Below are 57,671 nucleotides of genomic sequence, written 5' to 3'. Positions count from 1 at the left end.
GAATTATCAGCTACTGCCAACCGCGAACAGATCAACAGCAAAAAAGTAAAGTAAAAACGTTGAAACATATTGGGTGGAATATCGGTGGAACCATGCTTGCCCTACAACGCCAAGCCCCATCGAGAGGCTTAGCAACCTCCACCTCGCAGATAAATATTCAGCTTGTAATATTTCTAGCTGATATTATTTGGAGGGATTGATAGTTCAAATAAAAATGAAAAAAGGCCAACATGTAACTGTTGACCTTAACTATTTTTTTATTGAACAAAAGAAAGTAGTTCGAAGCTCAACCTTTAAAATCGGCGCTCTATAGGATAGTACCAATGCAGCAGCGGCAGCAGAATAATTACGGGCAACGGGGATACGATAAAGTCAATTAGGCGGCGACCCAGCTTGTAAGCCCACTGAATATCGCCGCCGAGTTTGCCGCCGAGCAGAAGTACGGCACTGGCCACAAACACAGCGCCATAAAGTAGCAGGGCCAGGCGCATGGCGCGGGGCTGGAAGATGAGCAGACGCAGCAGCAACAGGCAAGTAGCAGTGTACAGCAACCCATAGCTGAGCATGGCCGGCAGGCTGCGAGTAGTTACCTGCCCGCTGATACCGCTTTGAATGCGCTGAGCTACGCTGTCGAGGCCTACGAGTTGCAGGACACTAGCCCAGAACTTGGTCAGCAGTGCAAAAACGACCACGTCGTAAGTACCGACCCAGAATAGCATCAGCGCCAATACTGCGGCCGCTCCCCACCGCAGCCAGTGCGAAACCGTGCGGGGCAACACCCCTGTCTCAAGCATGAGCAGCGCGGTTGGGAATGGCAAAGCGGCGCACCCACAGCATCCAGAGCAGGAAGATGCAACCATACACCACAAACGAGAAGGTATAGTGGTGATTGAAGTCTACGGTGCTGCGGGAGTACAAGTGATTCAGGGCCAGGGCGCCCACGCGCACGATGTTGAGCGCGTAAATGGCTGCCATGCCCGCCGCCATGAAGGGCAGCTTACGCCGCCATCCGCCGCCCGGAAAGGCCAGGACAAACCCAACAAACAAAGCATATAGCACCAGGCCGTTGCACGGGTCGCCTACCCACACGGTGGCTTGGCCATCCACGGATACCACCCGATCGAGGGTGGAGGCGTTCATACCTACGACGCGCAGCGCCGCGGCACTGGCCGAGGCTATGTTAAGCGAAAGAGCCGTATCGAGTTGGCCAGCAGGCTTCAGCCACAGTTCGTAGCCAAAAAACCAGACCAGGTACAGCCCAACAGCGGTAAGCAAAAAGCGGCGCAGCTGCCGGGGGTTAGAAGCGTAGGATTGCATCACGTAAACTTAGCAAGGAAAGCGTTTGGCTGTGCTTGGTGGGAGCTGGTTAGCTGGAAAGCTCTACCGGCAACGGCGCAAACGCCGATCAAAATTGAGGCCGGTGGCAGTAATCGTAAGGCCTGAATCAGGAATGGTAACAGGCCACTGACAGCGGCACCGGCATTGGCTGACGCCCGGGTTATGTCAACAAGGATTTTATGACCTGTATTCAAGATAGATACTATTCCGAATCGAAAACCATTCAGTACATTTCAGGGAGAAATTGTTCAGCTGAGTAGCAGCGTCAGTAGCCTTGTCTTTGTCTTGTATAAGTTGTTGTTTATCAGGTTGCTGAATTGGCTTCTGGTGGATGAGAGCCAGCGAGGCGAGAAAGGTTTGCAAGACTAGCCTATCGCCGCGGATCGGTTTCTAGCTTTTCAACCACCCCTAACCCATTTTTCATGCACACACCTTTACGTGCTGAACGGCCCGAGGGCCTGTTCCAGCGCGCAACGGTAGCGACGTGGCAGCGACGGCTGCTGGCGGTCGGATTACTGTTGCTGCTGGGCAGCTCCTCGGCCTGGGCCCAACTTACGGGCACCAAATCTATTCCCGGCGACTACGCTTCGCTCAGTGACGCCGTCACGGCCCTGAACGCGGGCGGCGTAGGCGCGGGCGGAGTAACCTTCAACGTAGCCGCTGGCTACACCGAAACAGCCGCCAACCTGAGCATTACGGCTACCGGGACGGCCGGCAACCCCATCATCTTCCAAAAAGCCGGCGCCGGTGCCAACCCGCTGATTACGGCGGGCGCGGGCAGTACCAGCACCACGCTGGACGCTATCATCAAACTCGTCGGCTCCGATTACGTCACTTTCGACGGCATCGATTTGGCCGAGAATGCGGTCAACACCACGGCCGCTGCGCAGATGGAGTTTGGCTACGCCTTGTTCCGGGCTTCGGCCACGGATGGGGCCCAGCACAACGTCATCAAGAACTGCGTGGTGACGCTGAACAAAGCCAACGCCAACACCATCGGCATCTACGGCGCCAACTCCTTGGCCACGGCCACCACGGCCCTGACAGTGACCAACGCCACGGGTACCAACTCCAATAACAAGGTGTTCGGCAACGTGGTCAGCAACGCGGCCACGGGTATTCATTTTACCGGCAGCTCGGCCACAGGCTTCCTCGATGCCAACAACGAAATCGGTGTAACGGCCGGCAACACCGTGGGCAACTTCGGGAGTACTTCGTCGGCATGGGGCATTGGTGGCAACCAGCAGACTGGCTTCAAGATCAGCGGCAACACCATCAACAGCACGCTGAACTACACCTCGGCTACGGCCTCGACACCGGTAGCAGCTTCTACGGTGACAAGCACCTTGCGCGGTATCTACTGCAACACGGGCACCTCGGCCAGCGTGGACATCACCAACAACACCGTGACGCTGGCTAGCGGGGCTACGACCTCGCTGATGAGCGGCATCGAAAACGGCATCGGCTCGACGGCAGCCAGCAATACCGTGAACATCACCGGCAACACGGTGACGGGCTGTACCTACGCCACGGCCACAACAGGCACGTTCTACGGCATTTACAACACGTCGTCGCCGGCTACGCTGAATATGACCGGCAACAGCGTGACCAACAACGCGCTACCCGGCAGCGGCGCCATGTACCTGATGTACAGCAGCGGCAGCGCCACCGCGCTGAACATCAGCAACAACCAGATAACGGGCAACAGCAAGTCGGGCAGCACGACGAGCGTAAGCGGCACGATGTACTGCATCTACGCCACCACCTCGGTGGTAACGGTGACCAACAACACGGTCAACAACAACAGCATCACCTCGGCCGGTACCAGCAGTGCTTCGATTTACGGTTACTACGATGCCAGCTCGCCAACGGTGGAAACCATTACGGGTAACACCTTTACCAACCTGCGCATCGATGGTACCACTACCTCGACCAGCAACTCGCTGTACGGTATCTTCAGCAACCCTATTTCCAGCACCACGAAAACCTGGACGCAGAACACCATCGGGGGGCTGAACCTAGCGCTGAGCGGCACCACGTACGGCATTTCCAGCAGCACGGGCGCTGCCGTAAACATCTCGCGCAACAAGATCTATGACCTCACGGCCGGTGGCGCCAACGGCACGGTGTACGGCATGAGCCTCAACTCGGGCACTACCGTGACGGTGGCCAACAACCTGATCGGTGACCTGAAAGCCCCAGCTTCCACGGGCGCGGCAGCCATCAGCGGCCTGTACGTGAACGGCGGCACCAACATGAACCTGTATTACAATACGGTGTACGTGAATGCCACTAGCAGCTCGGCCACTACGTTTGGCACGTCGGGCGTGCACGTAGCTTCGAGCACCCCGACGGTGGACCTGCGCAACAACATCGTGGTGAACACCTCCACGCCTGGTGCTACGGGCGGCGCCACCACGGCTTTCCGTTACTCCACAGCTCCCACGGCTACCAACTTCGCTGCGGCTTCTAACAACAACCTGTATTACGCTGGTACGCCGGCCGCCAACCGCGTGATTTACGTGGAAGGCACCACCACGCTGGCCAACGCCCAGCAGACGCTGGGCGCGTACGTAGCCTACATCGGCAACGGCCGCGAGTCGGCCTCGGCAACGGAAAATCCTACCTTCCTGAGCACGACCGGCACCAACGCCAACTTCCTGCACCTGGACCCCACCGTGCCCACCGTGGCCGAAGCCAAGGCGCAGCCCATCAGCGGCATTACCACTGACTTTGACGGCGACACCCGCAACGCCACCACGCCCGATATCGGCGCCGACGAAGGCAACTTCACGCCGGGCGGCGCTGCGCTGGACGTAGCAGCCGGCGGCCTGGTGAGTCCCACGGCTACGGGTTGCTACGGCGCGGCTGAAGCCGTGACGGTGAGCATCCGCAACAACGGCACCCAGCCCCTGAACTTCGCCACCAATCCCGTGACGGTAACCGTGACGGTAAGCGGCATGGCTACCCAGACGTTCACGGCTACCGTGAACACCGGTACGCTGGCGCCCTCGGCTTCGCAAAACGTGAGCCTCGGTACGCTGAACATGATGGCCGTGGGCACCTATTCTTTTGCTATTGAAGCCACGGCTACCGGCGACGGTGATGCCAGCAACAACAGCCTGACGGTGTCGCGCACGGTAGTAGGCGTAGCGGCGCAAGGCCAGACGCTCACGTTCACCGGCTTCACCGGTGCCAACCTAAGCACGGTGCACCCGGGCTGGAGCGAGGCTACCGGAGCTACGCTGCCTATGGGCACAACTTCGGGCTGGACCAGCGGCACGTTGCCCACGGGCAACACCACGGCCAAAATCAATCTGTACCAAGCCAGCAAGAACGACTGGATTGTATCGCCGAAGTTCCTGGCTAGTGCGGCTTCGGTGCTGACTTTCAGCGCCGGTATTTCGGACTTTGGCAGCACCAGCGCCGACCCCGCGGGCATGACCGGCACCGACGACATCGTGGAGGTACGAATCTCTACTGACTGCGGCCAGACCTTCAGCCGCATTCCGACGTTTGCGCAGTTCAACGCCAGCAACCAGCCCAGCAACGGCAGCCTGACCAACTACAGCATCAGTCTGAGCGCCTACGCTGGTCAGCAGGTGATTGTGGCCTTCTTTGCTTCGGAAGGCTCGGTTGACGATACGCCCGACTACGATTTCCACATCGACAACGTGCGTTTCAACACCCCGGTAGGCATCGACCTGGCGGCTACCGCCTTGGTAACGCCCGCTGCTGGGCAAACATGCTACTCTGCTGCCGAAGCCGTGAGCGTAACGGTGCTCAACGAAGGCACCCAGACACTGGACTTCGCCGTGAACCCAGCTACGGTAACGGCCGTGGTAACCACGCCCGGAGGGCCGCAAACGCTGACTGCCACTGTATCCACGGGTACTTTGGCCGCTGGCGCCACCTTGAACGTGACGCTCGCGCCCACGCTGGACATGAGTGCTGCTGGTGCCTACTCCTTCGCTCTGACGGGCACGGTGCAAGGCGACCAGAACACCACCAACGATGCCCTGGCTCCGGCCGTAACCCGCACGGTAACGGCACCGGTAGCCGGCACCGTGGCCCCCGCTGCTTCCACGCTGTGCGTGAGCGGTACGGTAGCCCTCACGCTGACCGGCGCCGCCAACGGCACGGTGCAGTGGCAGGAATCGGCTGACAACACGACCTTCACCGACATTAGCGGCGCCACCAGTGCTACCTATACTACGACAGTACTCACCAGCACTCGTTACTTCCGGGCCCAGGTGCGTTGCAACACCAACGTGGCTACCAGCAACGTAGCCACCATCACGGTGAACAACCCGCTGGTAACGGGCACCAACTCGCCGGTGACCATCTGCGAAGGCAGCACGGCTACCCTCACCGCTACGGCAGCTACGGGTAACACCCTGCGCTTCTACGAGGCTGCCACCGGCGGCACGGCCTTGGCTACCGGTGCTTCCTTCACCACCCCTGCGCTTACGGCTTCGCGTCAGTACTTCGTGGAGGCGGTGAGCGGCGGTAACGAAACCATGGGCCGCACGGCCCCGACGGGTACGAGCAGCGTAGCCGCTTCAAACTACGGCCTGGTATTCTCGGCTGGTAGTGCTTTCACTTTGAATTCAGTGGAAGTGTACCCCACCGGTGCTGCTGGCAACCTTGTGGTACAGGTACAGGACAATACCGGCACACTGATTCCGGGCCTGGCCGCCACGGTAGCCATTCCGGCCGGTACGGGCACCACGGCCTTCACGGTACCGCTGAACTTCAACATCCCGGCTGGCACAAACATGCGCCTGATTGCGGTGAGCAGCCCGGCCATGGTACGGGAAACCAGCGGTGCTACGTATCCTTACACCACGCCTAGCGGTGTCGTAACCATCACCAATGGCTACATCAGCGGCACCTCCAACACCTACTACTACTTCTACAACTGGCAGGTGTCGACCGAATGTGCCGGTGTACGCACGCCCATCCAGGTAAACGTAGACGCTACGCCGACTGCCACGTTACCGGCTGCTACGGCTACTGTCTGCAGCACGGGCACTTTCCAAATGGCTGGCACAGTAGGTGGCTCGGCTACGGGTGGCACTTACACCACCAGCGGCACGGGCACCTTCTCGCCTAATGCTACCACGCTGGGTGCTACTTACAATCCGTCGGCTGCTGACATAGCTGCCGGTACGGTAACCCTTACGCTGACCACCACTGGCCAGTCCGCTTGCTCTCCGGCTACGGCGCAGGTGGTGCTGACCTTCAGCGCCGCGCCGCTGGCCACGTTCAGCTACCCCACGACGGCCAGCTACTGCGCCGGCAGCACCGGCTCGGTAACGCCGACGCTGGGCACAGGTGCCACGGCCGGTACGTTCACTTCGACGGTAGGGCTGAGCATCAACGCCACGACCGGTGCCATTGACTTGGCTACCTCTACGGCTGGTACTTACATCGTAACCAACACCGTTGCAGCTTCAGGCGGTTGCTCAGCAGTGGTGGATACCACCACAGTGACCATTAACCCGGCTGTTTCGGCAGCTTTCACGTACCCTGCAGCCTCGTTCTGTCAGTCGGCTACCAACCCGGTAGCGACTGTCACGGGCACTGCCGGTGGCACGTTCAGCTCTACGACGGGCCTGAGCATCAACGCCACGACGGGTGCCATTAACTTGGCCGCCTCCACGGCCGGCACTTACACCGTGACTTACAGCGTGAGCGGCTCCTGCTCGGCCACAGCCACCTCCCAGGTGACCATCAACGCGGTGCCGGCGCGTCCGACCGTGTCGGTGGTCTACAACGGCCCGACCACGACCCTGACCTCGAGCGCCGCCACGGGCAACCAGTGGCTGCTCAACGGCCAGCCGATCAGCGGCGCTACGGCTCAGACCTACGTGGTCAGCTCGGCCGCCCAGTTCGGCTCGTACACGGTGGTGACGACTTCGGCCCAGGGCTGCGCTTCGCAAGCCTCGCTGCCGCTGGTGGTGAACTCTTCGGTGAAGCCGCTGGCCGGCTCTTCGCTGCAGCTCTACCCCAACCCCACGCGTGACGGCCGCCTGACCGTGGCGCTGACGGGCTACCGCCACGCCGTCGAGCTGACTGTGCTCAACGCCGTGGGCCAAGTGGTAACCCGCCACACGGTGCCCGCCGGCCAGGCCCAGCACACGCTGGACCTGAGCCAGCTGCCCGCTGGCATGTACATCCTGCGCGCCACCTCCGAGGGCGGCTCCGATACCCGCCGCATCGTGAAGGAATAGAGTCCTTCGCTTGCTTTTGAAACCCCGCCAGCAGCTTGCTGGCGGGGTTTTATGTTTTCGTGGGCCTGAAACAAAGCCACAACTTATCCGCGAAATTCGCCGGAGCTTCCGCAATGCATCGTACTTTTAACGATTCGCCTAGTCGTCCATACTTCATGCCCGATCCGATTTCGCAGACAGACCTGTCGCAGCACTATCAGCAGAAAATTCGGCAGGTATTTGCCGAAGTGGGTAAGGTGGTGGTGGGGCAGCAATACATGCTCAACCGCTTGCTCATTGGCCTGTTTACCGGTGGTCATATCCTGCTGGAAGGCGTGCCAGGGCTGGCCAAGACGCTCACCATCAGTACCCTGGCCAAGGTGCTACACCTGCATTTTCAGCGCGTGCAGTTCACGCCCGATCTGCTGCCTTCCGACCTCGTGGGCACCATGATCTACAACCAGACGCAGTCGGACTTTGAGGTGAAGAAGGGGCCCATTTTCGCCAATCTGGTGCTGGCCGACGAAGTAAACCGCTCCCCGGCCAAGGTCCAATCGGCCCTGCTGGAAGCCATGCAGGAAAAGCAGGTGACCATCGGCGACACTACGTACCCGCTGGATTTGCCCTTTTTAGTGCTGGCCACCCAAAATCCCGTAGAACAGGAGGGGACCTACCCGCTGCCCGAGGCCCAGGTCGACCGTTTCATGATGAAAGTGTACGTCGACTACCTCAAGAAAGCGGAAGAGTTGGAGGTAATGCGGCGCATGGCCAATCTCTCGTACACCAGCGACGTGGAGGCCGTGCTGACCAAGGAAGATATTTTCGGCATTCGCGGCCTGATCAATCAGGTGCAGATTTCCGATACGCTGGAGAAGTACATCATTGAGCTGGTGTTTGCTACCCGCAAGCCAGCGGAATACGATTTGAGCGAGTTTGCCCAGTATGTGCAATACGGTGTAAGCCCGCGCGCCAGCATCGCGTTGCACCGTGCCGCCCGCACAATAGCCTTCTTCGACGAGCGCGACTATGTGCTGCCCGAAGACATCAAGGACGTGGCCGCCGATGTGCTGAATCACCGCATCATGCTTACTTACGAAGCGGAGGCTGACGGAGTGCGCACCCAGGATTTGATCGAAGCCATGCTGCGCAAGGTGCCGATCAGCTAAGCTGATTTCATGAGTAAGCTTTCCAAAACCTTTCGGGCCCTAGCTAGTCTGGTACGCAACCCTTGGCTGCTGAACGTGGTGCTGGCCGCCGATGAGCAGCAGTGGCAACGCCAGGCCCTGCGCCATGCCCAGCGCTGGCAGCTCACACCCCAGGGCCTGCCCGAAACGCCGCTGACCGACATGCTTTCCGCCGATGGTGGCGTAGTGCGACCCTTCGCCTTCGGTGAGGGTGGCTCCTTGCCCACCGACCTGCTGCTGTTGCGGACGCTGACACAACGCGTACCCAATTGCCGCTACTTCGAAATTGGGACGTGGCGCGGTGAAAGCGCCGCCAACGTGGCAGAAGTCGCAGCTTCGGTGCACACCCTGAACCTGTCGGCCGAGGAGATGCGCGCCATGGGCCTGCCCGCCGGCTACATCGACCTGCACGGTCACTTTTCGCGTCCTTTGCCCAACGTGACCCACCTGCACGGCAACTCCGCCACCTTCGATTACGGTTCCTTGCAGCCCTTTGACGTGGTGTTCATCGACGGCGACCACCGCTACGAAGCCGTGCGCCGCGACACCGAGCGGGTGTTTGCCGAGTTGCTACACCCACAGTCAGTGGTGGTATGGCACGATGCCGCCAAGCAGCCTGGGCAGCCGCGCTGGGAAGTGCTCAGCGGCATCTTGGATGGCCTGCCTGCCAACGCTCCTGGATACCTCTACGCCGTGCGCAATACTTTGTGTGCGCTGTATAGCCCTTCACCGTTGGACAGTGTTGTGCCCGAACTATACGCCGCGCCACGGGCCTTTGAAGTACAAGTACAGCCTCGCTAAGCTCGGCCGGAAAGGTGCGCCTCGGCGTCGGACGAAAGGGCTAGGCCGGTTTGCGTCGTAGCGTGTCCATCAGTCCGACTACATCGGCGCGGCGTGGTAGCAGGTCGCTGAACTGGGCGCCGGTGGTGAGCAGGAACTGCAGCAGCAGCCACAAAGTAGAGCCGCAGTAGGAAATGGAAGTAGAAATGGCCGCACCGGCCGGGCCGTAGCGCGGAATCAGCACGGCGCACCCGGTCAGCGTTAGGCCCAGGCCCACCAGGGTAGTAACGTTGTTGACGCGGTAGCGGGCCAGCGCGGCAAAGTACGCGCTCAGCTGCATGTTGATGCTCAGCGCCACCACCCCCGGGGCCAGCAGCCGAATGATGCGTTGGGCGGCGCCAAACTCCGGTCCAAAAACAGCGACTAGCAGCGGTACTGGCAGCAACGCCAATGTGGCTACGGCCAGCGTGGTGAGGGCCAACGTGAGCCGCACGGCCCGCACGGTAGCCTGCACGGCCGCATCGGCACTGCTGCGGTGGAGGATGTCGACGTACTGCACCTGCGAAATGCTACGCGGAATCAGCCAGATGGCCTCCGCCAGCGCTACGCCCACCGACAGCACCCCCACGGCCTTGGTGCCCGTCCAGGCCGCGATGAAGTAATAGCTAAGGCGGTAGTTGGCAAAAGCGACGATGTTGGAGAAGTGTGCCTCGCGGCTATGGCGCGCCAATTCCCGCGCCGTGGCCCGCCAGCGGCGGCGATGCCCTGTTGGGCGCTCAGGCTGCCGCCATAACAAGGGCACGGAGGCCAGCCAAGTAGTGCCGAAAGTGAGCAAGGCCATGCTGTAATAAGCCTCCGGGTTACGCCACTGTTCGCTGAAAAATGCCAGTGCCAGGCCCGCTCCAAGCAGCAGGCTTTGCAGCAGGGTGAAGCTATTGAACAGGCTTTCCTGGCGACGCCCCAGCAGCAGCAGCAAATTGATGGATGACCACGCCTGAAAAACCGTGGTGGCGAGCAGATAGCCCGCGTAGGCCAGGCTGGTATCACGCCAGAAATAAACGCCTACTGTGCCCAATACGCAAACCACGGCGGCCCACACGTAGGCTGGCACCAGCAGGTGCCACAGGTTCCGCTGCGGCACCAGATACATCAGCGACGAGCCGCCTACCAGCCCAATGAACAGCAGTAAAGCCGCGCAATCGGTCACAAACAAGCTCACTTGGCCCCGGCCCGCCGCCCCCAGCCACCGCGCCGTCAGCCACACGATGCCGAAATTCAGCAGTGCAGTGCCCAAGCGGGTGGAAAAGGTGAGCAGTACGCGACGCAAATTCATGGGCGGGCAGACTTCAGCAGGCAGTAATACAAATCGGCGAAAGTGCGGCCCACAGTGGCCGGGCTGCACCGCGCCACGGCATCGGAGCGCAGCTGCCGGGCATCCAGCGTCAGCTGCCCCGATACCACAGCTATCAGCGCCGCAGCCAGGGCAGCTTCGTCGTCAGGATTTATCAAGATGCCAAACCGACCAGACGGCTCAAACAGCTCCGGCACACCGCCCGTGTAGGTGGCTACTACCGGGCAGCCGCAGGCCCGGGCTTCCAGCAGCACGCAGCCAAACGTTTCGGCGCGGCTGAAGGAGACCAGTGCCGCCGCCCGTTGCATTTCGGCTGCCACGGCCGTGTGCGGCAGCTTACCTAGCCACGTCACAGTGCCATCGGCTACGAGGTGCAAGTCGGTGGCTAGTTGGTGCAATGCGGCCTCATCGGGCCCGTATCCGGCAATGCGCAGCTGTACGCCCGGCCTCTGCTCACGCAACCGGGCCACCACACGCAGAATGCCTGAGATGTTCTTTACTGTGTCGTGAAAAGCCGATACCACCAGCAGCGGGCCCGGGGTAGGTCGGCCATGATTCCCTGGCTGGAAAAGCTCAGTATCAACTACATTGGCAATGACCACTGATTGCGCATTGACAAAGCCGAGGTTGTGCATGGCGTCGCGCAGGCCCTGAGAGACGGTATGCAAGGCGGCCGCCCGCCTTACCACCAGCCGCGTGAGCCAGCGACGTAGCCAGCCAATCTGATTTGAGCGTTCGGGCAGGTACAGCGTCCAGTGCTCCGTAACGAGGTAGGGGATATGCTGCTGCATACGCAGCCACCAGGCAAACAGGCCCGTGCGCAACAGCACGTGCACATGCACTAAGTGAGGCTGCCCCCAGTGCCGCCGCAGTTGCCGGTAGCCATGCCACAGGCAGCCAAAATACAGCAGCAACTTCAGCGGCTTATCGATCAGGCCGAGGCCCGTAGGGCGGGCGCGGTAGTAGTAGCGCAGCGTCGGTACGGGCTGTTCCCAGTCAGCCTCGCTCTCCACCAGCTGCTGCAGCGGGCCGCGAGCCACCGTGGCAAACAGCACCGCGGCCTCGGCGTGCGGCGCAATGGCCGCTACGTGCCGCGCCACGAAGTCCCCATCTTGGTCGTCGTAGCGGTGCGGATACCACTTGGGCAGCATGAGCACGCGGGGCAGCGGCGGGTGATTCATCAATAGCGAGGCGGACCGCAGGAGCGCGGAAAGGGCAAGTTCGGTATTCAGCGGCGGAATTGCCGCAGTTCTTTACCGGCTTCGATCAGCTTATGTGGGGAAGAGAAGCCGTGCGGACTAGATCGGCAGGTGCTGCCGGTTGTCACTGCAGTAGCACCTTAGTCAGCAACAGAACGGCCCGCCTCCTTTCGGAAGCGGGCCGCATTCACTAGTAATAGTCAAGCTAAGTAATCGAGGTATACGTATTGGAAATCAGGTTGTTGTTGGGTTATTACTTCGCCACCACGAAGCGTACAGCTTCGCTCGTTTCCTCGGTCTGGATGGTGGCCGTGTACAGGCCAGCCTTCAGCGAAGTCGGCAGCTGGATTTCCTGCTGACCAGCCGACAGCTTGCGGCCTGCCGTTACCACGGCTACCTCGCGGCCCGTTACGTCCAGCACGCGCACCGTGGCCGTGCCAGCGCGGCGCAGCTCAAACGAGAGGGTAGCAGTACCGGCGGTCGGGTTCGGGAACACGGCCAGGCTCTGCACTTGGTCGCTAGCCGACTTGGCCGCCAGCGTCTGGCCGGGGCGGTTGTAGCAGGTGAACTGCGGGTTGAAGTTTGTCCAGCCGGCAGCCCAGTTGGCCGTGCCGGCGGGGCCGAAGGCGCCGCGGTATGTACCGGTCTTTTCGAAGAAGGCATCGGCCAGCTTGGCATCGGTGTAAGCCGCGCCCATTACCAGCGGCGAGTTGGCCGGCAGGTTCAGGGTTGGTACGTTGTTCTGCTCAAACTGGAAGTTGTTGGCGTTCAGGTTCAGCTCGGCAGCAGTAGCGTAAGTGGTATTGCCGTTGCTGGTCCAGAAACCGGCCACGTCGTACGTACCGCCCGACTGCTGGGTGTAAGCATTGGTCATGCCGGCCATTACGTTGTTCTTCAGCACGAGCGCACCCGAAGTCGCGTTGCTTTGCACAGCAGTGCCGTCAAGCGTCAGGCCTTGGGGCCAGCCCGTTAGCACCGAGTTGAAGATGGAAATCTGCGTGTTGCGGCGCAGGTGCATGGCGCGGGTGAAATTGGCCGTTGCCCCGATGGGGTTCGGCAGGATGGCCGTGATGTTGGAGAACACCGGAGCCGTGCGCGGCGTCAGCGTCGAGCCGTTGGCGTCGTTGTCTGATTCGAAAGCCGTCGAGCCCGATACGTCGGCCGAGTTGGGGTCGCGGATTACCAGGCCGTACTGAATCTTGCCCTGGAAGCCGAAGTCGGTATCGAAGTCATCGTCGGTAGCCGCAATGGCCACCAGGTGCTTAGCATTTACGGTACCGCCAAACCACTCAAACGAGTCATCGCCGCAGTATGAAACTTGCACGTAGTCGATGGTGGTGCCCGAGCCCACGCCGCCCATGGTCAGGCCGTTGATTTCGGAGTTGGGCTGGAAGGCAATGCCCGGGAATTCGATGCGCACGTAACGCAGCGTACCGGAGTTGTCAGCGGGGTCGTTGCCGCCGTACACGGCCTGCACACCACCCTCAATGGTAGGAGTGCCAGCCTGGTTTACCGGGGCACGACCGCAGAGAATCACGCCGCCCCAGTCGCCGCGGGCGCGGGAGCCAGCCGGCTCATTGGAGGTAAACACGATGGGCTGGGCGGCTGTGCCGTTGGCCTCGATGCGCGCGCCTTGCTTAATGATCAGGGTGCCACGGGTGGCCTTATTGCCCTTGATGATGGTGCCGGGCTGAATGGTCAGTGTGGCACCGTTTTCTACGTACACGAAGCCGTCCAGCAAATAAATGTTGTTGCTGGTCCAGGTGGTGTTGCTGGTAATCGAGCCCGATACCACAATCGGAGCCGGAGCAGCCGGGCAGGTGGTTTGGGCCAGTACAGCGGTAGCCGGGGTGGCTACTGCTACGGCGCAGGCAAGCAGAGCGGGAAGTAGAAGCTTTTTCATTGTCTATGGAATGGAAAAAGATGTTCTGATTCGACGCTGCGAAGGTCCGAAAGCATAACGCCCACCCGGTCAGGGTAGGCGTTATGCTTTCGTTAGCGCGGTGTTACGTTATTGTTGACTCTAGAAATTGTAAGTCAAACCCAAGGTAGAGTAGCGGCCGCGCAAGTAGTTGTTGAACGACACACGGGGTTCGTCGCGGCTGATTTTGCCGTCGCGGTTCAGGTCGTAGTAGTAACGGTAGCGCTGGTTCATTACGTCCTGCATACCGGCGCGCAATTGCAGGTGCTTGCCCAAGCCCTTGGTCAGGGCTAGGTCCACCACGTGGCGCGGCATTTCAATGGCGGAGTAGTTCTGCGTCTGGTCGCCCACAAAGCTGATACGCTGGCCTACCACGTTGTACTGCGCCGATACCTGCCACTTCCGGTCCTCATCCTGGTAGAACAAGCCGGTGTTCACCACGTAAGGCGCCTGGCCCTGCAACGGACGGTCGAACAAGGCGAAGCCAAGGTTTTCCGGCGTTTCAGCCAAGTTTACCCGGCTGCGAATAAATGAGGCATTTAGCACCATACCTAGCTTCTGCAGGAAGGGGTTGTCCGTGATTTCGGCAAAGCCTTTACGGGCTTCCACTTCTACACCCATGTCGTAAGCCTTAGCCGCGTTCTGGTAGGTTAGGTACAGCTGCGAGGTGCCCACCGACTGAGTGGTCTGCTCGATGGCGTTGCGGAAATCCTTGTAGAACACGCCCACCGAAAGCATTTCCGACTTTGTGGGGTAGAACTCGTAACGGAGGTCGGCGTTGTAGATGGTTGCCGTGCGCAGGTTTGGATTGCCGGTGATGATGGCGTTGTTGCCGAAATCAAAGTAGGACAGGTCAGCAATTTCGCGGAACTCCGGACGGTTAACCGAGATGCTGCCGCCTAGGCGCAGCAAGGAGCGCATGTTGAAGTTGTACGTCGCGTTTAGCGAGGGAAGCGCGACCGTTTTGATTTCTTCGTACAGATCCGATTTCAGCGGCGTGTTCAAAAAGCGGCGGTTGTGCTCCATGCGCACCCCACCCGATACACTAAATTTATCCGATATCGGCGCTACTAAGCCCACATAACCGGCCACTAAGGTGTTATCGGCGTTGTACGATTCGGTTTGACCGCCTTCGTCCAGTCGGAAGCCGTTTACTGGGTCTAGGTTTTCAGGAGCGAAAATCCGGTCAATCGGCGACGTCAGAATGGCGTCGCGGTCGGGACGACGGTTAAATACGGCTGGGTTGCTGATCATATAGGAGAAGTAGCGCTGATCGTAGCTACGCTCCTTGTGCTCGGCATAAAAACCTACCCGGATCTTGTATTCGTTGGCCTTGGTGGTATCGCGGCCCATGATGCGCTGCTCCCACTGACCGCTGCCCATGTAGGTGTTTTCCTTCAGCTCGGAGAAAAAGCGGCTGGCATCGAAGGGGTTGGCGCCGTTCGGTACAAACACGTAGAACGGACGCGTCGATTCTTCCGGGCGGGTGGCACGGTAGCGGCTGTAGTCGGGCTCGTCGCGGAACACGTAGTTGTAGCCGCCGGTCCAAGTGACGGTGCTGCGCCGGCTAGCCCCCAAGTCATGCGTGCCTTGCAGCTGACCCGAGTAGATCGTGCGGCTCTGATAGTGCAGGGCGTTGTCGTTGCGCTCCTGCTGCTCGATTTTATCAACGCCCACACGGTTGATGACCTCGTCGGTGCCGTACTGGTTAAGGAAGTTGCGGAATTCTAGACGGTTGTGGTCGTTCAGGCGCACCTGCCAGTTATGAATCACGCCCAGGCGAACCGCCGTCAGCGAACGGGTGTCTTGGAAGCTGTACTGGATCGGGTAGGTCTGGTCTTCCTCCTGGAAAGCTCCCGCCCGCTGGCGCAGTTGCTGGTACTGCTCGCGCGTGTTGGAATAGGATATCGACGTTACATTACTGATGTATGCCGAACCCACCTCAAAGCGGCGGTTCAAGCCTAGCGACAAACGCATATCGGGGCGGGCCGTGCCCAGCGTGGGGGTCCACTGGTTGCGCATGCGCGCCGAGCTTTCGCCCACGTTGCCCGGCAGCTGCCGTTCGCCGCCGTCGAAGCCCAGCCAGTCCGTCTTGCTGGGGTTGCTTTCTTGGTAGCCACCTTTGAAAGTGGTGCCCGAGCGGGCCCAGCCCGAGGCCGTGAAGCTGGTGCTATTGTCAAGCACCGAGTTTTTGGTGTACACCTTTACCACACCACCGCCGAACTCGCCCGGCAGCTCCGGGGAGCCCGACTTAAAAATCAGCACCCGGTCGATAACCGACGAGGGCAGCACGTCAAACGAGAAGGAACGCGTATCCACCTCCGCCGACGGCGTCAGGGCGTCGTTCATCATTACGGTGTTGTAGCGCTCGGCCAGCCCGCGGATTACAATGAAGTTGTTGTTCTGAATTGTCACGCCCGGAATGCGCTTCACCACCTCGGCAGCGTCGCGGTCCAGCGTCTTTACTATCTGGTCATTGGACATGCCGCTGACCACCACTTCGCTTTTCTTCAGATCCTGGATCAGGGCTACTTCCGTGCCCGTCTGCTTCTGACCCGTAATGGTTACTTCGCTCAACGCTTGCACGTTCTCTTCGAGCGTACCGTTAAGCGTGGTTTTCTGACCTGCCGTCACCACAATGCCCGTAAAATTCACGGGTTTGTAGCCGATGTTGGTCATCATAATACTATAGGTACCAGCCGGCAGCTTCAGCTCGTATCGGCCATCCACATCCACGGGCGCGGCCTGCGTGGTGCCCGGTACTACTACGGTTGCACCGATGACGGCTTCACTGGTTTTTTTGTCAAGCACTTTGCCGACAATGGAGCCTTGTTGGGCGAAGGTCAAGCTACTGATAGTCAGTAGCAAAAAGAGTAAAAAAGAACGATGCATAACGCTGCTCTGATTGGCTGTGCAAAGCTATTTTCGCCCCGTTATGCCAGTGTGACGCTGTCGTTATGCTTATGTTATGCAATATGCAAGTAGCTGAACATCTGAATAGACCTACTACTTTTGCGCTCCATTTACCGCTACCTCCATGCTGCAATCCATGACCGGCTACGGCGTCGCCCATCGCGAAACCGAGCAATATACCGTTGTTGTCGAAATCAAGTCCTTGAATTCAAAGGGGTTGGATCTTGGGCTGCGGATGCCTCGCTCCCTGGTAGCACACGAGTTGGAACTGCGCAACCTGTTGAACCGACAACTGATTCGCGGTAAGGTTAACGTCAGCATTGATATTAACCGGCCGGCAGCCACCCGTTCCCGCGCCACCCTTAATCGAGAAGCTCTTGCTGCCGCTTACCAAGAACTGCAAGCCGCTGCCCAAGAGTTAGGCGCCGAACCGCATAACTTAATGGAGCTGGCCCTGCGGCTTCCAGGCGTAGTGCAGTCGCCCACCGAAGCTGCTACCCCTTCAGAAGAAGAGTTGGCCCTGACCTGGGATGATCTGCTGCCGCTAGTACAAGAAGCCATCGACCGTGCGCTGGATTTCCGACGCACCGAAGGACAAACCCTCACTAACGAAATTCTGGGTTACATCGACCGCATTCGTATCCTGCTGGCCGACGTGGAACGCCACGACCCCATGCGACTGGAGAATGTGCGCCGCCGTATGAACGAAGGGTTGGGTGAAATAGCTCAAAGCGACCAGTTCAATCCCAGCCGATTCGAGCAGGAGCTACTATATTATATAGAGAAGCTAGACATCGCCGAGGAGAAAGTTCGGTTGGTCAGCCATCTGCATTACTTTACCGAAACGGTACACCTACCCGAGCCCACCGGTAAAAAGCTGGCCTTTATTTCGCAGGAAATAGGTCGGGAAATTAATACCATCGGCTCCAAAGCCAATGACTCAACCATCCAACACTTGGTGGTAGGAATGAAGGAAGAGCTCGAAAAAATCAAGGAACAGCTCAATAACATTCTCTAAGTCCTAACACTTGTTTGGTTGGCTACAAAAAGGCCAATTGAATAATTTTTATACATAGAAGTAAAACTGTTTTCAAATGCCTTTCGTATCTTCCGTAAGCTCAACAGGAAGGTTACGGTTGCATGAAAGTGCTGCTACAGGCCTATAAAGCAGGATTTGCGTCCTTAAAGAGCTGCCACAGGCTTTGGACAAAATTATTTTTGTATAAAGTTCTTGTGCGGCCAGCTTTTCTTCCTAAATTGTGTTATCCAAACAGAGTGCACTGCTCTGTACGGTAATATACCCAGAAAGAATTTTCACCTTTTTTCGGTCATAATCATGAAGAAAGTTCTACTCGCCCCGTTGCTCTGCTTGGCAGTGCTGCTTATGGCCGCTCGGCCCTTCGCCGAAGTGGAGCTGATCAAGAAGCGCGTTCTTAGCGAACGTGTGGAAATCCTGATTCCGAAAGGATTTGAGGTGATGAGCGAGCAGCAGATGGATTTCCTGTATGCTAAGGCTCAAAGCCGTCCGAGCGTCATCTACACTAACACGTCGCACGCCAGCCTGTCTTTCTCTTACACCGATAATACGGCGGATCAGGACATGGTTAGCATGTACGCTACTAACTTCATGAAGACGTACCGGAAGCAATACTCCGATGCTACGTTCTTCGCCGACGGCGTCAAAGAAATTAACGGCCGTAAAGTTGGTTTCATCGAAATGTTGAAGCCCGAACTGGGCCACCAGGTTTACCAGTTGATCTTCTTCACTGACGTGGAAGGGCGCCTGCTGATGTGCACCTTCTCCTGCCCCGACCGTCAGAAGCCGGAGTGGGAATCGGTAGCTAAGCAAGTAATGGGCTCTTTGCGCAGCAACAGCTAAACAGCGCGGTTTATCCCGCTGTTTTTCTATCATCCCGGAATTGTCTGAATCCACCCAGACGATTTCGGGATGATTGCTTTTTACCAAGGACGTAAAGTCAGGTCGATTATTGCCTAGCTAAACGTCATTGTGTGATAATAATACGGTTGTACTATAGCAAGCTAATCAGCCCTTTTGGTTAATAGCTGAAAGTAATCTGCTATCAATCCAAACATGCCGCTGAAACCAGTCAGAGGTAAAGTGGCTGCCCTGTCATGCACATCGTGGTAGTGGGTGGGGGTGCCACGTAAGTAGATGAAGAAGGCAGGCACGCCAGCTTCGGAGAAAGGATAATGGTCAGAGTTGGCAGCACGGCCGCGAGGGGCTAGCTCGGGCAAATAATGATGCTGCTCATTTACATGTACTAATTGCCGATACTCCGATTCGTGCAGTCGGGCATTTACAACCGTAGCGCCGGATTGGCCGGTCCCTTCCAAGTCAAGATTGATAAGGAAACGGATGCGCTCTAGTGGTAACAGAGGGTGCTCCACGAAATAACGCGAGCCAATGAGCCCTGCTTCTTCAGCACTGAAAGCGAGAAACGCAATCGAGTAGCGCGGTTGGTTTTCGGGGCGTGCATAGTGAGCGGCTAATTCCAGGAGTAGAGAGGTGCCACTGGCATTATCATTGGCTCCAGGAAAATAGGTTCGGCGGCCCATGCGGCCCAAGTGGTCGTAGTGCGCCGTAATTACTAGGAAAGAATCAGGCTGAGCACTGCCGCGTATGAACCCCACTACGTTCTGAGTAGTATAAGCGCGCTGCAACGTTGCATCGACCTTGATGCGGACCGTAGGAGGGGGAGCAGCAGGCCACCGCTCAGCCAGCACCTGCAAGCGAACCTGCTGATGTTGTTGTTGCGCTACCGAAGCAGTGAGTTTACCGGACACCAAGGTAATGCGCACTGCCGCTTGGTTTACCGCCTGTTCAAAGGCTGCGGGAAGGTTGCGCAAGCGTTCAGCGTCGCGCTGATGCATAACTATGATGCGACCCGTAAGCGAGTTTGACAGGAAACGCTGGCCGGCAGCCTCGTTGGTGAAAATTAGCGAGTCGAGGTAAACGGGTGCGCCGTTCAAATTACCCGGGCCGGAACCGGGTTCTGCTATATAATCTTCGCCAGGGCGCAGCTTTTGCTTATGAGCCCATAGGTCAAGCTTGCCAGGAAACGTGTTTACGTCTAACTGGAAAGATTGAAAATAATTGGGCGCGAGGGGCTGTAACTGCAACTGCCGGAACCGCTTACGAATAAAGTCGGCTGCTTTCCGCTCTCCTTGGCGGACGTAGCCGCGCCCATGCATGCGAGGGCCGGCAAGTTGCTCAATGGTGCTTCGGGCCCGGGTCATATCCTGCCCTGTACCCGGTGAGCCGTAACCCACACCCACCGCGCAGATCAGGCAAGCAGCAACGCTTGTGTAGCTCCGGCGCGGCATCAATCAAAAAGTGCTTGGGGCAGGTACATCCCACCAGCGCTGGGTGAGACGCATAAAGCCAACGCCCGCCACCGCGCCGATGGAGTCGCTGAGCACATCGGTCCAATCGCCCATGCGGCCTAACTCCATTGAACTTTGAATAAGCTCGATGGCGGCACCCAGGGCCAGGCAGATCAGCAGCGTCCACAGGAAAGCCCGGCGGTAGAGGCTTGGGAAAAGCCGCTGCCGCCGGGCTAACAGTATGTAGAGCACCGCCGTCACCACGAACATACCGGCGTGGGCGGCCGTGTCAAATGCAAACAGTTCCCAGTGGGGGAGGGGCGGTAGCTGATCCAGGGGGCTCAGCGTACCCCAGAGCATGAAGGCCGTCCAGGCGGCGGCCAGCAGCGGCCAGACCCGATTGCCAGCCAAAAAGGTGGACCGTAGGATCTTAGCCAAACCCTCTGCTTAAGCGCCTACCAATTCGCCGTAAGCCTCAGCCGACAGCAGGGCTTCCAGCTCCGACGGATCTTGGATGGACATCTTGATCATCCAACCGTCGCCGTAGGGGTCCGAGTTTACGGATTCGGGGGCATCGGTCAGCTTGGGATTTACTTCCAGCACCGTGCCGGTGATGGGGCTGAACAGGTCCGAAACCGTCTTAACGGCTTCTACCGTGCCAAATACTTCGTCCCGGCTTACTTCCTTATCAGCAGAGTCAATGTCTACATACACGATGTCACCGAGTTCCTTCTGGGCAAAATCGGTGATGCCTACGTAGGCCACATCGCCTTCGATGCGAATCCACTCGTGCTCTTTGGTGTACTTCAGGGTGCTGGGCAGGTTCATAAGAGGCTAAAACAGGATTGGGATGAAAAGCCGCGGTGCGGCGGTCAAAGGTAAGGCAAAAGAGGAATGGATAAATGGCCGAATGGCTAAATGGTCAGTGGTTCCGCTGACGGAACAACCAACCCTCTAGCCATTCGGCCATTTCAACTAGTTCAGCAGCTATTGCGACAGGCTGTAGCGCAACTGGACGCCGCCTTCGGTTGCGGCATTCTTGAAGGAGTTGCTCACCCGCGGCTGCGACACATTGCGGGTGAAGTAGAACTGCAGGTTCAGGCGCTGATTCACCACGTAGTCCACCGTGGGGCGCAGTTGGTACTGGCGGTTGCCGTTGGTTACCTGCTGTTCGGGCCGGCCCGGTTCGGCCCCGTTCGGATTGCGCCGCGTTGGAGCCACGGCATCTACAATGCTCCGCTGAATGGTGATGTTGTCGCGGATGGAAAGGTCCAGGCGGGCGTTCAGCTCGTTGCGCAGGATGCGCTGCTCACCTCCAATGCGGAACGGAATGCGGAACCGGTTGGTGGTGTAGCCCAGACCGATGGTAATGGTCTTATTGCGTAGCTCGGTCACTTGGGCATTGGTGGCGTTCAGTGCCAAGCTACGGTCGAGGCCATAGTCGAGGCGGCCGTTGACTTTCTCCAGGGTCTGGAAATTGATGCCAACCAGCGGCGCGAGGCGTTCAGTGATGACCACTTGGTTGGCCACGTAGTACGGAATGTACAGCTTGTCTCGGTTGGTGACGGTTGCCAAGCCCTCCGGTTCTTCCTTATACAAGGTTGAAGTAGTGTAACCCAAGATCTGATACTCCGACGAATAGGAATGAGTAATTGCCACCGAGCGCAGGTACCGCTGCACAAAAGGAACGTTAGAAAGGCCATTGTAATCGATCCGCCAGTTGGGCAGCGGTATCCGCACTGGGCGAAATGGATTGAAGCTTTTAGCCTTGTAATTAGCTGAAGACCGACCGCGGTAAGCATCGAGGAAAGCCGGAATTAGCACATCCTGCGAGTTATAACCGTAAAGGCCGCCGGTAGTGTCTCCTTGTCTATCAATCAACGGGTTGGCTGCCTGCAACCGGTCACGGATGGGAATTCGGTTGTTGACAAAGCGTTCAAAAGCCGCAGAGGTATTGTTGCGGCGCAAGTCGCCAAACAGCGTTTGCAGCGAGAAGAACGATGTACTAAACGAACCGGAGCCTAAGGGCAGCGACGGAGCCATTACGAAGGTGCCCGTCAGCGGATCGACGATGGGCTGCAGGCTAAAGGTGTCCACTGCTGCCCGGTAGAACACCTCGCGGTTACGCACTTGCTGGCGCCGGGCATCAAGCTGAATATTGAAGTCGCGGAAAGGCTCTAGCGCAGTGCGAATATTCAGGTTGGTCGTTTGGAGCGAGCTAAGCGGAGTGTTCAGTAAGTCGCTGCGCTCTGTGTACCAGCCGCGCGCATTGGCGCGGTTGTACAGATTGTTCAGATCAGACTGCTGGCCCAGGATGAAGGGTACACCTGGAGCTGAGAAGTCGCTGTTCAGGCCGAAGAAGCGCGTACCTGGCAGGTAGCCCGGCAGCAAGGTGCCCGAAGTTTGAGTGTAAGTGAAGTTAAGCGAGCGAGCCGTCATCAAGGAGCGCAGCACGGCTTTGAGCGCCCGCAATTCGGGACCCTTTGCGGTATCGGTGGCAGCATTAGCAGTGGCCGCACCAGCGGCTTGGCCCTTGCGGCCCTCGGCTTCGTTGCCGCGGCGCAGGCGGTCAAACTCGCTGCCACCCTGACCTTTCTGGCCCGGCGGGGGAGCGTTGTTGATAATGTTCAGGAAGCGAACCTTGTTGTATAGCTTCACCAGGTCGATACGGCCGTTGGCACTCATTTCCTGGCTGTTCTGGATGGTATTACCAATGTTGACAAACTCCGTTTCCTCGCCGCCCGGCTGGGGATTCAGAACAGGTGCCTGAATAGCTGTGGACGCCGCCTGCCAGCTATAGTTGGCAGCGTAACGCGTATCGGCCGACAGCCAGTCGGTGAGCGGGAACTTGTCGAGCGGCAGTCGGTAGGTCAGTGCTACGGTCTGGTTGAAGTTGGTGGTACGGCCACCACGCTGCAGGTTGCGCTGCAGCAGGTCACGGTTGATTTCCGCTCGCGGGTCGTTGGTGGCTACCGTTGGGCCCTTGGTTGGGCCTTCGCCTTCGTCTACGCTGCTGCGGTTGGTGGCGGTATAGTCAAGGATCAGGCTCTTCGTCAGGTCCCACTTCAGGTCGTAGATGCGGTTGATGAAGAAGCTCTTCTGGAATACACCTGGAATGCCATCGGTAGAAGGCACCTGGCCGGGAAGCAGCGTGCGTTGCAGGAACCGCTCGTTGTAACGGCGGTCCAGATCGGCCCGGAAAGCGAAGCGCGACGGCAAGGGCGTGAAGTTCAGCTCCTGCAGGAACTTGAGGTACGGCGAGTTCAGCGCCTGCATCTTGCTCAGCGGCGCGAACGACTTAGGCGTGGGCTGGTAGGTATAAGCCAGCGCGCCGGTGTAGGTGCGGGTGAAGTCGCGGTCGGTACGGATGTCGGTGTGCAGCCGATCGGTAAGCGAGTAACTCAGGGCGAGGTTCTCCACATCATAAGGCCGCACGGGGCGCTCGGTGTTGGTGCGTTCCTTGCGCACGTTGAGCAGGCTGATGGAGCGGCTGCGCGTCTGGTCGGTTACTTCGCGGCGGTACGCGGCGCGGTCGGCTTCCGAGGCAAACTTCTGTAGCGACTGGCTGAGCTCGGTATCTGGGTCGAGGGGGTCGTACTTAGGCGAGCGGCTTTCGTGGCCGGCTTGCAGCAACACCGGCACGCGCAGGCCGAGCTTCTCGGGCAGGAACTTTTCCACCGCCACGGCGGCGTTGACGTCGCCGCGGGCGATGTTGTCCAAAGAACGTTGCGACGGCCGGTCCTGCAGGGCGCCGAAGCCAACCGAGGTAAAGCTGCCAGTGGCGGTGATGTTGGCCACGTCGGCCAGGCGCGTGTTGAAGCGGGCAGTGGCGGCCCAACCGGCGGTCTGGTCAAAGTCCTGCACGCGCAGTTCATCGGCCCAGAGGCACAAGGACTGATCCGGACCCTGGCCGTTGTCCGAAGGGTTCTGGATACCGATCATCAGACCTTGCAGGGTGCTCAGGTCGGGGTTGCCCAGAATGGTAATGGTGGCGTTGACTACGCGGCCGTCGCGTAACGTAACGGGATAATTCTCAGAGTAGGGTACTAGTAGGCTGGAACCGTTTTGGTTGCGGCGGGCCTTCGCATCGATGAAAGCCTGCAGGGGAACATCCAAGCGGTTTTGCTCGGGCCAGATTTCTTCGGCTGTGTTGGCGCCTTGGCGGGTGATTACCAGCGGCAGCGTGTATTGGTAGAAGTTCTGGGTGTAGTCGGTGCCGAAGCGAACGAAGGCCTGGGTCTGGCCATCCTGCAGGTTGCGGTTTTCGCTTTCGGCGTGCAAGAACAGCTTCAGGCGCTTGTAACGCAGCAGGTCTAAGCTGACGTTTTTGTAAGCTGCTTTGGCGTAGCCGTCTTTCAAGCCTTCCACGCATAGGCGCAAGGACTGCTCGTTTTGTTGGCGGTTGACGGTGCTGGAACCGTATTCCCGGTCGCGCTGGATACCAGGGGGCGTTACGTAGCGAATGCCACCATTGGCGCTATTGGTGGCGCCGTTTTCCTCCACGCCCACCGTAGAAATGGCAAAGGCGTCAGCGTCGTTGGTCACGTTGATGGGCTGGCCGCTGTTGGGCTGGGCAATAACGCCCAGGTAACGGCGCCACTGGTTGGCCACAAACTGGAATTGCACCATGCGCAGCACCACCGGTTCTTCCCAGCCTGTGAGGTACATGCGCATAAAGCGAATCGATTTGAAGCCAAACTCAGTGGGGGAGCCTTGAATGCCGGTGTACTGGCGAATAGGAATTCGGAACTGGTACCACGATACCTCGTCGCCGTTCAAGGTGTTGGTTACCTTGTCCACGATGAAGTTTTCGCCTACGCGCAGGTCGCCCGGCTGCAGCGGCACGCGGTACTCGTAGTAGCGTTCCGTGTCGTTGATGACGTTGTCGCGGTTCAGGTCTTCCTTGTCGGGGAAGGCGGTAGAGCTCTGCGTACCATCGGTGCGCGAGTTGCCTTCCATGCCGTTGAAGTTTTTGTAGCGGCCCAGGATTTTGACGTCGTTCTGATCGTACACCTGATCTAGGTGATGACGGAAGTCGTCGGCCGAGGGGTCTTCGAGGTTGGCGTAGCCGGGGATGCTGTTAAAGAAGCTCTGTTCCTCGGTGCTGGTGAAACCATCGAGGCCGATGTCCTGGCGGGTACGGCCACCGGGCGCAGTAGAGAAGGCATCGGTGAGGAACTGCAGGCGCGTAGCCCGTCCCCAGGGGGTCTGCTGCACGTTGTTGGCGGCGGCGGGGTCGTCCGTATCGGGCAAGCCGTTTTCGAACTGGTACGTGCCGTCCTTCAGCAGGTCTTCCGATACCGAACCAAGATTGAAGTACAACTCACCACCGGTAGTGTTTGACTTAGGCGGGTTTTCGGAGTCGTCCACGTTTCCGTTGGCACTTTGAATGAAGGGGTCCATCATCCAAAACTCCAGATACTCCACATTGGCGTTGTCGAAGTCCGTGTCGAAAGTGATTTCGCGCGAGATGCCGCCGTAGTTGCGCTTCGGGTCACCCAAGAGCTTGCGTCCGTTCGTGCCGGGCTGCAGGTTTGGGTTGTAGTTGTACTGACCACGTTCTTGAGGGAAGTAAGCCAGATCAAAGGTGTTTTCATAAGTATTGCCCAAGGCGCCGTTGTCGCGGTTGGGGAATACTTCGGAGCGCGCCACACCACGGGTATAGTGGTTGCGCAGTACCTCGGTGGTGATATTGCTAGGCTTGGAGCGGCCGTTGGTGAAGTAGGTCTGGTCGATGGTGTACCAGGCCAGCTTGGCACGGCGATACGAATAAGCCAGACCCTGCTGGCTCCCGCCCAAGGGAAGTGGCGTGGAACCCAGGCGCCAAGTAGAGGTAGAGTTCAGGCCGCCCAGGGTAAAGGGTGTACGGGCATTCTCGAAGTCATCGAGGTAGGAAGCGCCATCTTCGCCGCGGCCTAGCTTGGACTGACCCGGCACAAACTGCGCAAACTCGCCGCTAAAAGCCACCGACGACGGGGCCTTGGTGTTCACGAAGGGCAGCATGTCGAGGTACTTCGTGAGCACCCGCGACTCGCGGCGCAGGTTCACGTCAAGGCCGTACACGGTGTTGTTGCTGGGTTCTTCGCCCAGGTTCACGCGGTTGATGCCGGGGGCCTGGTTTTCCAGCAAGTGCAGCACCGTGCCGCCTAAGTTTAGGTCGTCCGAGACTTTGTAGTCGAAACGGGCGCCGAGCATCTTGCGCGGCAGCACCTGCACCACGGCGTCGCGCTCAAACTGCACGCGCAACTCGTTGGCCGAGTTCAGGTAGCTCGGGTTGAGCACCTTCACTTTGGCCTGGTCGTAGAACACCTGGTAATCGACGCCTTCTTGTAGCAACGTAGAGCCCGAGTACACCCGCACCGAGCCCTCTGGAATGCGGATGCCTGGCAGTGTAATCTCGTCGGTAGCGGTGGCGGCGTAGCGGCCTTTCAGGAAGAATTTGTCTTTCTCCTGCCGTTGCTGCGCGTCGCTTTGCACCTGCGTGTACAGCTCCTGGTACACGTACTGGCGAATCCGGTCCTGCTCGGTGGCTGGGTTAAACTGCGTTTGGAGGTAACTGCCGAAAGGCTCAACCACCGGGAAGATAATCTTGCCCAGTTCCGGGTCGATGGTTATGCCCGGCAAAAAGTCAAAGTTGCCGTCGGCCGGTCGGTCGTTGTTGGGGTTGACGTTGTCCAGGTTCAGCACCTGCGTCAGCGGGATATTGGCAATCCGCTCGCCTTCCTTCAGCGACAACAAATCGACCCCGGTGGCGTCGTCCTTGTACACGATATCGAGGCGAAACTGGTCGCGGCTGAGCTGCGAGGCGTTCAACGAGTAGATGTTTTTCATCATCAGGTCGAACACCGGCAGGTTACCGGTCAGCAGGCGCGGGTTACCGGTGTTTCCGGGACCGGGCAGGTTCACTGTCGGCTCAGTTCTATTTACCAGGCCCACACCGGGGTTGGTGGCACGCAGCAGTTTCAGGAAGATGGCCCCATCATCGGACACGTTGGCATAGTCGTCGGCCAGTTCCCCGATCTTATAGGTCTGACCGTTGAAGATGTACTCGCACGATATGGCCAGCACCTGCTCCGGCAGCAGTGGCGTGTTCAGCGACACGTAGCCCAGCTGCGGATTGAAGGTGTACTCGCGTGGGTCGAGCTTGCGCGAACGAACTAACTCGTAGTCGATGGTCTTGGTCAGGCCAGCGCTAGTCTGCAAATAGTTATCTACAGTTTGCAGGTCGCGGCTACCGGAGCGAAGCGCAGTTTGCAGCGCGTCGTTGGCGTCGTTCGAGGCCGGGAAATTGGCGCGAGTGGGGCGGATGAACGTGTTGCGGTACAGGAAACGGTTAGGCTCGGCCAAATCCTGCAGCGCCACCACGTTACGCAGCGTTTCGGTGGTGCGGTTGTCGTTGGTGATGTACACCTCCAGGCGGCGGATTTCGACGCCGCTCTGCACGGTAGGCAAGTTGCGTAAGGCCGCGTCGTACCGGTCGCGGAAGAATTGCGACAGAAAGAAGTGCCGGTTGGCCTCGTACTGCGACGCCTTGATTTCGAAGTTGCGGCTCTGGGCCCCGTTTTGCACCCGCACCTCGTCGGCCGTACCGCGTAGCTGAGCGGCTACGCCGGTTACGCTCAAGCGGCCAAACTGTAGCTGCGTTTTGATGCCGAATAGGTTTTGCCCGCCTTGTACCAGGGAGTTGTTCAGCGGCAACGACACGTTGCCCATCTCCACCTTGCGGATGATGTCTGTATCGTAACCCGTGAAGTCGGCCTTGATCTGGTTTTCGAAGTCGAACGCTGCGCGGGTGTCGTAATTGAATAGGATGCGCAGCTTGTCCCCAATCTGACCAGTCAGGTTCAGGTTGAAATTTTGCTGGAAGTTGAAGTCGCCGTTGGTGCGCTGACGCAGCGTCAGGGCCGGGTTGTCGTTGAAGTTCTGACGCCAGCCCAGCGCAATGGTCGCCGAGCCATTGGGTCGAATGTCGATAAACTCCCCCCCAAAGATGCGGCCCATGCCCGGGGCCATGTAAATCTTGGGAATCAGGCGCTTGGCCGCCGTTTCGTTGCCGGTAGCGCCCGCCACCCCACCGTCGGATTTGGTGCGGAAGTAGTTGCGGATGGCTTGCTGCTGCTGCAGGCGTTGGTACTCGGTGTACGACAGCCGGGCTGGGTCGCGAAAACTGATGTCGTCGCCAACTGTTTCCTCAATGTCCACGTAATCAAGGCTGTCGCTCACCGTTACCTTTGGTTTTACGTTGGTAGGCAACGGCAACACCAAGGGCGAACGGCGTCGCCGATCGGACAGGAAGTTTCCCTGCCGGTCGCGCGGAGCCACCTTGGGACGACGGCTGGTGCGGTAGCGCGCCGTGTCGCCCGCCACAGGGCGTGTGGTATCAGGCGGCGCGAGCAGCGGGCTGTAGCGGGGCGTCTGGAGCCAGCTCCAAAGCTGAGCAAAGGCAAACTGTCGGCCGCCGGCCGGTTCGGCCTGCGTCCACCAAGTCAGCAGCGATGCTACAACGACGGAGGAAAGGGTAGTGAGGGACTTAGTACCGGTGGTCAAGCAAACGCGAAACAAAAGGGCCCGAAGGCCCGCGGAAACTTAATTTGACTTAAGAGCAAATTTAATTAATTCCTCGACGCTCAGCTCGTTGCCGTGTTTTTGCTGGATCTGATCCAGAGTTTTTTCGGCAGCGGCTCGCGCGAAGCCCAAGGTCACTAGCGCGGCTAACGCTTCCGAGCGATTCGTATTGTGTTGCTTGGCCAAGGGTACCGTTTCTACGCCCGCTTTGGCCAATAATTCATCTTTGCGTAACCGGTCGCGCAGGTCCAGTACGATGCGCTGAGCCGTTTTGGGCCCCACACCTTTGATGGCCTGGATGGAGCGCACATCCTCCTGGATGATGGCCTGCCGAATCTCGCCCACCGACATGGACGATACAATCACGATGCCCGTGCCCGGCCCAATGCCCGATACCGAAATCAGGTGCATGAACAGCGCTTTCTCGTTTGGATCGAGGAAGCCGTACAGCGCCTGCGCGTCTTCCTTGACGTGGTGGTAGGTATAAATCTTGGCCTTTTCGTCTTCGGCCGGCAGTTTGGAGTACGTAGCCAGCGAAATCTTTACTTCGTAGCCCACGCCTTGCACATCCATGATGGCCATGGTGGGATCTTTGTAAGCCAGTTTACCGTCGAGGTAGGCAATCATGGGTTTGCTAAAGAAGTTAGGAGGAGGAAGTGCAGGCCAAACAGGCTACGCTTCCAGGAAAGCATGATAATCGCAACACAAAGGGCAGGGCAGGAATTCCACGCCCTGCGCCTTTGATGGTTGCTAATTTACTTGGAGTAAGCAGCTAAAAAAATCTTGCTCCTGCCTCCTTGCTTCTCCGCTACAACGGATGATTGTAGGTCTGCGCATCTACCACCGCAATGGCCGTCATGTTTACGATGTCGCGAACCGTTGCACCAAGCTGCAGGATGTGCACCGGCTTGCGCATGCCCATCAGCACCGGCCCGATTACTTCCGCACCGCCGATTTCCTGCAGCACCTTGTAAGCGATGTTGCCGGAGGTCAAGCCCGGGAAAATCAGGGTGTTAGCACCTCTCTCGGCTAGCTCGCTGAAGGGGTAATGCTCGCGTAGGAGTTGTGTGCTCAGGGCCGTATTGGCCTGCATCTCGCCGTCGAGAATCAGATCGGGGAAGCGGCGCTTGGCCATTTCGGTGGCGCGGCGCATCTTGTCCGGCAGCGGGCCCACGTTGGAGCCGAAGTTGGAGTAACTCAACAGCGCGATGCGCGGCTCGGTATCGAAAAAGCGCACGGCTCGGGCCGTAAGGCCCACGATATCCACCAACTGCTCAGCCGTAGGGTCGATGTTAACCGTGGTGTCGGAGAAGAAGAACGGGCCTTTCTTATGCAGCACGATGTACATGCCGGCAGCCCGTTGCACGCCTTCTTCCACCCCGATAATCTGCAGGGCAGGCAAGATGCTTTTGCCATAGTCCTTGGTTAAGCCGGTGATGTACGCATCGGCTTCGCCTTGGTCCAGCATCATGGCACCGAAGTAATTCCGCTCGCGCAGCAGACGCTTGCCTTCGTACAGGGTCATGCCCTTGCGCTGCCGCTTGCGAAACAGCAGCTCCGCGTATTCATGGCGCTTGGCTTCGTCCTGCAGAATGTCGATGATTTCGCAGCCTTCCAGATCCAGCGAATTGGCGCGGGCAATCTGCTCGATTTTCTCGCGGTTGCCGAGCAGAATCGGAATGGCCACGCCCTCGTCGTGTACGATCTGGGCAGCCTTGAGGACTTTGTAGTTGTCGGCCTCGGGGTACACCACACGCTTCGGGGCCGAGCGGGCCCGCGAGGTGATGCGGTTCATCAACTTCTGGTTGACACCCAGGCGGGAGCGGAGTTCGTCTTCGTAGCCGTTCCAATCCGTGATGATGTGGCGGGCTACGCCACTCTCGATGGCAGCTTTGGCTACGGCCGGCGAAATGGCCGTGATGAGGCGCGGGTCCAGCGGCTTCGGTATCAGGTAGGTGCGGCCAAAGCTCAGCGTATTGTCGCCGTAAGCCTTGTTTACCATCTCGGGCACCGGCTCTTTGGCTAGCTCAGTTAATGCGCGCACGGCGGCCAACTTCATGGCCTCGTTGATTTCGGTGGCACGCACGTCAAGCGCCCCGCGAAAGATGTAGGGGAAGCCCAGTACGTTGTTGACCTGGTTCGGATGGTCGGAGCGGCCCGTGGCCATGATGATGTCCTCGCGCGTGGCCATGGCCACTTCGTACACGATTTCCGGGTCAGGGTTGGCCAGCGCAAACACGATAGGGTCCTTTGCCATCTTGAGCAGCAGCTCGGGCGCCAACACGTTGGCAGCCGAAAGGCCCAGGAAGAAATCGGCCCCTTCCATGGCCTCGGCCAGAGTGCTGATGGGGCGCGTGGTGGCAAACTGCATCTGCAGCTCGGCCAAGTTGGTGCGCTCAGGCGTAATGATGCCGTCCTTATCAAACACCACCACGTTTTCGCGCTTCAAGCCCAGCTCCAGATAGAGGCGCAGGCAGCTGATGGCTGCGGCGCCGGCGCCGCTCACCACCACCTTGATTTCGTCAATCTTCTTGCCGACCAACTCCAAGCCGCTGAGCAATGCCGCGGCTGAGATAATGGCTGTGCCGTGCTGATCGTCGTGCATCAGCGGGATATTCATCTTCTCGCGCAGCTCCGTTTCGATGCGGAAGCACTCGGGCGCCTTGATGTCTTCCAAGTTGATACCGCCGAAAGTGGGCTCCAGTGCCTTCACGATGCGGATGAACTCGTCGGGGTCGTTGGCGTCGATTTCAATGTCGAAGCAGTCGATGCCGGCGAACTTCTTGAATAGTACGCCTTTGCCCTCCATGACGGGCTTGGAGGCGGCGGGACCGATGTTGCCGAGGCCCAATACGGCGGTGCCATTGCTGATAACGGCTACGAGGTTGCCCTTGGCGGTGTATTTATAGACGTCGTCGGGGTTGGCGGCAATTTCCTTGCACGGTTCGGCGACACCCGGCGAGTAGGCCAGGGCTAGGTCGAGCTGGGTGCTGACGGGCTTGGTGGGCACCACTTCGATTTTCCCAGCGGGGTTCTGTTCGTGGTAGTTGAGCGCGTCTTCCTTATTTATTTTCAGCATAGGTGAGCAGGTGCAAAAACAATGGGGCACCGCCCGCTGAAGGCGGCACCGTTAAGCAAGTTGGCGCGAAATTAAGCGGAATCAAAGCTCCGGCAGTTCAGACTGAGCCCTAGGTCTTTGGCTGCAGTATGCTTCTCGGCTACTGAAAGCCGGCTGAGGTTACTGCACTTATATGATATCCAATAAGATCAATGTACGCGGAGAGTCATATACTCTTTTGATTGGTGTAATGTACTTATATACAAGCATTTAATGATTGTTTGCTTGGCTGGGAAGGCCTTAAGTCCACCCTGGTTTTCTTCGTGCTCATTCATGTCGCACTTGCTGCCTCGGCTACTTTCAGCCAGAGCAAGTAAGCCACCATGAAAAGAGCACAGGACAAAGTCGTAGTAATAACCGGCGGCGCCAACGGCATCGGCCGCGTAGCCAGCCACCGTTTTGCGGCCGAAGGCGCTACGGTCGTTATCTGGGACATCAACCAGGAAAAGGCCGAAGCTACTCGCCGTGAGATAGAAGCCGCCGGTGGCCGGGCCGAGGCCCAGGTAGTCAATACCACCGACCCAGAGCAGGTGGAGGCCGCCGCCGAAGCCGTGCGCCAGAAGTACGGCCGCATCGATGTGCTGATCAACAATGCCGGCATCACCCGCGACGCTACCTTGAAAAAGATGACGCTGCAGAGCTGGCAGCAGGTACTCGATGTGAACCTCACGGGCGTATTCAACTGCACCAAGGCCGTGACGCCGCATATGGAAGCCCAGCAGGCGGGCCGCATCATCAACACAGCCTCGGTGGTGGGGCTGTACGGCAACTTCGGCCAAGCCAATTACGCCGCTACCAAAGCCGGCCTGATCGGGCTAACCAAGACGCTGGCCAAGGAGCTGGGCAAGTACAACATCACCGTAAATGCCGTAGCACCGGGCTTTATTGCCACCGACATGATCGGGACCATTCCCGAAAAGGTCATCGACATGATGAAGGAACGGACCCCGCTGAAGCGGCTAGGTACGCCGGAGGATATTGCCAACGCTTACCTGTTTCTGGCTTCGGACGAGGCTAGCTTCGTGAGCGGCACGGTGCTGAGCGTAGACGGAGCCGTAACCATCTGAGGGTATGGCACGCCGCGCAATCATTGCTTCTACGGGCGCCTACGCGCCGGACATGGAGGTATCCAACCTTTACTTCAATGAGTTGCTGGGGGAGGATGTGGACACTTGGCTGCAAGCCAATCTGAACATCCGGAACCGCCGCTGGTGCTCAGCCGAAGAATCGGTAGCCGACCTCTGCGAGCGGGCGGCTCTGACTGCCCTGGAACGGGCCGGTGTGAAGCCCACGCAACTGGACCTCATCATCGTGGCTACCGACACTCCCGAGTACGTGTCGCCTTCCACCTCGGCTATTCTGCAACACAGGTTGGGCGCTACCGGTGCGGGTACGTTTGACCTGAATTCGGCCTGCGCTGGCTTTGTGACGGCGCTGGACGTAGCCGCGAAGTACATTGTGGCTGATCCGCGCTACAACAACGTGCTGGTCATCGGTGGCTACGCCATGAGCAAGTACTTGGACGTGCACGACAAGAAAACCGCCACGCTCTTTGCCGATGGAGCCGGTGCCGTGCTGCTCAGCTCCGCCGAAGGCACCGACCGCGGCTTTCTGACTAGCTCCCTGCACACCGAAGGCCAGTATCACTCGTGGATGGGCATTTACGCCGGTGCTACGCGGCAGCCACTCACGGCTGAAGTGCTGGCCCAGAACGACCACAAACTGAAGTTCGTGCACAAGTTTCCGAAGGAGCTCAACCCGAAAATCTGGACGCAGATGGCCGAGGAAATGGCGCAAACCATCGGCGTTAGCCCCCCCGACGTGGACCACTACGTGCTGACGCAGCTCAACATCAACGGTATCTACGAGACGCTGGACCGCCTCGGAGTGCCCCGGGAGCGGGCACCCATCATCATGGAGCAGTACGGCTATACCGGCTCAGCCTGCATTCCGATGGCCCTAGACGACGCCGTAACGAAAGGTCAGATCAAGGAAAACGACTTGGTATTCCTGATAGGCTCCGGCGGCGGGCTGGCCTTTGCCGGGGCAGCGTTTCGGTTCTGACCCTTTTTCAGAACGATTCAATTCAGTCCGTCCTGTCGAGCTTGTCGAACCCAAAAAAGGCGTGGCCAGGCATGACGGCCAAGTAACCCAAAGACATGAACACCACCTCCCCAACCACCATTCTAGCTACCGCCGTCCTGCTAGCCGTGTACGCCGCCGCCACGCTGTATTTTGTGGTGAGAGGGGCGCGCCGCACCGGCTCTATGGCCGACTACGCCGTGGGCTCGGTGAACTTCTCGCCGGTGGCGGTGGGCCTGTCGCTGGCCGCTTCTATGACCTCGGCGGCCACATTCATCATCAATCCCGGCTTCGTAGCGCTGTACGGGCTGAGCGGGGTGCTGTCGTTTGGTATTGTGCTGCCGTTGGCGGCATTCGTGTCATTGGTGTTTTTCACGAAAGGCTTCCGCAAGCATGGCCAGACGGTAAAGGCGCTGACTATGGCGCAATGGATGGGTTCCCGCTACCAAAGTGTGGGCCTGACGCGGTACTTCGCGGTGCTCTCGCTGTTGCTCATCACCTTCTTTGTGCTCATCTGCGTGGGCATTACGCGGGTGCTGAGCCAGGCGCTGGACGTGCAGCCGTTGTACGTGCTGGTGGGGCTGGTGATGTTCGTTTTCGGCTACATGATGTTTGGTGGGGCCAATTCCATGGTGTACACCAACACCATTCAGGTGGGCCTGAAGCTGCTGGTGGCCGTGGTGCTGCTGGCCTCGGGTTACCGGCACTTCAGCCAGGGCGTGCACGGCTTCCTGGATCAGCTGGCTGCTATCGATCCGGCCTTGGTTCGCTCCGTCAACCCGCAGAGCTACTTCTTCCGCGACTACTTCGAAATCATCTTCTGCCAAGTGGTGGTGGGAGTGGCCATCGTGTGCCAGCCGCACACCATCACCAAGTCGCTGCTGCTGAAAAACGACCGGGACGTCAACCGCTACCTGCTTACCAGCGTGGTGGTGCTGGCCTTGTTCTTCCTGGTGGTGTTCACCGGCCTTTACGCTCGCTTGGCCTTTCCGACGCTGACGGTAGATGGGCAGGCGCTGAAGATGGACGCCATTATCCCGGCCTACGTGCTGCGTGAGTTTCCCGTGTACCTCACGCTAGTGGTAGTGCTGGGGCTGGCCGCCTCGGGTATTTCCACTTTGGAAGGGTTGATTCAGTCCATGTCGACGACCATCACGGCCGACATCGTTAAGCCCTGGGTCGGGGCCGACTATTTCGGCGGGGAGCGGGGGCAACGGCGCGAAATCGTGGTAAACCGCTCGGTAATTACCGTCCTGGGGCTGGTGGCCATTGCGCTGTCGTACTACCAGATCGAGCACCCCAATCTGAGCGTGGCCGTTTTCGCCCAAAATGGCGTGTATGCCTACTTCGCTGCCGCTTTTATTCCCATTCTGTTCGGTATTTTCTTCCGCGACACGCCGCTGGTGGCCGTGTGGGCAGCTTCGGTTACCGCTATTGGGATACACTTTGCGGTGTACTATGGCGAGTTGACGACCTACATGCAGGCACCGGTGAAGAACCCCGGCGTGCCCGCAGCCCTAGCCATAGTGGCCTCCGTGCTGGTGGGTACTGCGCTGCGTGTGCTGCTGCGCCGCCGACAGCCCGAACCGCAGCCCATGGTCGTGGCGAGCTAAAGCATGCAGCCCGCCATGTCGCGGCAAGCCCGACATGGCAACCACGACCTCTGTATCTTCCTTTCTGAGCTCTGAATTCCCAACCCGACCCTGCATTCCCCTGCTATGTACACCAAAGACTGGATCAGCAAATGGGCCGTTTATTCCCCCGATAAGGTGGCCCTGAAGGAGCTTGACACCGACCGCACTTACACCTACGCCGAGCTTAACCAAGCTGCCTGCTGCCTCGCCGCGGAGCTGACCGGCCGCTACGGCCTTCGCAAAGGCGACCGGGTGATGGTGATGGCCGAATACAGCCTGGAGTACGTGGCCTTATTCGTAGCGGCTCAGAAAGCGGGCTTCATCTTGGTGCCAGTGAACTACCGCCTGGCACCGGCCGAAATCGATTACCTCATCGGCAACTGCCAGCCCAGCCTGCTCATTGTGGAGGCGCAGTTCGAGGCCAAGGCCCAGCAACTTATCCAACTGTTCAGCATAGCGGAAGTGTGGCCGCTGCAGCGGGTGGAGTCATTGTGCGCGCAGGCCATGGATCAGCCTGAGCTGTGCTTGTTCCCCACCCAGCAACTCGATGAGGACGACCCCATCTTCATCCTGTACACCTCCGGCACTACGGGCTTTCCCAAGGGTGCGCTCTACACGCACCGGATGCTGCTCTGGAACAGCCTCAACACTACCATGAGCCTGGCCCTGACGCCCGACGACAGCACCATCGTGTGCACGCCGCCTTTCCATACCGGCGGTTGGAACGTGCTGCTCACGCCCTTGCTGCACCGCGGTGGCCGGGTAGGGTTGCTGAAAAAGTTTCAGCCTGACCGCGTGCTGCAATTGCTCGAAAGCGAGCGGGCCGACATCTTCATGGGCGTGCCCACCATGCTCAAGATGATGGTCGACAGTCCAGCCTACGAGCGGGCCGACCTGAGCGCCACGCGCTACTTCATTGTGGGCGGCGAGGCGCTGCCGCTGGAAGTCATCCGCACCTGGGACCGAAAAGGTGTCAAGATCCGGCAAGGCTTCGGCCTGACGGAGGTGGGGCCGAACCTGTTCTCGCTGCATCAGGATGACTCCACGCGCAAAATCGGCTCCATCGGCCGGCCCAATTTCTATGTCGATATCAAGCTTGTTGATGAGCAGGGCTGGGAAGTGGGACCGAACGAAGTGGGGGAACTGTGCCTCAGCGGCCCCTGCGTGACGCCCGGCTACTGGCGCGACCCGGAAGCCACCGCCAAAGCCATCGTGGACGGCTGGTTCCATACTGGCGACCTGCTGCGCCGCGACGAAGAAGGCTACCTCTACGTGATGGACCGCATCAAGAATATGTATATCTCGGGCGGTGAAAATGTGTACCCGGCCGAGGTAGAGCGGTTTTTACTCACTTTCCCCGGCGTGTCGGAAGTGGCGGTGGTGGGTGTGCCCGACGCCCGCTGGGGCGAGGTGGGCAAGGCCTTCATCGTGACGCGCGACATCGAGGTGAGCACCGAGGCCTTGCTGAGCTACTGCTGCGCCAATCTGGCCCGCTACAAGATTCCGAAGTACGTGGAGCTGGTGGGTGAGCTGCCCAAAAGCGACACCGGCAAAATCAACAAAAAAGTCCTGCGGGCAAGTGTATGAACCGGTTTGTTTATCACCTGAGCCGGTATGCGCTGGTGCTGGCTGCCATCCTGCTTGCAAGCTTCAAACCCATGCAACTCCAAACGGAACAACTGCCCCGCATGCGCGCCGTCATAGGCCCGTACGGCTGGCCTGAGCACACGGTGAAGCTCGCCGACTCGCTGGAAGTAGCCTACGTAGACGCCGGGAAAGGCCCGGTTACACTGCTGTTTATACACGGCCTCTCCAGCTACGTGCGCGCCTGGGAACGGACGATTCCGCAGCTCAGTCAGTCGGTGCGCTGCATTGCGGTGGACTTGCCCGGATACGGCAAGTCCAGTAAAGGTGCCTACCCGGCCAGCATGACGTTTTATGCCGATGTGGTGCACCAGTTTATCCGGCAGCTGAAGCTGAAAAACGTGGTGCTGGTGGGCCATTCCATGGGCGGGCAGATTGGCCTAACGGTGGCCCTGAAGTACCCCAAAGACATCCAGAAGCTGGTGCTTACTTCGCCCGCCGGGTTCGAGACCTTCACCGACGCCGAAAAGCAGACGTTGCGCAACTTCTACACTGTGCCTTCCATCATGAACACGCCCGAAGTGCAGGTGCGTCAGAACCATAAATACAATTTCTACCAGATGCCCGCCGAGGTGGAGGTCTGGATCAAGGAAAGGCTGGCCATGATGCAGTGCGAAGACTTCCCGCAGTATGCCCAAACAGTGGTCAACAGCATGGCCGGTATGCTCGATGGCCCCGTGTTCGATGAACTCAAGCAGGTGCAGCAGCCCACCTTGGTGGTTTACGGTGCTGAGGACTTTCTTATCCCAAACCGTGCCCTGCACCCCACGCTGTCCACGGCCGTGGTAGCCGATGCCGGCACCAAACAGCTGCCGCACGCGCAGCTGCTGATGCTGCCGCAGGCTGGGCACTTCGCTCACTTTGAGAAAGCGGCCGACTTCAACAAAGCCGTGCTGGCTTTTGTGCGCCCCTGATTGCACTGGGAGAAAATGCATCCGAACAAGGGGGCTTATACCGGGCAGAGTTAGAGCCAAAATGATCTTCTGACTATCTGCCCAATGTGAGTGAAGTAAAAACGGCGACTGCCCCGAGGGCGGCCGCCGTTTTTGTGTTTTGGCCGAAGCCGATTACTTCACCACGGATAGGCGCAGGTTCTGCGTCTGGCTATTGAGCTGCAAGCGGCAGGTGTACATGCCCGAAGGAAGCTTCTGGCCATTCAGCTTCAGCTCGTACTGTCGTCCGGCTTCTACTGGAGCGTGGTAGAGCGTGGCCACAAGTTGCCCCAAGGCATTGTATACGCCCACCTGTGCCGTGCCTGATTCGGTGGAGCGGAAGCGAACGGTAACCTGCTCGGCAAACGGATTTGGGTAAGCCGCCAACTCTAAGCCTTCAGCTGCGGCAGAACGGGCGCTTGGCTGCGCGCTACGAGCTGCCATAGCGCAGCCGCCGAGCTGGTCGCTGGGGTGGTTGCTTAAGTGTGCGGGAACAGCACTGGCCGCAATGCACAACTCGTTGCCGTTGTGGCACAGCAGCACCTTATCGTTTTTGGAGCCGCAGCGGGCGTCAATAACCGTCAGCGTGACGCTGGCCGTGGCGGTGCAGCCCGTAGCGCTGGTAGCCGTGACAGTGTAAGTATACGTGCCGGGTACTGTGGCCGTGAATGTGGGGTTGGCCACCGAAGCATTGCTCAGGCCACTAGCGGGGCTCCAGCTGTAATTCACACCGTCGGTAGCTGTGAGCGTAACACTTTGCGGGCCGTAGCCAAGGTAAAGCGTCGCGGGCGCGCCACCGGTGTACACGGTATTAGCCGGCACAACCGCGATGGTGGGCGCCGGAACGGTGCCGACTATCGTTACCGTAGCCGGTGCGCTAGCCGAATTGCCGTTGTTGTCCACGGCGGTCAGCGTTACTACGTTGTCGCCAATGCTGGCGCAGTCAAAGGACTTGCGGCTCAGTGTGAGCGAGGCGATGCCGTATGCGTCGGTGCTGCCGTTGTCCACATCAGCCGGAGTGATGGTGACCTGACCGGTGCGGTCGAGCGTTACGCTGATGTTCTTGGTAAGCACCGTCGGGGGCAGCTGATCCTGAGAAATGAACGACCACACGGCGCCCGGGGCTACTTCTCCGTCGCGGGTAGCGTCGCCGTCGCGCAGGGCATCCACGCGCCAGTAGTAAGTGCCCAAGACCGTAGCGCCCGGCAGGGTGTACTCTGATTGCGTCACGCCTTCGGCCACGAGTTGGAGGTTGTTGGGCGATGTGCCCACGAACACGTTGTAGCGGTCGGCGGCGCCGTCCCAGTCCAGCCGGATGTCGTCGGCGTGCACGCCGGCGCCGTTGGCCGGCGCGAGGTTGGCTACTGCATTGACCCAAGGAGCTGAGGCGGCACTTGCTACGCTGATGTTAAACGTGGGAGTGGTCATGCCTTCACCCAAATAAAAGCTGGGGTGAGGCGGCTGGTTGTAGGCCGAGTTCTGCAGCGCTACCTGGGTGCGGTACTGCGCATCGTGCATCAGGGTGGGCAGGCGGTGGCTCGTCGGGATGGTAGTGGTGTAAATCAGTAGGCTCTGGTTGTCGGCTGAGCGCAGGATGAACTCCTCCCGCCAGTCCCCCAGAATGTCGGCCGATACGGCCGGGTTGGCTTTGGTGGTGTTGCTGGTCTGACCGCTGCCGTTTTCGGGCAGGCTGGGCGTAAGCAGGCGGTCAGCGCGGTTGGTAGTGTAGTTCCACTTATCCAAGCGCACGGTGCTAAAGTCGGAGGCCGCATTGTAGCTGGCGTCGAGCAATTCGCGCAGCAGGTCACCGTCCCACCACAGACCGTGGTTGATGCTGGGTCGCGCCGTACCAATTTGTTGCCCTTTGCAGTTGTACAGGGCGCTGGAAGAGCCCCACACTTCGTAGCCCAGGTGGTTCGGGTCGATGTCAGCCGCCATGGACCGGCCGATGTCGCCGGTGGTATTCACGCCCCACAGCAGTTGGCCGGTGCGGGCGTCGCGGAACTGCAGGCCCTTGCCGGCGTACTTGGCCGGCTCTTCCTGGCACTGCCACACTTCCTGGCCGGGACGGGTGGGGTCCATGTCGGTCATGTGCAGCGCGTCGCCGTGGCCGTAGCCATTAGAGAACAGCCCGCGGCCATCGTCATCGATAGTGCTGGTGCCGTTGCACACTTCGTCCTTGCCGTCGCCGTCCACGTCGCCCACCGTCATTTGATGGTTGCCCTGGCCGGCGTAAGCACCGTTGCCGGGCGTGTTGCTATCGAAAGTCCAGCGGTGCGTGAGCTGACCATTGCGCCAGTCCCAGGCCACACGTACGAGGCGCGTGTAGTAGCCGCGCCCCATTACCAAGCTCGGCCGCTCCCCATCGAGGTAGGCAATGGCCGAAACGAAGCGGTCAACACGGTTGCCGTAGGTGTCGCCCCACGAGCCTACCGAGCCGCGGGCCGGCAGGTAATCAGTAGTGGCCATGGCCGCGCCGGTCTGCCCGTTGAAGATGGTCAGGAACTCCGGCCCCGATAGCACGTAGCCGTAGCTGCTGCCCGAGGTGTACACCCGGTAGTCGGCGGCGGCATTGCCGATGACTGTGCCTTGCCCATCGACGGTACCATCGGCCGTTTTCAGCGCCACTTCGGCCTTGCCGTCGCTGTCCAGGTCATACACCATCAGCTGCGTATAGTGCGCCCCGGCCCGGATGTTGCGGCCCAAATCGATGCGCCAGAGGCGGGTGCCGTCGAGGCGGTAGGCATCGATGAACACGTTGCCGGTAAAGCCCCGCTGCGAGTTGTCCTTGGAATTACTGGGCTCCCACTTCAGCACAATTTCGTACTGCCCGTCGCCGTCAAGGTCGGCCACTGAGGCGTCGTTGGGACTATAAGTATAGCTCACGCCATCGGGGGTGGTGCCGCCGGCCGGGCGCTGCAGCGGCACGCTCATGAATTGCTGTGCCCAAGTGGAGGCTGAAGCCGAGGCGGCCTGCTCCGCCCCGGCAATGACCGGGCGGACGGTATACACGCCGTCGGTGCCCGACTGGTCCACAAAATTGGTGGCGCCGGTGATTGGGCTTTGGTTGACTTTGGTGCTGCCGCGGTACACGTTGAAGGCAATGCCAGCTGGGTCGTTGCCAAACAGGCGCCAGCCCACGTACACCTCGCCAGGGGCCGTGCGCACGGCCACCACGCCGCGGTTAAGCTTTTCGAGCTTCTTCTGCGCCTGCGCCGGAGCCGCCAGCAGTAAGGCGGACAAGCCACCGATTAGCAAGGGGCGGATAAACGGTAAGTTTTCAAGCATAGCAAGTGGTTTGGAAGTGGAGATGCATCCAGTGCCGCCAGAAATGAGCGGTACTGACTCGGGTATTCCAGAGCACTTGAAAGCTGGGAATTCGGCAGAGGGTAGGTATCCTGTACTGTCCTGTGCTATAGGGGAAAGCAGAATTAGCGCTGCCAGGAATATACCTTGCGTGGCCTAGGCAGGGCCTTTCGAATTGACTGGAGGCTCGCCATTTTAATTCGACGTTCTGCCAGCAGAAAACTTAACTTGAAAGGCTCCCGCACCCACCTGCATTTTCCGCCTTTCCCATGAAACGCAAGCTGGCCAAGTTTGAAGATTTTGCGGCCGACATTCTGCCCCACGAAATAGCGTACCTCACGCAGGTGCAGCAATTTCAGGATGCCGACAACCGCGAAATCCTGAAAACCATTGAATACAACTGCGTGCACTCCCGTGCGCCGGTGCCGTTTCGGTCCAGCATCGATAAGCGCAAATACTCCAACCTCAAGCAGTGGATTCAGCAGCGCCTTGATGCCATCGACGTGGACAAGCATCTGGTCTATATGCACGAGATAGGGCAGAAGATCATGACCGATGCCATTACGCCGGCCGAGGAGAAAGCGCTGCTGCAGGCTATCAGTCGCTACCAGCAGCCTTATTTCTACTTCGCACGCTTCTACGAGTTGGCTTTGAACTACCGGCAGTTTCTGCTCATTCGCATGCGCTACAAGGACCACCAAACGGTGCAGACCTTTATTGAGCAGCAGCGCCCGGCCTATGAGCGCAGCCGGCAAACGTATGAGCAGTTGCACACGGCCACCCAAGACATCATCCGGCAATACGCCACCAATTCGGCCGAAAGCCGCCAGTGGGAGGAGTGGCTACTCGCTACGTTTCACGACGAAACGCTGGATGGCCTCAACCGCTATTTCGCCGTGGTTCGGCTCACGTTTCTCTACTTCAATTACCGCGAGTTCGACAAGCTCAAGGCCGTGTACGATGCTTTGGATGCCATGCTGCGGCAGGGCGCTTTCTACTCACGACGCATCCTGTTTAATTATTACGCCAATTGCGTGTTGCTGCACTCGCGGCTCGATGTATTGGAGCAAGCCGAGGAATACGGCTACTTATCTATCAAGCAGAAGAATACCGACCACCTGCATTACCTCAATAATTACAGTTCTATTCTGCTGCGGCAGGGCAAAATTCACGAGGCTTTGGCGCTAATGAAGCAGTCGTTTTCGTCGCTGCGGCACAGCAATAATTTCCAGAATAAAATCGGCTTCATTGCCTTCTACATTAAGAGCTTGAACCTGAACGTGCAGCCCGCTGATGGCGAGAAAATGGCCGACAGTTTCCTGCGCGACAATGCCGAAGAACTGCTGCGCCACCGCTGGCATATTTTCTTCGGGGCTTATTTCCAGGCCCTGCTGGCACAGCAGAAATACGACAAGCTGATTCGGGCCACCCGCAAATACCATTTGCTGCAAAAGGAAAGCGAGTACCGGTCTCGGCCCACGTATTTGCCTACCATGCAGTGGTACTATCTGGTGAGCCAGTACCTCGAAAACCACCTCGACGATGAGAAACTGGTGGCCCAGTTGGTCGAGTCGGGTGCCGAGCATTTTGCCAATCCGCACAAAGCCAAGCTACTGACGGAGCTGCTCAATGAGCTAAAGCCACACATTCCGCACCTAAGCGGTAGAATAAAGTCCGGGCTAGCGAATGCGCTGGTAAATAGCTGATAATCATAAATATATTGGCTTGCTGATGCTCGGGCGTCGGATAAGTCCACCTTTCTTTTTTACCGGGTCGAAATAAGCCGGGGTAGGGGGCCGTGTAGATTTAATTCAACACTTCCCGACAGCCATTTCTATTCCCAAAACCCCGCCATTATGACCCGAAAACTTCTACTCACCTTGCTGCTCGTTGTGCAGACCCTCTGGGTACTGGCGCAGTCGGGCGGCGTGCAAGGCCGCGTAACCGACGCCGCCACCGGCGAGACCCTGGCTGGCGTGAACGTGGTGATTCCCGGCACTAACCTGGGGACCGCCACCGGGGGCGCCGGCGACTTTCAGCTGAAAGGCCTGGCCCCCGGCAAGTACACGCTGCGCGTATCGTTTATCGGCTACGAGGCACTGGACCGTAGCGTGAGCATCAGCGGCGATGAAGTGGTAGACCTGGGTACCGTAGCATTACCTGCCGCCGCCATCGGTATGCAGGAAGTGGTGGTATCGGCCTCGCGCCGGCCCGAAAAGCTGACCGAGGCCCCGGCCACCATCAGCGTCATCAGCTCCCGGCAGATTAGTGAGCTGCCTTCCTTTAACGTGGGCGAGCTGATTGCCCGTCAGAAGGGCGTCGACTACATCCGCACTGGCGTACTGGGCACGGGCCTAAACGTGCGCGGTTTCAACAGCGCCTTCAATCCCAAAAACCTGCAGATGAACGATGCGCGCCTTTCCACGCTCATCGCCACCGGCCTGCCGCTGGGCCCGCTTTCCAGCGTGGTAAAGGAAGATATTGAGCGGGTTGAAATCGTGCTTGGTCCGGCCGCCGCGCTCTACGGCCCCAATGCTCACAATGGGTTAGTAAACACGCTCAGCAAGGACCCGCGTACCTCGGCGGGCACCACCGTGGCGCTGAACCTGGGCAACCAAAATGTATTCTCAAGCCGCTTGCGGCACGCGCAAGTCATCAGCCCGAAGCTGGCCTTCAAGGTGACCGGTGAATATACCCGCGGCACCGATTTCGCCTACGTCGATACGGTTTATTACACCAATACTGCTTTCCGGCGAAACGCTACGCCCACCACTCCCGCCAGTCCCGGCAAGTTTCACGCGGCCCCGGAGCTCGACCTGAACCGCGACTTCAATACCGTGCGTGGGGAGGCAGCAGTGTATTACAGTCTGAAGGAAAAGTCGGACCTGATTCTGTCCTACGGTGGCAACAACTCCAGCTACGTAGCTCAAACCAACGCTGGCCGCAACCAGATCAAAGATTGGCAGGTGCACTACCTACACTTGCGTTACGTGTCGCCGCGGCTTTTTGCGCAGGCTTACCACACTTGGAGCAACACCGATAAAACTTACGCTATCAACCAGCGCACCCAGAATTACCTGAGCTTTAGGGATGCCGGCTTTAGCGAGGAAGAAGCCCGCCGCCGCTCCTTCGAGGAGCAGTGGTTTGGAACCACGCCCACGGCTGGTGTAGCGCTGAAGCGCGGTGCCTTGTTCCGCGACGCATCCCGCCGTATCAATGGCGAAGTGCAGTACAATAATTCCTGGAAGGGCTTCGACGTAGTGCTCGGCTCTCAGTATCAGCGCGACATGGCCAACAGTCGCAATACCTACCTCTTCGACCGCGACGGCGACATCGTCATCAACCAGATCGGGGTGTACACGCAGGTGGAAAAAGCCCTGTCCGCCAACTTCAAGGTCATCGCCGCAGCCCGCGCCGACCAGCACGACCGATACGGCTTCAACTTCATCCCGAAGGCAGGCTTGGTTTGGACGCTCAACGACCAATCGGCCCGCGTGACTTACGGTCGCGGCATTGCAGCCCCCACCATCCTGAACCTCGACGGCTACTTGTTCGGCGGCCTGCTTATCGGCAACGGCACCGGATTCACCCTCGACGACGGCACTCAGATTGACAAGCTGCGCGTCGAAACCATCAACACGGTGGAAGTGGGCTACAAAAGCAAGTTTGCTCAGAAGTTCTTTGTCGATGCCAACGCGTACTACAACGTGTCAGAAAACTTCCTGAGCCCGGCCATCAACATCGCCACCAACGGCCGCAAAGTAACCCGCCGCGGCGATGCTCCTATGTCGGAAGTGGTACCCGGCACGCCCGAAGCGGGTGCAGCTACGGTACTGACTTATGTGAACTTCGGCAAGGTAAACACCTACGGCGCCGACTTCGGCCTGAACTACTCCGTCTCGAATGCCCTGTCGCTGGCCGCCAACTACTCCTGGTTTGGCTACAAGCTGGATAAGAACGACCTGAAAAATGACGGCAACAAGGACGGAAAGGTGCAGACCGAAATCGACCTGCCCATTAACACACCTGCTCACAAAGCCAACCTCGGCGTGAACTACAGCGGCAAGAAGTTCTTTGGCTCAGTGTTCGGCCGCTGGGTGCAGGCTTACGACTTTTTCTCCGGTATCAACGTAGCTGCCGCTGCCAATCCCGAACTGGGCATTCGTGAAAATGCCCGCTACGGCCGCACCTGGAACTACGGCCCGCTCGGCGGCTTCGTCAATGTGGACCTCGGCGCCGGCTACCGCTTCAATGACTACTTCACCTTCGGAGCTCAAGTGACCAACGTGTTCGATTCGGAAGTGCGGGAGTTCGTGGCTTCACCCTTTATCGGGCGGCTGTACTCGGTAGAAGCCAAGGTAAATATTCCAGCCATTAAGAGTCGCTAGATACTGCCTGGAGTCTTCAAACACCGCGGCCCCGCCTATTTAGGCGGGGCCGCGGTGTTTTCAAGTTAGCTCTGCAACTCAGCTTGCCACAATAAGCTTCTGCCCTGGCTTCACGTCGTCCGATTTCAGGTCGTTCAGCTTGCGTAGCTGTTCCACTGTCAGACCTTGGTAGCGACGCGAAATGTTGTAGAGCGTGTCGCCGGGTTGCACGATGTGCACGCGGCGCTGCTCTGGGGTCAGTTCTTTGGGCTGCGACTTCTTATTAGCAGTAGCAACGTGGGCGGCCGGGGCAGGCTTGGCAGGCGGGGTAACGGCTACTGCGGTAGCTTCGGCCTCATCAGGAGCCGTGAGGCGCAGCTTCTGGCCAGGCACTACCACTTCTGATTTCAGACTGTTCCACTCCACTAGCTGTGCAATGGTCAGGTTGTGCTCCCGGGCCACTTTGTTCAGATAGTCACCCCGGCGCACGATATACTCCGTGGCGGCAGGAGCTACGTCAGCCTCGGGCTCAGAAGGGGAGCTAGCTGCCTGACTGGCTTCCACCACAGCTGGTGCGGATGCAGTCGGCTTGGCGGCCGGTCGAGTCGCTACGGTTCGTGGTTCCGGCGCCACTACAGCAGTTGGCTCTGGTGCTTTGGTAGTTGCCAAGGTTGTTTCTTCCTCAGCCTGAGCGGGCTTCGACAGCGTCGTTAGGGGCCGCTTCGTCACCTTTACGCCCATCTCGGCCGGCGTACGGGGTGCGGCCGCTACGGCTGGGGGCGCCGCAGGCCGTACGGCCACGGCTGCTGAAGTAACCGTTTCTTTGTCTTTTGCCGGTAGGAATACCACCAGTTGTTGCTTCGGCTTCAAAGCGCGGCCCTTAGGCAGGTTGTTCCAGCGGCGCAGGTCAGCCTGCGATACGCCGTACCAGCTAGCCAGCTCGGCCACCGATTGCCCACTTTTCACGGTATGCATCTTGCGCTGCGTGCGTGCCGCCGTCTGTTGCTTGGCCGAGTCGCGGGCCGGCGCGTTTTTGGATGACGCCACGCGAGAGGCCGAGGGGAAAGGCTCCACACCTTCCAGACGCGGGGGCAGAGCGGCAATGTATTCGGGCAGCGCCGCCTGCGGGCGACAATAGCCAAATAGCGTATTGCGGTCTACTTCCTGCAATTGCGGCCGGTAAATAGCCGGGAATTTCACTGCGTACGGGCGGTAGCCGTCGGGGAGGTAGTGCTTGCGCAGTTCCGGGTTGAAGCGCAGCATGGCCACCGAATCAAGGCCTACGGCCTGCCCCAGGCGCGACACATCGAAAGCCCGGCCGCCAATCTGCAGCGTGTCCATTTCCTGCGCGTACTGGTACTTCAGCTCCGGCGAGTGTAGCTGGTGCTGATCAGCATACTTCATGGCATACAGGATGGCCGTGAAGCTGGGCACGTAGTTGCGGGTTTCCTGCGGCATGTGCGGGTGCAGATCCCAGTAATTACGCTTGCCGGTGCGCTTCATTACGCGCTGCACGTTGCCACCGCCCCAGTTATAGGCGGCCAGCACCAGTTCCCAGTCGTGGAGCATGCCATATAGAAACCGCAAGTGCCTGCAGGCAGCCTCGGTAGCTTTTTCCGGGTCCATGCGCTCATCCACCCAGTCGTCTCGGCGCAGGCGTAGGTCGCCGGCCGTGGGGCCCATAAACTGCCATAAGCCTGTGGCTCCCACGCGCGACTTCGCCGTGGGAATCAGCGCCGATTCCACTACCGCCAGATACTTCAGATCCTGTGGCAGGTTGTATTTGGCGAGGTACTTCTCAAATAGCGGAAAGTACAGTTTTTCTCGCTCCAGCACCCGCTGCATGTAGCCGCGGTTGCGCTGCGTGAAGTACGTCACGTGCGCCATAACCGTAGCATTGAAAGCCAGCGGCATGTCCGAATCGATGCAACTAAGCCGGTCGCCGATCAGGTCGCGCATTTCGGGCGGCGTTTGCAGCCACGCCAGGCGCTCCGGGCTGAGCTGCACCGGCTCAGCTACCAAGGAATCGGGCAGCAGCCTTAGCTGTACCCGCGTGGTATCGTCCACACCGATTTCCGGCTGGACCAAGGGTGGCAGGGTCGTCTGGGCCGCGGCGGGGCGGGCAAAGGCGGCAGCCAACAATAGCAAGGCGGAAGCGCGGCGTGGTTTCTTCATGCGGCAGCGGTTACGGCGTTACGGCGGGTGCTACAACAGTTTCGGTTACGTGTTTGGCAAAGGCCAGCATGTCGGCTTCGCGGAACGCCCCGCTCAGCACCTGCATGCCAATGGGTAGGCCTTGCTGGTCATGGCCAATGGGCAGCGAAATGGCCGGAATGCCTGCCAGCGAAGCCTGAACTGTAAATATATCAGCCAGATACATTGCCAGCGGATCTTTCATGTTCTCGCCGATGCGGAAGGCCGTGGTGGGCGCCGTCGGCAAAATCAGGAAGTCGTACTGTCGCAGCAGTTCGTCGGTCTGCTCCTTGATCAAACGACGTACGCGCTGTGCCTTGGTGTAGTAGGCGTCGTAGTAGTTGGCCGATAGCACGAAAGTGCCGAGCAGGATGCGCCGCTGCACTTCCTTACCAAAGCCCTGGCTGCGCGACTTCTTGTACAGCGACTCCAGGTCGGTAGCGTCCGGCGCACGGAAGCCGTACTTCACGCCGTCGTAGCGGCCGAGATTTGAACTGGCTTCGGCGGTGGTCAGGATGTAGTACGTCGGCACCATGTAATCCAGGTACGGGAAGTCCACGGCATCCACCACGTGGCCTTGGCCGCGCAGCTGCTCGATGGCGTTTTCCGTCGCCTGCTTGATGTCAGGTGCCAGGCCTGGCCGCTCCAAGGTGTCGCGGATGTAGCCGATGCGGTAATGCGCCTGCGGTTCCAACAGCTGCGAGTACGCGGGTACCGGCTGCTGGCTCACCGTCGAGTCAAACTCGTCGGGCCCGGCCATGACTTCCAGCAGCAGCGCAGCGTCATCAACCGAGCGCGTGATGGGACCAATCTGGTCAAATGACGAAGCGTAGGCAACCAGTCCATAGCGCGAGATGCGCGAGTACGTTGGCTTCAGGCCCACCACACCGCAGAAGGCGGCGGGCTGGCGCACCGAGCCACCGGTATCGGAACCGATGGAGGCGAGGCACATATCGGCCTGCACGGCCACTGCCGAGCCGCCCGATGAGCCACCGGGTACGCGCTCCGGGTCAATTTCATTGCGGGCCGGACCGAAGTAGGACGTTTCGTTTGAAGCGCCCATGGCAAACTCGTCGCAGTTCTGGCGGCCAATCAGAATGGCATCCTCGTCGATGAGGCGCTGCACGGCTGTGCCGGTATACAGCGACTTAAAGCCGTCCAGAATGTGCGAGCTGGACTGCAGCGCATGACCCTGGTAGGCCAGCACGTCTTTCAGGCCGATAACCATGCCAGCCAGCTTGCCAGCCGATCCGGCTGCAATCTTGGCGTCGACGGCGTCGGCTTGCTGGCGGGCTTCGTCGGCCCATACTTCCAGGAAGGCATTCAGGTGCGCCTTCTTTTCAATGTTGTCCAGGTAATACTCGACGAGCTGACGGCAGGTAAGGTTACCGGCCGTCAGCTCGTTACGAACTTCCGTTAGGGAGTTAAAGCGTCTCAAGGGAGCTTGGCTTAGATCAAGTGGTCGGATGCTGATCGGTGGGAGTGGCCGGCAGGCCGGCGGGCGTCACGGTAGGTTGGTCAGTAGCCGAAGCAGGGGCCATGGCGTCGGCCTGGTCTAGTCCCGTCGACTGGTAGGCTACCGGAGCTGGAGGCGTTTGGGGTGCCGCGGGCTGCTGATAGCCGGGTTGCTGGTAATTCGGATTTACAGTGTTGCCAGCGTTTTCAAGCTCGCTGCGGATTTCACGCGAGGCGTCCTTGAATTCGCGAATCCCCTTGCCGAGGCCGCGGGCCAGTTCGGGGATTTTATTGGCCCCGAAGAAGATCAGAATGACCACCATAATGAGGGCAATTTCACCGCCCCCCAGGTCACTCAAAAACAAAAGCATTGGCGTTTCCATGACTGTGCGAGCAGTTAGGGGCGCGGCTGCTGGTTCGGGTTGTTGTCGCGGTACTCGGGCTTCTGGTCTTTAGAAGCGTCCTTAAACTCACGCATGCCCTGACCCAGGCCGCGGAACAGCTCGGGGATGCGCTTGGCTCCGAACAGCAGAATGATGATAAAAACAATCAGCAGGATTTCGGTCGTACCGAAGTTGCCGAAAAGAAGGAGCGAAGTGAGCATGGGACCGAGGAAGTTAGGTTCAACTAAAAGCGTACGGTCGGGCCGGCCATACGGATTGGTAAAGGTACCCCATAATTTTCAAAACAGGCGTTTTTTCGCGGTTTTGTCGAGGCGAGCGACTGGTTCGGTGAGTCTTGCTTAAGAGAGGAACTGAGTGGGTTTGAACAGAAGTTCAGGAAGAAGATAAGAAATCAGCCGCCCATTAACGCGATATTTAAAACAACGCCGTAAGTAATCCTGTCTGTGCTCCGTCCGAAGATTACTAGCTTCGGTACTTCTTACAGCCCACCACACCATAGTTAACTGCATCCATTATGAGCGTCCGCTCCCTTAACCTTCCCCTCACGACTGCGGCGGGTTTTCCCGTTTCGGAAGAAGAACGACTGGAAGCTTTGCGGGCTTATCAGGTGCTGGATTCTTCGCCCGATGAAGATTTTGATGCCCTGACCCGGCTGGCGGCCTACATCTGCGGTACGCCCATTTCCCTCGTGTCACTCGTTGATGCGGACCGGCAGTGGTTTAAGTCGAATACCGGGTTGAGCGCGGTTACCGAAACCCCGCGCGAATATTCATTTTGCCAATATGCCATGGTGTCTGACGGGGTATACGAGGTGGAAGATGCCTCCCACAACCCTTTGTTCAGCGACAACCCGCTGGTGACGGATTCGCCCAACATTCGCTTCTATGCCGGCGCACCGCTGGTTACTCCGGAAGGGCAGCCCTTGGGTGCTTTGTGCGCCATCGATACCATACCGCGCCACCTCACTGAAGAGCAGCGCGACGCCCTCCAGACACTAGCACGGGAAGTGGTATCGCACCTGGAGTTGCGGCGGGCCCGCGTGCAGCTGCAACAAGAACGTACCAAGCTGGAGGGGTTGCTGCGCATGGCCAACGATGCGGCTTCGTCGCTGTACTCCAACGAGCGTACCGAGCTGTTCGTGAAGCAAGACCACAAGCTGGTGCGCGTAAGTACCGCCGATATATGCTACGTGGAAGCGCTAGGTGACTACGTCAACATCTACGTGGGAGCCGAGCGCTATACTGTGTATACCACCATGAAGGACATGCTTACCCGCTTGCCGGCCCGCGACTTCGTGCGGGTGCACCGCAAGTACATTGTGCGCCTCGACCGCATTGCCGCTATCGACGGCGACTCGCTGGTGGTGGATGGGGGGCGGGCCCCGTCAGTGCCCATCGGCAGTTCCTACAAGGGCGACCTGATGGGACGACTTAATTTAGTGTAAGTACCTCCGCAAAGGAATTCGCTTTGTTGGGCGAGAAAATTCTTGATTTCGGCGAAAATAGTACTGTAACAATACCCGCGCTGCCGTATCTTTCGGCTGTTATCGGGGGATGAATTCTTTGGCAATGCTTCTTAAAGCCAGTCAAGGAGGGATTAACTGATAGCTAAGTTTGTTTTCATAGCTCAGAAAGGCACCGTACCATGTACGGTGTTTTTTTATTTATAGCCCCGCCAAATTGACGCTATCGGTGTAGCAACACCTATTTATTTCCGGCCCAGCCACTGTTCGGGGTTTAGATTGGTGCTGTTGCGCCACACCTGAAACTGCAGTTCAGAAGTCCCTTCCGCGTTGGTGTGCACCGTACCGATGGGCTGCCGGGTTGTTACCTCCTGACCTTCGCTGACACTTACCGAGCGGAGCTTGGCGTATACGGTAAAGTATTCCCCGTGCTGCACCATCACCACGTTGTTCATACCAGCAATGTTGGCTACGGTTAGCACCTTCCCAGCAAAGATGGCCCGCACCGGTTCGCCACTACTCGTTTGAATATCGACGCCGCGGTTCTCGACGGTTACGTTTTTGAGTACGGGGTGGGGGTGGCGGCCAAAGCGCTGCGAAATAAAGCCACGGGCAACTGGCCAGAGCAGGCGGCCCCGATTCTCAGCAAAAGAAGACGAAAGCTCCGCTGTTTCGGGCGTGAGGGTCACGCGGCTGGTGGAAGTATTGGCAGCTACTTCGGCGGCCTCAGCCGCTTCGGCAGCCTCGCGTTTGGCGGTGGTACGTTCAGCAGCAGTGGCGTTGGCGCGCTCGGCGCGTTCGGCGGCGGCTTTGGCGGCAGCAGCTTTGGCGGCGGCCCGGGCAGCCGCGGCGCGGGCCGCGCGGGCTATTTCTTCGCGTACGCGTTGGGCAATTAGGTTATCGAGCTTGCGTACGGCTTGTTGGCGTGCGGCCAACTCCTTTTGCAACTGCTGTTCCTGCTGGCTGAGCTGCTGCACCACCTGGTCCTGCTGCACGCGCATGGTTTCCAGGTTTTTGTTTTCGCTGATCTGGGTGGTGAGCAGCACGTTTTTCTGCTGTCGCTTCTCCGTCAGGCTGGTTAGCTGCTGGGTAAGCTCCTGCTGGGTGCGCAGGATGCCGGCCACCTGCTTGCGCCGGGCCTCCGAGTACTGCCGCACGTAGCGCAGGCGGCGCGTAAACTCATTGAAGGACTCCGCCGCAAACAAAAACATGATGCGGTTGTAGGCGTTGGCTGTTTTGGCCGAGGCGTAAATCAACTGCGCATACTCAGCCTTCAGCCGGTCGAGCTCGGCCTTGGTGAGTTGTACATTGGTGGTGGTCTGTTTTACACCGGTATCGATGTAGCGCAACTCCGAGGAAGTCGATTTGATAACCTCCTTTTGTACGGTAATTTTTTCCTTGAGTGCGTTGAGCTGACCTAGGGTGCTTTGCTTTTTCTGCTGCGTCTGTTCCAGAATTTTGCTGGCTTCCTGGATGCGCTGCAGGTTGGCGCGCCGCTCCCGTTCGAGCTGCGCTTTGGTTTTGGGTGCTTCCTTGCGAGTAGAGCGTTGCTGCTGCCCAGGCGCTGAGGTAAGGGCTAGCAGCATCAGCCCGCTCAGCAGCCACCGATGCCAGCGGCTACTTGCGGTTTTTACGCCCATATTCGGCCGGCACGGAGAAAGGAAACGAAAGCCGCTCCTTATCCAGGTCAATATTGCGGTAGTTCACCATGATGGTTGCCGCCTGTCGGCCGGGCTGCTGTGCCTGTACCAGGATGCTGTTGGCAAATAGCTGGCCGTTGGGCTGCAGGGGCTGAAAGTCGGCATAGTCCACCGAGAGCGTGTTCTTTGATTCCGGGTCTTCGACATTGAGCTTTTGCAGGCGCGCCCGGCTGAGCTCAATGATCTGCTCCACAAGAATGCCTGCTTGCCGGTACTGCACCCGCTGCACCGGGCCTTCATTGGTCACGGTCAGAGCTGTATCCAAGGCGGCGGGCAGGTAGTCGCCGAGCAGTAGGGCCTGGAGCTGGGCAAAGGTTACCGGCACGTTAAACTGCCGACGCAGGTAGTCGAAGTTGCCCGCGTAGTAGGTCTTTTCGAGCTTGTTCAGCACCTGCACTGAATCGGGCGTAATGCGCGCCCGAATGCCTTCGATGCCGAGCAAAGAGGCCGATACCCAGATGATGCTATCCTTACGGATGCGCACGTTTAGGTTGGCGGAGTATTTTTCGCCGTTGGCGTCGATCTGGGCTTTACCCTTGGCAGCCAGGTAACGGAAGTCGAGGTTACGGGCCAGAACCGCAGGGGCGGGCGGGCGCGAGACGACGGTGGTCTTGGTAGGAACGGCGCGGCGTTGGCAGGCACCCAGGACGAGGCTTCCAACAAGTGCCAGCAGCAACGGCCAGCTTCTATTCATACAGTTTTCGGTCTTTGATTTTGCGGTCGATGAGGGCGGAGGTACCGCCGGCCTTTTTGGCCTGCTGCCACCGCTCCACGGCCGCCGCCGTATCACCTAATTGATACAGCACATCGCCATAGTGCTCCAATACGGTGCCATCTTTTGAGGTTTTGATGGCTCGTTCCAGGTATTGGCGCGCACCGGCGTAGTCCTTCGCCTTGTAAAGAACCCAGGCATAGGTGTCGAGATAGGTATCGTTATCGGGAAACTGCTTTACCAGTTTTCCCGCCATGTCTTTGGCTTTGCTCAGGTCTTTACCCCGCAGGGAGAGGTAATAGCTGTAATTGTTCAGCGCCTGGGCGTTGTTGGCGTCGAAGGTTAGCGCGGCCTCGTAAGCCGCATCCGACTTGTCGAATTCCTTTAACTCATGGTACGCATCACCCAGTTGGGTATCAAACTGGGCCGCTAGCTCGGGGTTGTCGGTGGTGAGCTTCTTGCCTTGCTCCAAAGATTTTACCGCTTTCTGCGGCTGCTTGGCAAACAGGTGCCCCATACCGTTGTAAAACCAGAACACGGCCTGGTTTGGGAACAGCTCGAGCGCCTGCCCAGTATGACGCAGCAGCGAGTCGGACTGCGCCAGCTCAGCGTCAATCAGCACCACCTGCTGCCAGATCTTGAAGTGCGAGTTATCAATACGTAGTGCCCGCAGGTAGTTGTCGCGGGCCAAGGCTTTCTTCTCCGAGAGCAGCTGCACGTCGCCAGCTACTGAATATGCTTTGGCTTCCTTCGGGTGGACGCGGGTCGTAATGTCGGCCAACTCCAGCGCGGTATTCTGCACAGAGGGGTTGGGCAGCTGCTTGAGGTAGTCGACCAGAATGCGCACCTTTTGATCAATGCCCAGGGCTGAGCTCTGAAAAGCCTGTTTGATCTGCTTTTCCGACTCGGCTGTGTTGCCTTGCTGGCGGTACACATCAGCTAGGATCATGTGCGCCTGCGGATTGTTGGGGTCTTTGCGCAGGGCTTGGTTGGCCACCCGAATAGCATCGGGCAGGCGGTTGTTGGCAGCGTACATTTCGGCCTGCGCCAGCACGTAGCGCACCTCGTCGGGGTTGGCCGCAATGAGGGCCTCGCCCTCTTTCAGAGCCTTGTCGAGATTGTTCTGCTTAAGGTAGATCTGCTGCTTTTTGTACGATACCTCATCGAGCGGGCCAAACTCCTTTTCTGCCTGCTCGAAGGTGCTGAGGGCATCATTCAGTTTGCCCTGGGCCAGGTACAAATCGGCCAGGTTAAACAGATAGGCTTTCGATTCGGGTACATCCTGCACTAAGCGCGTGTACACTTGCGCCGCCTCCGCATACTGCTTCTGCGAGGCGTAAATCTGGGCCAAAATCAGGTAGTAGTAAGGGTTCTTGGCGTCGAGGCGCAGGGCTGCCTGGGCAAAGTTGGAGGCGTCCTTGAGGTTGCCGATCAGCAGGTTATTCTCGGCAATCTTGTAGTTGATGGCCGCATTGTTGGGGTCGAGCTGATAAGCTTTGAGCAGCCGTTCCTGAGCCTTGGGGTAATCTTCGAGCAGCATGAATTTCACGCCGTCGACGAAATAGGCCGCACTCAACTCCCGGTCTTTCTCGGTCAGTTGCCGGTTTTGTTGCGCTTTGGCAGCTTCCAGGGCCGCCTGCCGTTGCATTTCTTTCCGCTCGCGGCGGGTGAGCTTGCGAGGCTTTTCGGTTTTGTCTTTTCCTTTCGCCGGTTGCTGCTGGGCATGGGTAGGCCCGGCCAACAGCAGGCCCAATGCTAAAAGTAGAGGAGAGACAAAACGATTCATGCGAAACAAAGCCAGTGACGAAGCGGAGGGGGTAGGGCGGTTTCGGTGCGTGACCGAAGGCAACAAAAGATACGGCATTTACCCCGAAACCGCCCCGCCGCACCTACAGTTTCAAGGCGTTGTAATCTCCCACGCTTAGGTCGGCGGGCGTGCCGGAGAGCGAAGCATGGCTGCCCACCATGGAGTTGGTGATGTTGGCGTTCTGCACCGTGGCCGATTTCTGGACGATGCTGTTTACCACCACCGAATGGCGAATGGTAGACCCATCGCCTACCGACACGTGCGGGCCCACGATGCTGTTCTCCAGCACAACGTTCTCGCCGATGTACACGGGTTGAATCAGGACGGTGTTGGTCAACGTGGCGGATTTAGCCACGTTGTCTTCGCCGGCTTCCTGCAGGTACTCGAGGTAGCGCTGATTGGTGTACACGGTGGCGTCCTTATTGCCGCAGTCGAGCCACTCCGCTACGGGACCGGGAATAAAGACGGCTCCCTGGTTTTTCATGTTTTCCAGGGCATTGGTGAGCTGATACTCGCCCTTGTCCTTAATGTCGTTGTCGAGCAGGTATTGCAGCTCGCGCTTCAGGTACTCGCCGTCCTTGAAGTAGTAGATGCCGATGATGGCGAGGTCAGAAACGAATTCCTGCGGCTTCTCGATTAGCTCGGTAATCTGGCCTTGCTCGTTGAGTTTCACTACGCCAAAAGGACGCGGATCTTCTACGCGCTGCACCCAGATAGTGCCATCAGCGGAAGTATCAAGCGTGAAGTCCGCTTTGAACAGTGTGTCGGCGAAAGCCACTACTACCGGTCCGGTGAGGGCGCTCTGAGCGCACAGGATGGCGTGGGCCGTGCCCAGCGGCTCGTCTTGGTAGTGGATGGAACCTTGGGCACCTACTGATTCGGCAATCTTGAGCAGGCTCTTTTCTACTTCCTCCCCGAAGCGGCCCACGATGAAAGCTACTTCCGACACCGGCTGGCCGGCTACTTTGGCAATATCCTCTACGAGGCGCTGAACGATAGGCTTACCAGCAATGGGAATCAACGGCTTGGGAACGGTGAGGGTGTGCGGGCGCATGCGCTTGCCCATGCCGGCCATCGGGACGATGATTTTCATAGAGGGTGAATTGGAAAAGTTGGTTTTGAAGGCGTCTACGTAAGATGACGTGAAACGCCGTGCAAAGTTGGACGGTTGAGCTAAGGGATGTATCTGCTTTCGCAGATTTTTTTGGACGCGAAGTAGGTGGTGCCTTTAAGGAAGTGGGCATCTCGCCGTGTTTCCCCCTCCAGTGTTGAGCGTAGAAAAAGCCACAATCAGCAGATTTTACGCTTCGCTTCTTTACCGCGTGCCGGTGCTGCCGTAGCCGCCAGCACCGCGTTCTGTAGCGCTCAGTTCGGCTACTTCCTGCCACTCGATGGCTTCGTAACGCGCAAAAACCAGTTGGGCTACTCGTTCGCCGTCTTGCACCACGAAGTCTTCGTTCGAAAGGTTTACCAGTAGCACCTTTACCTCGCCACGGTAATCAGCATCGATGGTACCAGGACTGTTTACTATGCCAATACCGTGCTTGTAAGCCAGCCCGCTGCGCGGACGGACCTGCGCCTCGTAGCCAGCTGGAATTTCGAGGTACAGGCCCGTCGGAATCAGGGCCCGTTGGAGCGGCGCAAGGGTGACGGACTCGTTAAGATTGGCCCGCAGGTCGAGGCCAGCGGCATGCTGAGTTTGGTAAGCCGGTAGCGGGTGATGCGAACGATTAATGACGGCGACTTGCATCGGTAAGTGTAAACGGGGGAGGGAAAATGAAAAAAAGGCTACGCAGCCTGCCGGCGCGATACGGCCTGGGTAGGCCGTTCTACCAGCCACAAGGCCGCTAAAAAAGCCAGCGTTAGGGCAACGTGCAGTCCGTGCCGTAGCCAGATATTGGTGACTGGAATCCACCAGCTGAGTCCTACCACACCCACTGCCACCAGCAGCCACAGCAGTAGCCGAGCCACGGGGTAGGGCACCGGAAAGTGTCGGTTGCCCAGCCACCAGCAGATGGCGGCCATAGAGAAGTAGCAGGCCAGC

General features: G+C 58.8%; 37 protein-coding genes (2 of these 37 cut by a window edge). 13 read left to right on the top strand and 24 right to left on the bottom strand.

Features of this window, described 5'->3' with window-relative positions; all coding sequences use genetic code 11:
* The 3 genes from AC5FXY_RS13450 to xrtX form a co-directional block, all read right to left on the bottom strand.
* A protein-coding gene (locus AC5FXY_RS13450; RefSeq protein ID WP_493557201.1) for a T9SS type A sorting domain-containing protein crosses the window boundary here: on the bottom strand, positions 1-68 show its beginning. Its footprint begins 1,558 nt before the window's first position; only the first 68 of its 1,626 coding nucleotides appear in the window; it begins with the start codon at positions 66-68; the stop codon falls past the left edge of the window.
* A 225-nt stretch (positions 69-293) separates the two neighbouring features.
* Positions 294-794: an XrtX-associated membrane protein gene (locus tag AC5FXY_RS13445; RefSeq protein ID WP_493557200.1), complete on the bottom strand. Its 501-nt coding sequence runs from the start codon at positions 792-794 to the stop codon at positions 294-296.
* A complete protein-coding gene (gene xrtX, locus AC5FXY_RS13440; RefSeq protein ID WP_493557211.1) occupies positions 787-1,317 on the bottom strand; it encodes an exosortase X in 531 nt (176 codons plus the stop codon). The genes AC5FXY_RS13445 and xrtX overlap by 8 nt, the downstream gene beginning before the upstream one ends.
* A 443-nt stretch (positions 1,318-1,760) precedes the next feature.
* Here xrtX and AC5FXY_RS13435 point away from each other — a divergent pair, with 443 nt between their 5' ends.
* From AC5FXY_RS13435 to AC5FXY_RS13425, 3 genes are all read left to right on the top strand, one after another.
* On the top strand, positions 1,761-7,574 hold the full coding sequence (locus AC5FXY_RS13435; protein WP_493557199.1) for a T9SS type A sorting domain-containing protein: 5,814 nt from the start codon (positions 1,761-1,763) through the stop codon (positions 7,572-7,574).
* A gap of 155 nt (positions 7,575-7,729) precedes the next feature.
* The gene (locus tag AC5FXY_RS13430; RefSeq protein WP_493557210.1) at positions 7,730-8,719 is read left to right on the top strand and encodes an AAA family ATPase; all 990 of its coding nucleotides are present in this window, start codon (positions 7,730-7,732) and stop codon (positions 8,717-8,719) included.
* Between the two features lie 9 nt (positions 8,720-8,728).
* The gene (locus AC5FXY_RS13425) at positions 8,729-9,538 is read left to right on the top strand and encodes a class I SAM-dependent methyltransferase (RefSeq protein ID WP_493557198.1); all 810 of its coding nucleotides are present in this window, start codon (positions 8,729-8,731) and stop codon (positions 9,536-9,538) included.
* A gap of 40 nt (positions 9,539-9,578) precedes the next feature.
* Here AC5FXY_RS13425 and AC5FXY_RS13420 read toward each other — a convergent pair whose 3' ends face one another.
* From AC5FXY_RS13420 to AC5FXY_RS13405, 4 genes are all read right to left on the bottom strand, one after another.
* A complete protein-coding gene (locus AC5FXY_RS13420) occupies positions 9,579-10,850 on the bottom strand; it encodes a lipopolysaccharide biosynthesis protein (protein WP_493557197.1) in 1,272 nt (423 codons plus the stop codon).
* Positions 10,847-12,049 (bottom strand): glycosyltransferase, encoded by a 1,203-nt coding sequence (locus AC5FXY_RS13415; RefSeq protein WP_493557196.1) that lies wholly within the window; start codon positions 12,047-12,049, stop codon positions 10,847-10,849. Before AC5FXY_RS13415 ends, AC5FXY_RS13420 begins: the two co-directional genes overlap by 4 nt.
* Before the next feature lie 271 nt (positions 12,050-12,320).
* Positions 12,321-13,970 carry a beta-helix domain-containing protein gene (locus AC5FXY_RS13410; protein ID WP_493557195.1) on the bottom strand — a complete coding sequence of 550 codons (1,650 nt, stop codon included), beginning with the start codon at positions 13,968-13,970 and terminating at the stop codon, positions 12,321-12,323.
* Positions 13,971-14,090: 120 nt separating this feature from the next.
* Positions 14,091-16,880, bottom strand: coding sequence for a TonB-dependent receptor (locus tag AC5FXY_RS13405; RefSeq protein WP_493557194.1), 2,790 nt, complete (start codon positions 16,878-16,880; stop codon positions 14,091-14,093).
* Positions 16,881-17,025: 145 nt separating this feature from the next.
* On the opposite strand from AC5FXY_RS13405, the gene AC5FXY_RS13400 reads away from it, so the two are divergent.
* Both AC5FXY_RS13400 and AC5FXY_RS13395 read left to right on the top strand, forming a co-directional pair.
* A complete protein-coding gene (locus AC5FXY_RS13400) occupies positions 17,026-17,919 on the top strand; it encodes a YicC/YloC family endoribonuclease (RefSeq protein ID WP_493557193.1) in 894 nt (297 codons plus the stop codon).
* Positions 17,920-18,237: 318 nt separating this feature from the next.
* On the top strand, positions 18,238-18,780 hold the full coding sequence (locus AC5FXY_RS13395; protein WP_493557192.1) for a hypothetical protein: 543 nt from the start codon (positions 18,238-18,240) through the stop codon (positions 18,778-18,780).
* A 161-nt stretch (positions 18,781-18,941) separates the two neighbouring features.
* On the opposite strand, the gene AC5FXY_RS13390 is transcribed toward AC5FXY_RS13395, so the two are convergent.
* The 6 genes from AC5FXY_RS13390 to AC5FXY_RS13365 all read right to left on the bottom strand — a co-directional run bounded on the left by AC5FXY_RS13390 (position 18,942) and on the right by AC5FXY_RS13365 (position 31,890).
* Positions 18,942-19,892 carry a M28 family metallopeptidase gene (locus AC5FXY_RS13390; protein ID WP_493557191.1) on the bottom strand — a complete coding sequence of 317 codons (951 nt, stop codon included), beginning with the start codon at positions 19,890-19,892 and terminating at the stop codon, positions 18,942-18,944.
* A 357-nt stretch (positions 19,893-20,249) separates the two neighbouring features.
* On the bottom strand, positions 20,250-20,684 hold the full coding sequence (locus tag AC5FXY_RS13385) for a VanZ family protein (RefSeq protein WP_493557190.1): 435 nt from the start codon (positions 20,682-20,684) through the stop codon (positions 20,250-20,252).
* A gap of 9 nt (positions 20,685-20,693) precedes the next feature.
* Positions 20,694-21,074, bottom strand: coding sequence for a glycine cleavage system protein GcvH (gene gcvH / locus AC5FXY_RS13380; RefSeq protein WP_493557189.1), 381 nt, complete (start codon positions 21,072-21,074; stop codon positions 20,694-20,696).
* Positions 21,075-21,233: 159 nt separating this feature from the next.
* On the bottom strand, positions 21,234-28,793 hold the full coding sequence (sov, locus tag AC5FXY_RS13375; RefSeq protein WP_493557188.1) for a T9SS outer membrane translocon Sov/SprA: 7,560 nt from the start codon (positions 28,791-28,793) through the stop codon (positions 21,234-21,236).
* Positions 28,794-28,832: 39 nt separating this feature from the next.
* Positions 28,833-29,438 carry a Holliday junction branch migration protein RuvA gene (gene ruvA / locus AC5FXY_RS13370; protein WP_493557187.1) on the bottom strand — a complete coding sequence of 202 codons (606 nt, stop codon included), beginning with the start codon at positions 29,436-29,438 and terminating at the stop codon, positions 28,833-28,835.
* 181 nt (positions 29,439-29,619) lie between these two features.
* Positions 29,620-31,890: an NADP-dependent malic enzyme gene (locus tag AC5FXY_RS13365; RefSeq protein ID WP_493557186.1), complete on the bottom strand. Its 2,271-nt coding sequence runs from the start codon at positions 31,888-31,890 to the stop codon at positions 29,620-29,622.
* A 362-nt stretch (positions 31,891-32,252) separates the two neighbouring features.
* Between AC5FXY_RS13365 and fabG the strand changes: the two genes are divergently transcribed.
* The 5 genes from fabG to AC5FXY_RS13340 all read left to right on the top strand — a co-directional run bounded on the left by fabG (position 32,253) and on the right by AC5FXY_RS13340 (position 38,203).
* On the top strand, positions 32,253-32,996 hold the full coding sequence (gene fabG, locus AC5FXY_RS13360) for a 3-oxoacyl-ACP reductase FabG (protein ID WP_493557185.1): 744 nt from the start codon (positions 32,253-32,255) through the stop codon (positions 32,994-32,996).
* A gap of 4 nt (positions 32,997-33,000) precedes the next feature.
* Positions 33,001-33,993 carry a 3-oxoacyl-ACP synthase III family protein gene (locus tag AC5FXY_RS13355; RefSeq protein ID WP_493557184.1) on the top strand — a complete coding sequence of 331 codons (993 nt, stop codon included), beginning with the start codon at positions 33,001-33,003 and terminating at the stop codon, positions 33,991-33,993.
* A gap of 95 nt (positions 33,994-34,088) precedes the next feature.
* Positions 34,089-35,624: a sodium:solute symporter family transporter gene (locus tag AC5FXY_RS13350; RefSeq protein WP_493557183.1), complete on the top strand. Its 1,536-nt coding sequence runs from the start codon at positions 34,089-34,091 to the stop codon at positions 35,622-35,624.
* A 105-nt stretch (positions 35,625-35,729) separates the two neighbouring features.
* Positions 35,730-37,232: an acyl-CoA synthetase gene (locus AC5FXY_RS13345; RefSeq protein ID WP_493557182.1), complete on the top strand. Its 1,503-nt coding sequence runs from the start codon at positions 35,730-35,732 to the stop codon at positions 37,230-37,232.
* Positions 37,229-38,203, top strand: a complete 975-nt coding sequence (locus AC5FXY_RS13340) for an alpha/beta fold hydrolase (protein ID WP_493557181.1) — start codon at positions 37,229-37,231, stop codon at positions 38,201-38,203. The genes AC5FXY_RS13345 and AC5FXY_RS13340 overlap by 4 nt, the downstream gene beginning before the upstream one ends.
* 153 nt (positions 38,204-38,356) lie before the next feature.
* On the opposite strand, the gene AC5FXY_RS13335 is transcribed toward AC5FXY_RS13340, so the two are convergent.
* The gene (locus tag AC5FXY_RS13335) at positions 38,357-41,509 is read right to left on the bottom strand and encodes a rhamnogalacturonan lyase family protein (RefSeq protein ID WP_493557180.1); all 3,153 of its coding nucleotides are present in this window, start codon (positions 41,507-41,509) and stop codon (positions 38,357-38,359) included.
* Positions 41,510-41,796: 287 nt separating this feature from the next.
* Here AC5FXY_RS13335 and AC5FXY_RS13330 point away from each other — a divergent pair, with 287 nt between their 5' ends.
* Together AC5FXY_RS13330 and AC5FXY_RS13325 are read left to right on the top strand one after the other, a co-directional pair.
* The gene (locus AC5FXY_RS13330; RefSeq protein ID WP_493557179.1) at positions 41,797-43,233 is read left to right on the top strand and encodes a hypothetical protein; all 1,437 of its coding nucleotides are present in this window, start codon (positions 41,797-41,799) and stop codon (positions 43,231-43,233) included.
* Between the two features lie 150 nt (positions 43,234-43,383).
* Positions 43,384-45,915, top strand: a complete 2,532-nt coding sequence (locus AC5FXY_RS13325) for a TonB-dependent receptor (RefSeq protein ID WP_493557178.1) — start codon at positions 43,384-43,386, stop codon at positions 45,913-45,915.
* 78 nt (positions 45,916-45,993) lie between these two features.
* On the opposite strand, the gene AC5FXY_RS13320 is transcribed toward AC5FXY_RS13325, so the two are convergent.
* From AC5FXY_RS13320 to tatA (AC5FXY_RS13305), 4 genes are read right to left on the bottom strand one after another with little or no spacing between them, the layout of a single operon-like run.
* Entirely contained in the window at positions 45,994-48,069 is a 2,076-nt protein-coding gene (locus tag AC5FXY_RS13320; RefSeq protein ID WP_493557177.1) for a LysM peptidoglycan-binding domain-containing protein, read from the bottom strand.
* A 10-nt stretch (positions 48,070-48,079) separates the two neighbouring features.
* A complete protein-coding gene (gatA, locus tag AC5FXY_RS13315; protein ID WP_493557176.1) occupies positions 48,080-49,525 on the bottom strand; it encodes an Asp-tRNA(Asn)/Glu-tRNA(Gln) amidotransferase subunit GatA in 1,446 nt (481 codons plus the stop codon).
* 16 nt (positions 49,526-49,541) lie between these two features.
* Positions 49,542-49,925 carry a twin-arginine translocase TatA/TatE family subunit gene (gene tatA, locus AC5FXY_RS13310; RefSeq protein WP_493557175.1) on the bottom strand — a complete coding sequence of 128 codons (384 nt, stop codon included), beginning with the start codon at positions 49,923-49,925 and terminating at the stop codon, positions 49,542-49,544.
* Positions 49,926-49,939: 14 nt separating this feature from the next.
* Positions 49,940-50,146 carry a twin-arginine translocase TatA/TatE family subunit gene (tatA, locus tag AC5FXY_RS13305; RefSeq protein ID WP_493557174.1) on the bottom strand — a complete coding sequence of 69 codons (207 nt, stop codon included), beginning with the start codon at positions 50,144-50,146 and terminating at the stop codon, positions 49,940-49,942.
* Between the two features lie 314 nt (positions 50,147-50,460).
* Between tatA (AC5FXY_RS13305) and AC5FXY_RS13300 the strand changes: the two genes are divergently transcribed.
* Positions 50,461-51,390 carry a GAF domain-containing DNA-binding protein gene (locus AC5FXY_RS13300; RefSeq protein WP_493557173.1) on the top strand — a complete coding sequence of 310 codons (930 nt, stop codon included), beginning with the start codon at positions 50,461-50,463 and terminating at the stop codon, positions 51,388-51,390.
* Positions 51,391-51,653: 263 nt separating this feature from the next.
* Here AC5FXY_RS13300 and AC5FXY_RS13295 read toward each other — a convergent pair whose 3' ends face one another.
* From AC5FXY_RS13295 to AC5FXY_RS13270, 6 genes are all read right to left on the bottom strand, one after another.
* Complete coding sequence (locus tag AC5FXY_RS13295; RefSeq protein ID WP_493557172.1) at positions 51,654-53,048, bottom strand: murein hydrolase activator EnvC family protein; 1,395 nt, start codon at positions 53,046-53,048, stop codon at positions 51,654-51,656.
* A complete protein-coding gene (gene lolB1 / locus AC5FXY_RS13290) occupies positions 53,026-53,802 on the bottom strand; it encodes a lipoprotein insertase outer membrane protein LolB1 (RefSeq protein WP_493557171.1) in 777 nt (258 codons plus the stop codon). The genes AC5FXY_RS13295 and lolB1 overlap by 23 nt, the downstream gene beginning before the upstream one ends.
* Positions 53,795-55,606 carry a tetratricopeptide repeat protein gene (locus AC5FXY_RS13285; RefSeq protein ID WP_493557170.1) on the bottom strand — a complete coding sequence of 604 codons (1,812 nt, stop codon included), beginning with the start codon at positions 55,604-55,606 and terminating at the stop codon, positions 53,795-53,797. Before AC5FXY_RS13285 ends, lolB1 begins: the two co-directional genes overlap by 8 nt.
* Before the next feature lie 103 nt (positions 55,607-55,709).
* Complete coding sequence (locus tag AC5FXY_RS13280) at positions 55,710-56,720, bottom strand: sugar phosphate nucleotidyltransferase (RefSeq protein WP_493557169.1); 1,011 nt, start codon at positions 56,718-56,720, stop codon at positions 55,710-55,712.
* A gap of 222 nt (positions 56,721-56,942) precedes the next feature.
* Complete coding sequence (gene dut, locus AC5FXY_RS13275; RefSeq protein ID WP_493557168.1) at positions 56,943-57,377, bottom strand: dUTP diphosphatase; 435 nt, start codon at positions 57,375-57,377, stop codon at positions 56,943-56,945.
* 38 nt (positions 57,378-57,415) lie between these two features.
* A protein-coding gene (locus AC5FXY_RS13270; RefSeq protein ID WP_493557167.1) for a lipopolysaccharide biosynthesis protein crosses the window boundary here: on the bottom strand, positions 57,416-57,671 show its final stretch. The gene runs 1,259 nt beyond the window's last position; the window shows 256 of its 1,515 coding nt (coding positions 1,260-1,515); the start codon falls outside the window, past its right edge; its stop codon occupies positions 57,416-57,418.

The sequence above is a fragment of the Hymenobacter sp. FMD4 genome (assembly GCF_058932745.1).
Note: the sequence above shows the minus strand (reverse complement) of the source record. Positions and strands in the feature narration are given on the sequence as shown.

Coding starts and splice junctions, on each gene's coding strand:
- AC5FXY_RS13445 (WP_493557200.1), bottom strand. CDS start 794: ATGCTTGAGACAGGGGTGTTGCCCCGCACGGTTTCGCACTGGCTGCGG.
- xrtX (WP_493557211.1), bottom strand. CDS start 1,317: ATGCAATCCTACGCTTCTAACCCCCGGCAGCTGCGCCGCTTTTTGCTT.
- AC5FXY_RS13435 (WP_493557199.1), top strand. CDS start 1,761: ATGCACACACCTTTACGTGCTGAACGGCCCGAGGGCCTGTTCCAGCGC.
- AC5FXY_RS13430 (WP_493557210.1), top strand. CDS start 7,730: ATGCCCGATCCGATTTCGCAGACAGACCTGTCGCAGCACTATCAGCAG.
- AC5FXY_RS13425 (WP_493557198.1), top strand. CDS start 8,729: ATGAGTAAGCTTTCCAAAACCTTTCGGGCCCTAGCTAGTCTGGTACGC.
- AC5FXY_RS13420 (WP_493557197.1), bottom strand. CDS start 10,850: ATGAATTTGCGTCGCGTACTGCTCACCTTTTCCACCCGCTTGGGCACT.
- AC5FXY_RS13415 (WP_493557196.1), bottom strand. CDS start 12,049: ATGAATCACCCGCCGCTGCCCCGCGTGCTCATGCTGCCCAAGTGGTAT.
- AC5FXY_RS13410 (WP_493557195.1), bottom strand. CDS start 13,970: ATGAAAAAGCTTCTACTTCCCGCTCTGCTTGCCTGCGCCGTAGCAGTA.
- AC5FXY_RS13405 (WP_493557194.1), bottom strand. CDS start 16,880: ATGCATCGTTCTTTTTTACTCTTTTTGCTACTGACTATCAGTAGCTTG.
- AC5FXY_RS13400 (WP_493557193.1), top strand. CDS start 17,026: ATGCTGCAATCCATGACCGGCTACGGCGTCGCCCATCGCGAAACCGAG.
- AC5FXY_RS13395 (WP_493557192.1), top strand. CDS start 18,238: ATGAAGAAAGTTCTACTCGCCCCGTTGCTCTGCTTGGCAGTGCTGCTT.
- gcvH (WP_493557189.1), bottom strand. CDS start 21,074: ATGAACCTGCCCAGCACCCTGAAGTACACCAAAGAGCACGAGTGGATT.
- ruvA (WP_493557187.1), bottom strand. CDS start 29,438: ATGATTGCCTACCTCGACGGTAAACTGGCTTACAAAGATCCCACCATG.
- AC5FXY_RS13365 (WP_493557186.1), bottom strand. CDS start 31,890: ATGCTGAAAATAAATAAGGAAGACGCGCTCAACTACCACGAACAGAAC.
- fabG (WP_493557185.1), top strand. CDS start 32,253: ATGAAAAGAGCACAGGACAAAGTCGTAGTAATAACCGGCGGCGCCAAC.
- AC5FXY_RS13355 (WP_493557184.1), top strand. CDS start 33,001: ATGGCACGCCGCGCAATCATTGCTTCTACGGGCGCCTACGCGCCGGAC.
- AC5FXY_RS13350 (WP_493557183.1), top strand. CDS start 34,089: ATGAACACCACCTCCCCAACCACCATTCTAGCTACCGCCGTCCTGCTA.
- AC5FXY_RS13345 (WP_493557182.1), top strand. CDS start 35,730: ATGTACACCAAAGACTGGATCAGCAAATGGGCCGTTTATTCCCCCGAT.
- AC5FXY_RS13340 (WP_493557181.1), top strand. CDS start 37,229: ATGAACCGGTTTGTTTATCACCTGAGCCGGTATGCGCTGGTGCTGGCT.
- AC5FXY_RS13335 (WP_493557180.1), bottom strand. CDS start 41,509: ATGCTTGAAAACTTACCGTTTATCCGCCCCTTGCTAATCGGTGGCTTG.
- AC5FXY_RS13330 (WP_493557179.1), top strand. CDS start 41,797: ATGAAACGCAAGCTGGCCAAGTTTGAAGATTTTGCGGCCGACATTCTG.
- AC5FXY_RS13325 (WP_493557178.1), top strand. CDS start 43,384: ATGACCCGAAAACTTCTACTCACCTTGCTGCTCGTTGTGCAGACCCTC.
- AC5FXY_RS13320 (WP_493557177.1), bottom strand. CDS start 48,069: ATGAAGAAACCACGCCGCGCTTCCGCCTTGCTATTGTTGGCTGCCGCC.
- tatA (WP_493557175.1), bottom strand. CDS start 49,925: ATGGAAACGCCAATGCTTTTGTTTTTGAGTGACCTGGGGGGCGGTGAA.
- tatA (WP_493557174.1), bottom strand. CDS start 50,146: ATGCTCACTTCGCTCCTTCTTTTCGGCAACTTCGGTACGACCGAAATC.
- AC5FXY_RS13300 (WP_493557173.1), top strand. CDS start 50,461: ATGAGCGTCCGCTCCCTTAACCTTCCCCTCACGACTGCGGCGGGTTTT.
- AC5FXY_RS13295 (WP_493557172.1), bottom strand. CDS start 53,048: ATGGGCGTAAAAACCGCAAGTAGCCGCTGGCATCGGTGGCTGCTGAGC.
- lolB1 (WP_493557171.1), bottom strand. CDS start 53,802: ATGAATAGAAGCTGGCCGTTGCTGCTGGCACTTGTTGGAAGCCTCGTC.
- AC5FXY_RS13285 (WP_493557170.1), bottom strand. CDS start 55,606: ATGAATCGTTTTGTCTCTCCTCTACTTTTAGCATTGGGCCTGCTGTTG.
- AC5FXY_RS13280 (WP_493557169.1), bottom strand. CDS start 56,720: ATGAAAATCATCGTCCCGATGGCCGGCATGGGCAAGCGCATGCGCCCG.
- dut (WP_493557168.1), bottom strand. CDS start 57,377: ATGCAAGTCGCCGTCATTAATCGTTCGCATCACCCGCTACCGGCTTAC.